The sequence below is a fragment of the Rhodococcus sp. NPDC080181 genome (assembly GCF_040702225.1).
GTDB lineage: Bacteria > Actinomycetota > Actinomycetes > Mycobacteriales > Mycobacteriaceae > Rhodococcoides > Rhodococcoides fascians.
The window spans coordinates 1-57,671 of the sequence record NZ_JBFBKN010000007.1; the positions used below are offsets into that span (position 1 = coordinate 1).

The following is a 57,671-nucleotide window of genomic DNA, read 5'->3' on the forward strand; positions in this document are numbered from 1 at the left end:
TTGTAGTCGATACGTCGACCATCCGGGTGCAGGCGCGCACCACCGATCTTGCGGATGCCCCCGTCCCAGTCCTGCGCGGTCCGGAGGTGGACCCCAACCTCCCGAGCAGCCTCGCGCCGCGAGATTCCCGACGAGCGGAGTTCCTCGTATCGTCCCCGACCCGAATGCTCGGCCCGGCCGCTCCTTCCGCGCCCTTGCACACCCGCCTGACGAACCCACCCGAAGGCAGTGTTCCGGTTCACCCCGACACAGCGTGCGGCCGCGCTGACATTCCCGTCCTCACGGTCCAACGCCTCGAAAAACCGCACCTTCAACCCAGCACATGCCACGATCCCCGCAACTCCCTCAAATCGAGGGTGTTGCGGGGATCGTTAGAACCCGCCGATGCTGCGGCCCTTCTCGTCGGTCCTGAACGATGGAAAGAATCAGAGATTCAGTCCGCGACCGATGATCTCCTTCATGATCTCCGTGGTGCCGCCGTAGATGGTCTGTACCCGAGAATCCATGTACGCCTTGGCAATCGGGTACTCCTTCATGTAGCCGTACCCACCGTGCAGCTGAAGGCACCGGTCGATGAGCTTGACCTGGTTCTCGGTGGTCCACCACTTGGCCATGGCAGCTTCCTGCACGGTCAACTTGCCGTCGTTGAGCAGTTCGATGAATTTGTCGACCATGATGCGGGTGGCGGTGGTTTCGGTAGCGAGTTCCGCCAACACGAATCGCGTGTTCTGGAACTTTCCGATCGACTTACCGAATGCCTTGCGGTCACGGCAGTACTGAATGGTCATCTCCAGTGCCGATTCCATGGCCGCAGCGGCGACGACGGCAATCGAGAGCCGCTCCTGAGGCAAGTTCTGCATCAGGTAGATGAAGCCCATACCTTCTTCGCCGAGCAGGTTGGCGGCAGGAACCCGAACGTCGGTGAAGCTGAGTTCCGCAGTGTCCTGGGCCTTCATGCCGATCTTGTCGAGGTTGCGACCACGCTCGAATCCGGGCATGTCGCGCTCTACGACCAACAGGCTGAAGCCCTGGGCACCTTTCTCGGGGTCGGTGCACGCTACGACGATGATCAGATCGGCATTGATGCCGTTGGTGATGAACGTCTTCGAGCCGTTCAGTACCCAGTCGTCGCCGTCCCGAACGGCCTTGGTCTTGATGCCCTGCAGGTCGCTACCGGTACCCGGCTCGGTCATGGCGATCGCGGTGATCAGCTCACCGGAGCAGAATCCGGGCAGCCACCGCTGCTTCTGCTCGTCGTTGGCCAACTCGATGAAGTACGGCGCGACGACGTCGTTGTGCAGGGTGAAGCCGATGCCGCTGTAGCCGCCGCGGGTGGTTTCCTCGGTGACGATGGCGTTGTAGCGGAAGTCCTTGACGCCGCCGCCGCCGAACTCCTCCGGTGCGGCAGTCCCGAGGAAGCCCTGCTTGCCGGCCTCTACCCAGACGCCGCGGTCGACGATGTTCTGCTCTTCCCACTTCGCGTGATTGGGGGCTACGTGCTGTTCGAGAAACTTCCGGTACGACTCCCGGAACAGCTCGTGCTCGGGCTCGAAAAGTGTGCGTTCCACGCGGGTCTCCTTGTTCGGTGCGCACCGTCCTCGACCACGAGAAAGGGGTGTCACAGCGCGGTCGTCGGTGCGACTGACGTCACCGTTCAACAGTACGTTCGCGGTGCACCGGGGGTCGATGACCAAAACGTGCGCGATCCGTGACCGCCCCTGCTAGCGTCGTCGAGTCGTTCTCCCTCGGGCCAACGCCGAGACGATCGGGTATCCCACGAGGATGCCCAGCGATCCCCACGCGATACCACCGAGTTCGACCGATCCGACGGAGAGCGTCAGGTCGCCGATTCCGGCGACGAGTGCGGCGGCGACGACGGTGAGGTTCACCGGATCGGTGAAATCCACCTTGGCATCGGTCCAGATTCGAACGCCGAGCAGTCCGATGAGTCCGTAGAGCACGAGTGTCGCTCCACCGATGACACCGTCCGGGACGGTGAAGATCAGCGCACCGAACTTGGGCGAGAACGCCAACACGATCGCGGTGATCGCGGCAACCCAGTACGCCGCGGTCGAGTACACGCGGGTGGCGGCCATGACGCCGATGTTTTCCGCGTACGTGGTGGTTCCCGATCCACCGGCCGCACCGGCGAGGGTGGTCGCCAACCCATCGGCGATCAGAGCGTCACCGGCGACGTCGTCGAGGTTCTTTCCGGTCATCGCCGCGACGGCTTTGACGTGTCCGACGTTCTCGGCGACGAGGACGATCACCACCGGCAGCGCCACCAGAATCACCGACAGCTGGAAGGACGGGCCACGGAACTCGGGTAACCCGATCCAGCTCGCGGCGCTCAGAGCATCGAGTCGTGGTTGCGCGATACCGCCGGTGACGGCAGCGAATACCCAGCCCACGACCACACCGAGCAGGATTCCGAGCCGACCCACCAGACCGGGACCGACGGCCGTCGCGAGGAGAATCGCCACCAGGGTGACGGCCGCGACGAGCGGTTGCGCCTCGAACGAGGTCGTCGCGGCAGGGGCCAGATTGAGCCCGATCAATACGACCACCGCACCGGTGACGACGGGCGGCATCGCTGCGTCGAGTACCCGCGCTCCGGCGAACTTCACGACGAAGCCGATCGCAGCCAGCACGACGCCGACACACAGAACGGCACCGAGCTGCGCGGCGGGTCCGTCGGCTGCGGTCGCACCGAGCGGGGCCAGGAAGGCGAACGACGACCCGAGGTAGCTCGGCACCCGCCCGCGCGTGATGATCAGGAACAGCGCAGTACCGATGCCCGAGAACAGCAGCGTCGTCGAGACCGGGAACCCGGTGATGGTCGGAACCAACAGTGTCGCCCCGAACATCGCGACGACGTGCTGCATCCCGATGCCGACAGTGCGTGGCCACGACAAGCGTTCGTCCGGTGCGACCACCGCCCCCGCGTCGACGGTTCGTCCGTTTCCGTGCAGCGTCCAACCCTTAGTTCTCATGATGGGAAGAGACTATTGCGTCACCCGAGGATCGCGCTCACTGCCTCACGGGCTGCGGCGGTGCTGTCGGTCTTCAGTGCAGCTGCAGCTGCGGCCTTGCACTGATCGAGGGTCACGGTCGCCAACTTGGACCCGACGTGGGCGACGGCGGCGGAGGCCGCGGACAACGACGTGATGCCCATTCCTACCAGCACACAGGCCAGCAGGGGGTCGGCGGCAGCCTCGCCGCAGACACCGACGGGCTTGCCCACCTTCGCGCCGGCCGCGGCCGTGTGCGCCACCAGTGCGAGCACGGCCGGTTGCCACGGATCGGTCAGACCGGCCAGCTGGGCCGACATCCTGTCGGCGGCCATCGTGTACTGAGCCAGGTCGTTGGTACCGATGGACAGAAAGTCCACGTGCTCGAGGATGTGCTCGGCGAGCAGAGCGGCAGCGGGAATCTCGATCATGACGCCCGGGGTCAGTCCGCGTTCGCGCACATCCGCGGCGAAGTCCTGTGCTTCCTGCGCGGTGGCGATCATCGGTGCCATCACCCACGGGGACGACTCGGTCGCCTTGGCTGCCGCGGCGATGCCGTCGAGCTGGCGGTACAGAATGCCGCGGTCGGCTTCGGCGATACGGATACCGCGGATGCCGAGCGCCGGATTGGCCTCGTCGGGGTGGTTGGCGAAGCGAAGTGGTTTGTCCGAGCCGGCGTCCAGGGTGCGGACGACGACCTTCTTACCTGCGAAGGCGTCGAGGACCTGGCCGTAGATCTCGGCTTGCTCGTCGACGGTCGGTTCGGAATCGCGGTCCAGAAAGCACAGTTCGGTGCGGAACAACCCCACCCCGTCGGCTGCGCTGGAGCGCGCTGCGCGGGCACCGGCACCGTCCTGGACGTTGGCGAGGATATCGACGGAATGTCCGTCGGAGGTCGCGCCCGGCCCGGTCCACCGAGACACTCGGTCCAATTCGTCCCTGGCCGAGACGACTGCTGCGCGGGCGGTGTCGGCATCCGGTTCCAGTTCGATGCGTCCACTGGTTCCGTCCACGGATGCATGCGTGCCGGCGGCGATGTCGTCGAGACCTGCGACGGCCACGATGCAGGGAATCCCCAGCTGCCGCGCGATGATCGCGGTGTGACTGGTCGGGCCGCCCAGTGAGGTGGCGAGGCCGACGATGAGGGTGGGGTCGAGGCCCGCGGTGTCGGCGGGTGCCAAGTCGTCGGCGAACAGTACCGACGGTTCGGCCGGCACGGGAACACCCGGCTCGGGCACACCGAGAATTTCGGCGATGACGCGATCTCGAATGTCGCGCAGATCGGTCACTCGTTCGACCATCAATCCGCCGAGCTGGGTGAACATGGCGGCGAACTTCTCGGTCGCGGCAGCAGTGGCGGTGACGGCGGTGCTGCCCTTGGCGATCGAGGATCGTGCGGCCCCGAGCCAACCACGGTCCGATGCCATGGCCGCATTCGCCGACAGCACCTCCGACGCTGCCCCGGTCGCCAACTCTGCACGGCCGCGCAGCCGCGTCGCGACGGCGTTCGCCGCTGCATCGAACACAGCCTTCTCGGACTCCCGATCGGCCTCGGCCACCTCACCGGTGTCGGCCGGGATGGCCGGACGTGCCCCGGGACGGATGACGGGTCCGTAGCCGACTCCGGGCACGACGGGCGTGCCGAGCAGTGTCGTGGACTCCGCTCCGATCGACGACGTCCCATCTGCAGCAGGTGTTGCATCGGTGTGTCCGGTCGATGCGGTGCTGACCGATCCCGTCATGTGGTCCTCCTCGGATCCTGCGTGTACGTCTGTCGTCCCGGATGTCAGATGAGTGTGCCGCACCTGGCTTCCCGATGATGTTGTGACCGAGATTACTCCAAACCCTTGACATGTCAACACACACGGGCGTAAAACAACATAAAGCAACATCAACCGGGAAGGAGACGCAGGTGTACGCAGAAGAAAGACAGCACGCCATCGCTGAGCTGATCAGCACGCAAGGACGCGTCTCCGTCAACGACCTGGCTGCCAACTACGGGGTCACCACCGAAACCGTGCGACGCGATCTGGCCACCCTCGATCGACTCGGAGTGGTACGCCGCGTGCACGGTGGAGCAGTACCCGCCTCGGCGCTGACCACACTCGAGCCGGGCGTTTCGGAGCGGGAATTCACCCGCGCGGACCAGAAGGATGCGATCGCAGCGGCTGCATTGTCGTTCCTCCCACCCGTCGGCGGCAGTGCGGTCTTCGATGCGGGCACCACCACCGGCCGCCTGGCGGGACTGCTACCGCACGATCGCGAACTCACCATGGTCACCAATTCCGTACCGATCGCAGCCCGGGCCGCAACCATGCCGAGCATCAGTCTTCGATTGCTCGGCGGGCGTGTTCGAGGAACGACACAGGCCGCTGTGGGCGACGAGGCACTGCGCGCCCTCGAATGGCTACGGGTGGACGTTGCGTTCATCGGAACCAACGCCATCAGCGTCGGACACGGACTGTCCACCCCCGACAGCGACGAAGCCGCGGTCAAGCGCGCCATGGTCGACGCCGCGAACCATGTTGTCGTGCTGGCAGATTCGTCGAAGATCGGCCGCGAGCACCTGGTGAGTTTCGCCCGAGTAGACACCATCGACGTCATCGTCACCGACAGCGACATCTCGAACGAAGACCGTAAACAACTCAGCAACAAAGGAATCGAGGTGGTGATCGCATGATGGTCACGCTCACGGCCAATCCGAGCATGGACCGCACGGTCACGCTCGAGACGCCGCTGACCCGCGGCGGCGTGCACCGGGCGTCGTCCTCGGCCGTCGACCCGGGCGGCAAGGGCGTCAACGTCGCTCGCGTCATCGGCGGATCGGGAGTAGAGGCGCTGGCCGTCCTGCCGGCCAACGTCGGCGATCCATTACTCGACGCGATGTCCGCCAAAGGCGTTCGATACTCGGCAGTTCCGACGTCCGGACCGGCGCGCACCAACATCACCGTCAGCGAAATCGGTGGCACGACCACCAAGATCAACGAGCCGGGTGCCACCGTGTCGGAGCAGACACGCGCCGAGCTGCGAGACCGGATTCTCACTCTCGCTGTCGATGCCGAGTGGGTGGTGCTGTCGGGTTCGCTTCCTCCCGGCCTGCCCGTCGAGTGGTACGCGGAACTGGTTGTCGCCCTTCGCGCTACCACGGCCAAAGTTGCGGTGGACACCTCCGACGAGCCGCTGCTCGCTCTCGCAGATCGGTTTCCGGAATCGGCACCCGACCTGATCAAGCCCAACTCGGAGGAACTCGCCCAGCTCACCGGGTACGATTCCGAGGAGCTGGAAAGCGCTGCAGCACAGGGTGATCCATCGGCCGCCGTCGCCGCCGCAACGATTCTTCTCGGCCGAGGAGTGGGTGCCGTACTGGCGACGCTCGGCAGCGCCGGAGCAGTCCTGGTCACCCAGGGCGGTGCCTGGTACGCCAGCCCACCTCCGATCACGGCCGTCAGCACCGTCGGCGCAGGAGACTCCTCGCTGGCCGGCTACATTCTGGCCGACGTCGAGAACTGTTCCGACGCAGACAAACTTCGCCGCGCCGTCGCCTACGGAACGGCAGCCACCGCACTTCCAGGCACCACGCTTCCCCTGCCCGAGCAGACCCATCCGACTTCGGTGACGGTTCGCGCGCTCGACATCTCCACGTCCGTCACCCCGTCCACGCTCTCCCCTTCTTCGAACCGTCTCTAGGAGCCCCCATGTCCACCCCCACCGAAGATCAGCCGATCATCGCCGAGGATCTGATCCTACTCGACGCCGATCTGGGCGAATCCAAAGCTGCCGTCATCGAACGCCTCGCAGGCGTGCTGGCCCACGCGGGTCGCGCAACCGACACCGACGCCCTGCGCGACGCAGCCCTTGCGCGCGAAGCCCAGTCGGCCACCGGCCTGCCCGGCGGCATCGCAATTCCGCACTGCCGTTCCGAGGCGGTCACGAGCGCCTCGCTCGGCTTCGCCCGCCTGAACCCCAAGGTCGACTTCGGCGCCCCCGACGGCCCCGCCGACCTCGTCTTCCTCATCGCTGCACCGGCCGGAGCCGGTTCGGCGCACATGAAGCTGCTCTCCAGCCTGGCTCGGGCACTGGTCAAGCCCGAATTCGTCACCTCACTGCGCAACGCGTCCTCGCCCGCCGAGATCGTCTCGCTGGTCGACGGAGTCATCAACCCGGCCGCCAAGCCGGTTGCCGCAACCGCTGCAGCTGCGCCGGTCGACACCGCGAAGCACAGTGCGCCTGCAGCCACCCCCGAGACGGCAACATCCGCCTCGCCCAAGCACATCGTGGCAATCACCGCCTGCCCCACCGGAATTGCGCACACCTACATGGCTGCCGATTCACTCGTCGCCGCAGGCGAGCGCGCGGGTGTCACGGTGCACGTGGAGACTCAGGGCTCGAGCGGCAGCACGCCCCTCGACCCCGCACTCATCGCCGGTGCCGAGGCCGTCATCTTCGCCACCGACGTGGGCGTCAAGGGCCGTGAGCGATTCGCCGGTAAGCCCGTCATCTCTTCCGGCGTCAAGCGCGCCATCAACGAGCCCGACGTCATGGTCACCGAAGCGCTCCGCGCAGCTCTCAATCCGGATGCTGCTCGCGTCGGCGGCACCGCTGTCGCGGCCGGCTCCACCGACTCTGCCGGTGAGCTCGGATGGGGCACCCGCCTGCGTCAGATCCTGCTGACCGGTGTCAGCTACATGATTCCGTTCGTCGCCGCCGGTGGACTCCTGATCGCCCTCGGATTCCTGCTCGGTGGGTACGAAATCAAGGATGTCGCCGAGGACATCGTCGTCAACAACTCCATCACTTCGCTGCCCGACGGCGGAATCGCCGCCTACCTCGGTGCCGTGCTGTTCCAGATCGGCGCGCTGTCCTTCAGCTTCCTGGTGCCCGCGCTGGCCGGTTACATTTCCTATGCCATAGCCGACAGACCAGGTCTGGCACCAGGTTTCACCGCCGGCGCAGTGGCCGTGTTGGTGGGCGCAGGCTTCATCGGCGGTCTCGTCGGTGGCCTGATCGCCGGCTTCGTCGCACTGTGGATCAGCAAGTGGAAGATCCCCGCGGTTCTGCGTGGCCTGATGCCGGTTGTCATCATCCCGCTGTTCGCCACCCTCATCGTCGGCGCGATCATGTTCCTGCTGCTCGGCAAGCCGCTCGCCGCGATCACCAATGGACTGACCGACTGGCTCAACGGACTCAGCGGTTCCTCGGTCATCATCCTCGGCATCATTCTCGGCCTGATGATGTGCTTCGACCTCGGCGGACCGGTCAACAAGGCGGCCTACGCCTTCGCCACTGCAGGCCTGTCGGTCACCGACACCGCCTCACTGCGCATCATGGCAGCGGTCATGGCGGCCGGAATGGTGCCGCCCCTGGCCATGGCACTGGCCTCGACCGTTCGTTCGCGTCTGTTCACCGAGGCCGAGCGCGAGAACGGTAAGGCTGCATGGTTCCTCGGAGCAGCATTCATCTCCGAGGGCGCCATCCCGTTCGCCGCGGCCGATCCGTTCCGCGTCATCCCCTCGATGATGGCCGGCGGCGCAGTCACCGGTGCCATGATCATGGCCTTCAACGTCACCCTCAGCGCGCCCCACGGCGGGATCTTCGTGTTCTTCGCCATCGGAAACATCCTGTGGTTCATCGTCTCGCTGGCCGTGGGCACCATCGTCTCCGCATTCCTGGTGGTCTCCGCCAAGCAGTTCATCAAGGGCAAGAACGCACCGACCGACGCCGAACTCGACCCGGCACTCGCCACCGTCTGACGCTCGATACGATCCAACGAACCCACTACGCAAGGAGCAGCACATGCCCAGCACCACAGTCGCAGTCGGATCCTCGATCGGCCTGCACGCCCGCCCCGCAGCACTGATCGCCGATGCCGTAGCCGAAGCCGGAGTCGACGTCACGCTGGCAACAGCGGACTCCGAGCCGGTGGACGCCGGTTCGGCGCTGATGATCATGACCCTCGGCGCCACCAAGGGCACCGAAGTCACCGTCACCAGCGACGACCAAGCAGCACTCGACAAAGTTGCAGCACTCGTCGAAGCAGATCTGGACGCCTAACCAGAGCGCATCGATCGCCGGACGGTGAATCCCACCGCTCCGGCGATCAGCACCACCCCGGCAGCGACGGCAGCTCGGAATTTCCATTCCGAGTCCGTCGCTGTCGTCGTCTGTGCGGGTGCCGCAGGAGCAGCAGAATCGCGGGTCGGCGACGCCGGCGCAACCGAGGCGGTTGATGGTGTCGACAGCTCCACCGACGTCAGGTTCGGAATCTTCAAAATGGGCGGCAGCGTTCCGTCGGTCGGTGCGAACCCGGCTTCCGACGCGAGCAGAACGGAACCGTCGTCCAGGAACGTCGCCGCCTCGCCCTGCGGCTGAGCCGGTAGCGCGACGACGGCTCGGGGTGAGGTGGGGTCGACCAGCGCCGACGCGACGTCCCCGTCGGGCGGACGGAACACATACGCATCGGTGTACGTGCGCACCACGGCGGTCGATCCGTCTGCACTCACCGCTCCCCCGGTCGCCAGAATCGAGCCGACCACGAACGGCGGCCCACCGGCCGTACCGGTGGCCGTGAAAGCCATCTCACCGACCTTGCGCAGCGGCGTCGGGCCCGGACTGCTCAGATCGGTGACGGATTCGTCTCCGGTCGGTACGTACACCCCGCTGACACCCGAGAGTTCCTTGGTGACGATCACCGGCCGACCGCCGGGTTCGATGAGCAGTGTCTCGGCGTCGTGTGCGCCGTCGGGGTAGGCCAGTCGATACAGCTCGCCCGCGCCTGTTTCCGGGTCCATTCGCGTCAGTGCCACAGTGTCGCGGCGCAACTGATTGTCGCCGATGTCGGCCAACCACAGTGAACCGTCGTACGACGCCATGTCCTCCACGTCGTACGGGTCGACGGGAACGTCGATCCAACGCTGCACCGCACAGTTCGCGTCGAGCACCGCGACCCGATCGTCGGCACCGCTGTCGCCGATCCCGTACACGGTGCCGTCGAGCACCGTCGCACCGGACAGCTCTTCGAGTCCGGGATCGGTTGGTAGACAGTAGGTTACAACGTCGACCGGCGCGGCCAGGGCGGTCGAAGCACAAGTCAGCACGATCGCCGTGCCGACCACGGCCGCGGCGCCACCACGCACCACTGCGCGCGGATTCACCGAACTCAGGCGCTGGGTACGGTCGCGGTGAACTCGACGAGGGCGGCCGCAAGTGATTGCGGCACACGAGCTTCGACGCGCGTGCCGTCCGCCTCGTGCGTCGACTGCACTATTCGGCCATCGGTGTGGATCCTGGCGACCAGGTCGCCGCGGGTGTACGGGACGAGAACGTCGACCAACACATCGGGCTCGGACAGTATGTCGCCGAGGTGATCCCGCAGCGCATCGATGCCTTCACCGGTCTTGGCCGAGACGAATCGTGCGCCGTCGAGCAGGCCACGCAACTGCGTCAGCTGGACCGGATCTGCGGCGTCGATCTTGTTGACCACCAACAACTCCGGTGGCATCTTCGCGTCCTGCTCGCGGACCACCTCGGTGATCACTTCGCGTACTGCTTTGATTTGATCGATCGGTAGCGGATCGGAACCGTCGACCACGTGCAGCAACAGGTCGGCGTCGGTCACTTCCTCCAGTGTGGAGCGGAAGGCCTCGACCAGCTGGGTCGGCAAATGCCGGACGAATCCGACGGTATCGGTCAGCACGATCGCGCGGCCGTCTTCGAGCGTCGACTTCCGCGTCGTCGGATCGAGGGTTGCAAACAGCGCATTCTGAACCAGCACACCGGAACCGGTCAGCGCGTTCAACAGACTCGACTTGCCCGCATTGGTGTATCCGACGATCGCGATCGACGGCACCGTGCCACTGAGCCGCTGCTCGCGTTTGGTGTCGCGAGCCTGCTTCATGCCTTTGATCTCACGGCGGAGCTTGGCCATGCGCTCACGGATGCGTCGGCGATCGGTCTCGATCTTCGTCTCACCCGGTCCACGAAGACCCACGCCGCCGTTGCTACCGGCGCGTCCGCCGGCCTGACGCGACATGGATTCACCCCAGCCGCGGAGCCTGGGCAACATGTATTCCATCTGGGCGAAGGCGACCTGTGCCTTGCCTTCTCGTGACGTCGCGTGCTGCGCGAAGATGTCGAGGATCAGTGCGGTTCGATCGATGACCTTGACCTTGACGACCTTTTCCAGCGCATTGAGCTGGGCGGGCGTCAGTTCGCCGTCGCAGATCACAGTATCGGCCCCGGTCGCGAGCACGATGTCGCGCAGTTCCTTGGCTTTGCCCGAGCCGATGTAGGTTGCCGCGTCGGGTTTGTCCCGACGCTGCATCAGCGCCTCGAGTACTTCGGAGCCTGCAGTCTCGGCGAGCGCGGCCAGTTCGGTCATGCTGGATTCGGCCTGTGCCGCAGTACCGGTGGTCCATACTCCGACCAGTACGACGCGTTCGAGGCGCAACTGCCGGTACTCGACCTCGGTGACGTCGGCGAGCTCGGTCGACAGTCCGGCGACTCGTCGCAGCGCAGTCCGCTCCTCGAGTTGCATATCGCCCGAGGACGGGGAGTCATCGTCGAGGGGTGAGCGCGCCATCCGCCTCGACCATGCGTCGGACTCCTCGCGGGTCCATGCAGATGCGGTATCGGGTGAACCGTCGGCATCATGGTCGACCGGTTCGCCCGCAGGTGATGTTTCATGTGAGTTCGTCATACAACTCCCATGATCCACGAAAAGCCCAGCGTGTGCACGCGGGTTTCGCTCGGAGCCGGCGCGACGGTCAGGACTGCCCGGCGAACCAACGGTCGTCGACCTCTCCCCGGGCGAGCAGTACCGACGGTCCGCGCAGGGTTGCACCGACGTGGTCGATGGACACTCGGACCCGACCGCCGAGCACACCGACACTCACGTCTCCGGTCTCGAGCCCCTCGTAACTGAGCGCGGCAGCGGCGGCAGCGACGGTTCCGGTGCCACACGAGCGTGTCTCTCCGACGCCGCGTTCGAAGACGCGCATCTCGACTGCACCGTCGTCGAGCCGGGTCAGAATCTCGACGTTCGCACCGTGGGGAAAGAACTCGGAATCGAGAGTCGGCGGAGCCGTGAAGTCCAGCGCCCGCAACGCGGTGCGGTTCAGCGCGGGATCGACGCAGGCCAGATGCGGGTTCCCGACATCGACACCGATCCCCTCGTACGCTGCACCGGCCAGGGTCGTCGCGCTCGAACCCAGCAGGGTGACGTCGCCCATGGCCACGGTCACGTCGGCATCGGTCTCGTCGTACGAGTGCACCGTCACCGCACGTGCGCCTGCGCGAGAGCCGACCACGAACTGATCGCGCTGCTCGAGATCGTGGACTCGCAGGTAGTGCGCGAAGACTCGGACCCCGTTTCCGCACATCTCGGCGATGGTGCCGTCACCGTTGCGGTAGTCCATGAACCAGTCCTCGGCCTCGACACCGGCCGGGATTCGATCGAGCACACCCGCGTCCCGCAGCACCCCGGCGCGCGCGACACGCAGTACCCCGTCGGCGCCGATCCCCTGCCGTCGATCACACAGCACCGCGACCGCCGACCTGGTGAGTTCGAGCTCGGCACCGGGATCCGGCAGCACGACGAAATCGTTCTGCGTTCCGTGGCCCTTGGCGAATTCCATGTCGGCGAGTCTACGGGGACCGACCTAGCCGAGTTCGATCGCGGACAGCGCATCCGACCGCAGGGTGGGCGATGCGCCGTCGAGCCACCGCACTCGTTCGTCGCGGCGGAACCACGACCGCTGGCGACGCACATAGCGCCTGGTGCCGATGAACGTCCGCTCACGCGCATGGTCGACGTCGTACTCCCCGGCCAGCACATCGAGCGCCTGGGCGTATCCGATCGCCCGTGACGCCGTCACTCCGTCGCGCAGGCCGAGATCCAGCAACGCTTCGACCTCGTCGAGCAACCCGGAATCGAACATGCGCCGAGTACGCAGATCGATCCTCTCGTCCAACTCTGCGGTCTCACGGTCGACGCCGAGCACCACCGTGCCCCAGCGCGGTTCACCGATGACCGGGGCCGAGGCTGCGAAAGGCCGACCGGTCAATTCGACCACTTCCAAGGCCCGCACCATCCGCCGTCCGTCCGTGGGCAGGATCGACGCGGCAGCGTCCGGATCGACCTCCGTCAGAGCGCGGTGGATCGCGTCGACTCCGTCGCGTTCGAGCACCGCCTCCCACTTGGCCCGGACGACCGGGTCCGTGGCGGGAAAGGCCCATTCGTCGAGCAGTGATTGGACGTACATCATCGAACCGCCCACGATGATCGGCCGACGGCCACGGGATCGAATGTTCTCGACGTCGGCGACGGCAGCCGATTGGTAACGCGCCACCGTCGCGATATCGGTGACCTCGAGCACATCGAGCTGATGGTGCACGATGCCGCGGCGCTCCGGCACGGTCACTTTCGCGGTACCGATGTCCATCCCCCGGTATTGCTGCATCGCGTCGATGTTGACGATCTCCCCGCCCAGCTCCTCGGCCAGGTCCAGCGCCAGGTCCGATTTGCCCGCAGCGGTCGGTCCGATCACTGCCACCGGTGTCGTGGCCGAATCCTCGGCGGTCGCCCCGGTTTCGTCAGCCACGGGACCAGAGCCCGACGAAGTATCCGACACCGAACGGTGCGCCCCGATACAGCTCGGTCGTCGAGACGGCGTCGGTTCCCGCGAGTGCTGCGAGCATCTGCCAGGCCGGTCGGCCCCGCACGCCGATCGCTGCGCAGAGGCCCTCGTCGAGCTCCGCGAGGGCGTCGACGTCGGCGGTGGCAAGAGCATCGTCGATGCGACGCTGCACGTCCGCGGCGCGCGAATCGAACGACCCCGGTGCCTTCGGGGTGAGGGTGTTCGCGCCGTCTGCCAGCACCAACACTCCCCACCTGTCGTCGGACGCGTCGAGTTCGCGGCGCAGTTCCATCCCGGTGTGCGAGCACCACCGTGCGCTCGCGTCCGCGGGTACCGTGCGGACCTCGATTGCCCTGTCGGCCGCCGCCGCACCGCGCAGCCAGCCGGCGAGGAGAACCGCCGGCGGCAACTCGGGGTCCGGCCCGGACCGTGCCGGCGAACCGGACAGCCGCACCTCCACATCGACGCCGTACCCACGCAGGGTGCCGACCGTCGTCTCGTCGTACCGCCCCTCGCCGTCGTCGACGCCGACCGCGAGCCACCGGTCGGCCACCGCGGACAGCTGCTCGACAGCAGACACAGCAGCGGCCCGAAGCTCGGTTGCCTCGGCTGCTGCCCGGCCCATCAGTTCGGGGACCAGTAACGGCGGAGAGGGCACCAGGGCCGCGGCACAGAACACACGTATCACGCTAGTCGGTGACGCGACTTGGCCGGACGAGTCCACCTCGAACCGTCTGAGCTGTTTCAATGGTCCGATCGGTCGTCACCGAGTTCAATGGTGTCCAGATCGCGATCGTAGGCAGCCGTGACGCGCGGCAGAGATGAGGAACAATGACCGACCCGAACGCCGGTACCCCCACCACCCCCGACGCCCCGTCGTCGGTTGCACCCGCCGATCATTCCGGTGGTGACGCGACCATTACACCTTCGACCGGAGGACCCAAGCCAGGTGGCGGCCCCAAGCCCGGCGGCGGACCGAAGCCCGGCGGACCGAGTTCTGCTTCTCCTCGTCCCGGCGCACCCCGCCCCGGTGGCTCCTCGGCAGCCAAGCCACACCCGACGGCCGCGCATGTGCCCACCGTGGTCGCGCCGGCGAGCGATCCGAGCAAGTACGGCCGGGTCGACGACGACGGCACCGCGTGGGTGAGCACCTCGGACGGCGAGCGTCAGGTCGGCTCCTGGCAAGCGGGCGACGCAGCGGAAGGCCTCGCGCATTTCGGGCGGCGCTACGACGATCTGGCCACCGAGGTCGGACTGCTCGAAGCCCGACTGACGTCGGGTACCGGTGATGCCAAGAAAACCAAGGCTGCGGCCTCGGCGCTGCTGGAGAGCCTTCCGACGGCTGCGGTGATCGGCGACCTCGATCTGCTGGCTCGCCGACTCCACGCCGTCGTCGAGCACTCCGACGCAGCAGCGGCGGTCGCCAAGCAGGAGAAAGAGCTCGAACGCGCCGAGCACACTGCCCGCAAGGAAGCCCTCGCCGCCGAAGCCGAGCAGATCGGCAGTGAATCGACGCAGTGGAAGCATGCCGGGGATCGGCTGCGCGAAATTCTGGACGAATGGAAGACGATCCGCGGGGTGGATCGAAAGATCGACGATGCGCTGTGGAAGCGGTACTCGAAGGCCAGGGAGAACTTCAACCGGCGTCGTGGTGCGCATTTCGCCGATCTCGATCGGGAGCGAGGAGCAGCCAAGACCCGCAAGGAAGAGCTGGTCGAGCGCGCAAAAGCGTTGTCCTCGTCCACCGATTGGGGTCCCACTGCAGCCGCATTCCGAGACCTGTTGGTGGAGTGGAAAGCGTCGGGCCGAGCTCCGCGGGACGCCGACGACGCATTGTGGAAGAACTTCAAGGCCGCCCAGGACGTGTTCTTCGCGGCACGCAACGCCGCGGCGTCGGAGCGCGACGCGGAATTCGAGGCCAACGCCGAGGCCAAGGAAGCGTTGTTGGCGAAGACACATATCGATCCGAGCAAGGACCTCGACGCTGCTCGTGCGGCGCTGCGTGATCTGCAGGACAAGTGGGACGCCATCGGCAAGGTTCCGCGCGAGAAGATGCAGGAACTCGAAGGCAAGCTCCGCGCGATCGAGAAGACCGTCCACGACGCCGTGGAGTCTCAGTGGCGTCGGTCCGACCCCGAGGCGGTTGCCCGCGCGGCTCAGTTCCGTGAGCGAGTGGCCCAGTTCGAGGATCAAGCGGCCAAGGCGACGGCGGCAGGCAAGACCAAGGACGCCGAACGGGCGCGTGCGCAGGCCCAGCAGTGGCGTGAATGGGCCGATGCCGCGGAAAGTGCCGTCGACGAGTTGTGACCTGCAGTGCGGGCGGCCACACGAACTCAGGGGTTCGAGTGGCCGTCCCACAGGCGTAGCTTCTGCTCGCCCGACGCCGCCGCGATACGGCGCTGTTCCTGAGCGGCGAGCTGAGAGTTGGTCTTGTTCCATACGGCTTTGAGCCAATGGAACGTCAGCACCATCACCGCGATCCACGCAATGACGAGACCGATGCCCGGTCCGCCGCCCTGCAGGTTGTCCGGCACGGTCTGCCGCGTCCAGATCGAGAGCATCCCGTACACCGACGACACCGCACACCCGGCGAGGGCGGCCCAGGCCAGCGCCCAGACGCGGGTGACCAGCGCGAGCACCGACATCACCACACCGAACGTCAGCACCAGCACGACGAAAACGCGCGACGGCAGGGCAATCGATTCCGCGACCGCTGCGTCGCTGCCCGTCAGCACGTCGAATCCGGTGGCCGATCCGGTGTGCGGCAACGCGAACGTGACCAACAGAACCAGCACAAGACCGGCCACCACCATGGCTCGCGCTCCCGGATCCAGCTCGGTCATCACCGCTCGCTCGGTTCGTCCGAGTTCCTCGGCGGTTCGCGAGGGTACGACGCGATCGGGTCCATCTGTGTCTGTCATACGGTGCATCCTGTCTGAACCGGAAGCGGTGCCGGGGCACCGATCGAGGGAAGTCCGAGACCGACCCCGATCGGGGCCGTCTTCGGCATGATGCCGCGTTCGTGGGCGTCGCCTGCCGCGGTCCGTCGGTGCGTCAGCACTCCGGCGTCGGCGATCAGGTGGTACGGGGCCGCGGCGGTGAGGGTCGTCGTGACGACGTCGCCCGGGCGAATGTCGCCCGCCCGCTCGGCGTCGACGGCGAAGTGCACCAGTCGGCCGTCCCTGGCGCGTCCGCTCATCCGATGAGTTGCGTTGTTCTTGCGCCCCTCACCGGTGGCGACGAGCAATTCGACCTCGGTGCCGATCAGGGCCTGATTCGCGGCCAGGACGATCTCCTCCTGCAACGCGATCAACCGCAGATACCGTTCCTGTACAACCTCTTTCGGTACCTGATCGGGCATGTCGGCCGCCGGGGTGCCCGGGCGCTTGGAGTACTGGAAGGTGTACGCGTTGGCGAACTTCGCACGCCGCACCACCTCGAGGGTCTGCTCGAAATCTTCTTCGGTCTCGCCGGGGAAACCGACGATGATGTCGGTGGTGATGGCCGCGTGCGGCATGGCCGCGCGAACCTTGTCGATGATGCCCATGAACTTCGTCTGTCGATAGGACCTGCGCATCGCCTTGAGGATTCGGTCCGAGCCGGACTGCAGCGGCATGTGCAGCGTGGGACAGATGTTCGGGGTCGATGCCATCGCCTCGATGACGTCGTCGGTGAACTCGGCCGGATGCGGAGACGTGAACCGCACTCGCTCGAGTCCTTCGATGGATCCGCACGCGTTCAGCAGCGCGGCGAACGCCCCGCGGTCGCGAGGCAGATCGGGGTCGGCGAACGAGGCACCGTAGGCGTTGACGTTCTGCCCCAGCAGCGTCACCTCGAGCACGCCCTGGTCCACCAAAGCCTGTACCTCGGCAAGGATGTCGCCCGGCCTGCGGTCGATCTCCTTGCCGCGCAGCGCCGGAACGATGCAGAACGTGCAGGTGTTGTTGCAGCCCACCGAAATCGATACCCAGCCGGCGTACGCGGACTCCCGCTTGGCCGGCAGGGTGGACGGGAAGGCGTCGAGAGACTCGAGTATCTCGACCTGAGCCTGCTCGTTGTGCCGGGCGCGCTCGAGCAGTACCGGCAGCGACCCGATGTTGTGCGTACCGAAGACCACGTCCACCCACGGAGCCTTGTCCACGACGGTGTTGCGGTCCTTCTGAGCCAGGCAACCGCCGACGGCAATCTGCATGTTGGGGTTCCGCGTCTTCGCGGGCCGGAGCATGCCGAGGTTTCCGTACAGCTTGTTGTCCGCGTTCTCGCGTACAGCGCACGTGTTGAACACGACGAGATCTGCGTCGGTACCGGCGTCGGCGGGCACGTAACCGGCCTCTTCGAGCAGCCCGGACAGGCGTTCGGAATCATGAACGTTCATCTGGCAGCCGTGTGTGCGCACCTCGTAGCTGCGGGCGCCTGCCGCCGATGGGGCACTGGCCGTCTCGGGGTCGACGCTCCCGCGATCGGTCACGTCCACGGTCGAAAAAACACTCGTTTGCACCTCTTCAGGGTACGTCCATCGCACGGGCGGACACGCCGGGGTCACGGGGCCCTCCGCGGACTGTGCAGGCGCTATGCGTGCCGACAGTAAAGTTTCCATTACATAATCGAAGACTGCGGGCGAAAACGCCGGTCGGCGAGGAAACTACGCATAGGGTTTCCACCTATGACGCACGCCACCGACGCCCCGGCAGCGACACCACCGCCGGGCGCCCCTTCGATGATCTCGCTCAAATCCGTCGACAAGCACTTCGGTGATCTGCACGTACTCAAGGACATCAATCTCGAAGTGCCGGCCGGCCAGGTCGTCATCGTCGTGGGTCCGTCCGGATCCGGCAAGTCGACGCTGTGCCGGACGATCAACCGGTTGGAGCCGATCGATTCCGGTGCCATCGAGGTCGACGGGGATCTACTCCCCGCCGAGGGCAAGGCCCTCGCTGCACTGCGTGCGGATGTCGGCATGGTGTTCCAGTCGTTCAACCTCTTCGCACACAAGACCATTCTGCAGAACGTCATGCTGGCACCGATGAAGGTGAGAAAGCTCAAGAAGGACGAGGCCGAGAAGAGCGCACTGGCTCTGCTCGAACGCGTCGGCATCGCCAACCAGGCAGACAAGTACCCGGCTCAGCTGTCGGGTGGTCAGCAACAGCGCGTGGCCATCGCCCGCTCACTCGCCATGAACCCCAAAGTGATGCTCTTCGACGAGCCCACCTCGGCCCTGGATCCGGAGATGGTCAACGAGGTACTCGACGTCATGACCTCGCTGGCCAAGGAGGGCATGACAATGCTCGTCGTCACCCACGAGATGGGCTTCGCCCGCAAGGCAGGCGACCGAGTCATCTTCATGGCCGACGGTGCCGTCGTCGAGGACACCGATCCCGAAACCTTCTTCAAGTCCCCGAAGTCCGAACGCGCCAAGGACTTCCTCGGCAAGATCCTCGGTCACTGATCAGATTCACCGCTCGTCCCCGTACGTACGACCTATCCGAAGGACATTCACTGTGAGAATCACCCGACCGCTTCGCCTCGGTGTCGCCATCGCCGCTCTGTCCATCGTCGCCACCGCCTGTGGCGGCGGCGAAGAAGCGCGCACCATCTCGAGCAGCGCCGAGAACGGCAGCCTCATCGTCGGCATCAAGTTCGATCAGCCGGGCCTCGGCCTCCGCAATCCGGACGGCTCGTTCAGCGGCTTCGACGTCGAGGTGGCCAAGTACGTCGCAGGCAAGCTCGGTGTCGACGAGGCGAACATCGAATTCAAGGAATCCCCGTCCGCGCAGCGCGAGACGCTGATCCAGAACGGTGAGGTCGACTACATCGTCGCCACCTACTCCATCACCGACACCCGCAAGGAGAAGGTCGGCTTCGCCGGACCGTACTTCGTGGCAGGTCAGTCGCTCCTGGTGAAGCAGGACAACACCGACATCACCGGTCCCGATTCACTCGAGGGCAAGAAGCTGTGCTCGGTCACCGGTTCCACCCCGGCACAGAACATCGCCGACGAGTACCCGGGAGTCCAGCTTCAGCCGTTCGACACCTACTCCGCCTGCGTCGAAGCACTGCGCAACGGCACCGTGGACGCCGTCACCACCGACGACATCATCCTTGCCGGTTACGCCGCTCAGTCCCCCGGTCAGTTCAAGGTGGTCGGTGAGCCCTTCACCACGGAGAACTACGGCATCGGCCTGAACAAGGACGACACCGACGGACGCAACAAGATCAACGACGCCATCGAAGAGATGGTGACCAGCGGTGCCTGGGAGCAGGCGTTCAACGACACCGTCGGCGCGTCGGGCTACCCGCTGCCGAGCCCGCCCACCGTCGACCGCTACTGATCGACTGCTACTGATCGACCACGCCGTCGTGTCCCGCTCGTCGCGGGCGGGACACGACGGCTCGATCTCGCCGAGCCGTGAGGATCAACAAGCACCGTGAACCTATTGAGCAAGTACGGCGATCAACTGATCGACGCGTTCCTCTCGACCATCTACCTGACGTTGGCATCCCTCGTCGGTGCGTTGGTCATCGGAACGATCATCGCCGCGATGCGCGTATCACCCATTCCGATTGCGCGCGGAATTGCGGCGACGTACGTCACCATCTTTCGTAACACCCCCTTGACCCTGATCATTCTGTTCACCTCGTTCGGGCTATATCAGACAATGGGCGTTTCTCTGGCGTCGGAGTCCTCACCGACGTCACTCGACGACAACAACTTTCGATTGGCGATCCTCGGGCTGAGCATCTACACCGCGTCGTTCGTGGCCGAGTCACTGCGATCGGGCATCAACACCGTCCCGGTGGGGCAGGCCGAAGCGGGCCGCTCGCTGGGAATGACGTTCACCCAGAACATCTCGATCGTCGTTCTTCCTCAGGCGTTCCGCGCGGTGGTCGGCCCGCTGGGAAGCGTCGTGATCGCGTTGACGAAGAACACGACCATCGCATCGGTCATCGGCGTCGCCGAGGCGTCGTTCCTGATGAAGAACATGATCGAGAACGAGGCCGCGATCTTCGTCGTCGGCGGAATCTTCGCGCTCGGCTTCATGATCTTGACGCTCCCGACCGGGTTGCTGTTCGGCTACATCAGCAAGCGATTGGCGGTGTCATGATGAGTGATGCAGTAGCAGTTCTGTACGACGTTCCCGGACCCAAAGCGGTACTGCGATACCGCATTCTGACTGTCGTCGTCGCGGTGATCTCGCTCGGAATCGCATTTCTGATCTACCGCGCCCTCGACTCGAAGGGGCAGCTCACTGCCGAGAAGTGGGACCCGTTCCTCGAATCGACAACGTGGACCACGTATCTGTTGCCCGGTATTCAGGGAACTCTGGTCGCGGCGGCATTGTCGATCGTGTTCGCCCTGATTCTCGGTGCCGTCCTCGGCATCGGCCGCCTCTCGGATCACCGCGCTGTACGGATCGTCAGCGGTGCGATCGTCGAATTGTTCCGTGCAGTTCCCGTGCTGATCCTGATGATCTTCCTGTACGCGGTGTACGCCGATTACGAGGTCTTCAAGGTCAAGTACCTGGCGTTGGCCGCGGTGGTCACCGGCCTCACTCTGTACAACGGATCGGTGATCGCCGAGATCGTACGTGCCGGAGTCAATTCACTGCCGAAGGGTCAGCGCGAAGCCGCCTCGGCGCTGGGCATGCGCAAGAGCCAGGTCATGACCCTGGTACTGCTCCCCCAGGCCGTGACCGCGATGCTGCCCGCCATCATCTCGCAGATGGTGGTGGCACTGAAGGACTCGGCGCTGGGATACATCATCGGGTACGTCGAAGTAGTCCGTTCCGGTCAGCAGGTCGGCGCGTTCTACAGCAACTACCTCCCGTCGCTGATCATCGTCGCCGTCATCATGATCATCATCAACTCGGCGTTGACGAAACTGGCGACCGTGGTCGAGCGGCGTCTGCGATCGCGAAAGCGTAAGGGCGGCAACGCCGCTGTCGTGCCTGCGCTCGACGGCGGTCAAGCGGCCTGAGCTCCGCACCGTTCGGCTGCACAGCAGTATGGCCCGCAACACCGATGGTGTTGCGGGCCATACTGTTTCTCGACTACCTGAACTCGATGTGGACGATCACATCGAATCTGGGCCGTCGAAGTCTTCGGTGTCGGCTCCTGCGCGATCGAGTTGTTCCTTGACCACGGCGAATGCCATTCCCTGCGAGTAGCCGCGGCGGGCCAGCATCCCGACCAACTTGCGCACCACTTTGTCGCGTTCGGCTCGTGCGTCGGGCCCGTTCGGATCCGGCAGATGCAGTGTTCGGAATCGTTTGCGCACCAACTCCGCAGCACGCTGACGCTCGTCTTCGGCATCGATCAGATCCAGGGCGTTCACGGCCAACTCGTTGCTGACGCCTTTGTTCCGCAGCTCCATGCTCAGGGCGCGTTTGCCCTTGCCGGAGTACTTGTGCCGAGATTGAACCCACTGCTCCGCGAACGACTCGTCGTCGACGAGTTTCGCCTTCTCGAGTCGGTCGAGCACTGCGGTGGAGACCTCGTGGGTGAAACCCTTCTTGGACAAGCTGGCTTCGAGTTCGTGTCTGCTGCGTGCCCGGTCGGTCAGCAGCCGAAGGCAGACGTCTTTCGCCTGCGCTTCGGTGCCGCCGCCGTTGTCTCGCTGCTGCACAGCGAACCCAGGTTAGAAGTCGACCGGAGCAGCTGCGGGCTCCTCTGCGGTGACGTCCGCACCGATCTGCAGCTTCTCCATGATCTTCTTCTCGATTTCGTCACGCACATCGGGATTCTCGAGCATGAACTTACGGGCGTTCTCCTTGCCCTGTCCGAGCTGATCGCCTTCGTAGGTGAACCACGAGCCCGACTTGCGGATGAACCCGTGCTCGACACCCATGTCGATCAACGAGCCTTCACGGCTGATGCCCTTGCCGTAGATGATGTCGAATTCGGCCTGCTTGAAAGGCGGGGCGACCTTGTTCTTGACGACCTTGACACGGGTGCGGTTACCGATGGCCTCGGTTCCGTCCTTCAGCGTCTCGATCCGACGGATGTCCAGACGTACCGAGGCATAGAACTTCAATGCCTTACCACCGGTGGTGGTTTCGGGGGAACCGAACATGACGCCGATCTTTTCGCGCAACTGGTTGATGAAGATCACGGTGGTGCCGGAGTTGCTCATGGCACCGGTGATCTTGCGCAGCGCCTGGCTCATCAGACGAGCCTGCAGACCCACGTGACTGTCACCCATCTCGCCTTCGATCTCGGCGCGCGGTACCAGTGCGGCCACCGAGTCGACGACGAGGATGTCGAGGGCACCGGAGCGAATCAACATGTCGGCGATTTCCAGGGCCTGCTCACCGGTGTCGGGCTGCGAGACCAACAGTGCGTCGGTGTCGACACCGAGCTTCTTCGCGTAGTCGGGGTCGAGCGCGTGCTCGGCATCGATGAACGCGGCGATTCCGCCGGCACGCTGAGCGCTGGCCACCGCGTGCAATGCGACGGTGGTCTTACCCGAGGACTCAGGACCGTAGACCTCGATGACTCGGCCGCGGGGCAGACCTCCGATGCCGAGTGCCACGTCGAGCGCGATCGATCCCGTGGGGATGACGGCGATGGGCTGACGGACCTCGTCGCCGAGGCGCATCACCGAGCCCTTACCGAAATTCTTGTCGATCTGCGCGAGTGCGAGATCGAGCGCTTTGTCGCGGTCGTATGCAGCCATCGTGAGCTCCCTGTGTCGTTTCGTTCAGCTGTGTCTGTCGATCAGCTTGTTGGCGGTAACGCTAGAACGGGGTACCGACAAGAAGTTCTTCGAGACCGGCCAGCAACCGTTGACATCAGCATAGGCGAACACGTGTTCGAGTCAACTACCACGGCTTTCGACACGCCGAGCGACTCGAGCCGATGCGGTGGAGCTACCAACGTTCCTTGGGCACATCGAACTCGTAACAGATCGACCGCCATACTTCCCGCGGGTCGACACCGTCTTCGATGGCCTGCGCGCCCGTCCGTCCGATACCGGACAGCACATGATCGGCGAGCAGGGAATTGCCTCGAACGGAGCCGAACTCCTCGGTGAGCAGTTCACGAAATTCGGTCAGACGCACATCGATCAGCCTAACGCCCGCCCTCGGCGTCGCTACCGGCGAGCACCTCGCGGCAGACCGAGACAGGATCCTCGACGTGATGCGCGCCTGCAGCCGCCGAGGTCGCTGCCGCCGCATGACGAGGGTCGGACAGCACGGCGGACACGGCGTCGGCAATTGCACCCGCGGTGGCGGGACGCACCAGTACGGCACTCCCCTGCCGAGCGGCCCGGTTCGCCAGCTCCCATTGATCGCCGCCGCCCGGCACGGTGACCACTGGAACTCCGTGGATGAGCGCCTTGGCCAACATGCCGTGACCACCTCCGCACACCACGACATCGGCGCGGCGCAGCAATTCGTCCTGGCGACCGAGTCCGGCATTCGCCCATTCCGGCACGTCGTCGGGCCCCCCGTCGAGCACCGAGGCCACTACCCGGACGCCTGTGCCGTCCAATCCCTTCAGAGCCATCTCCAACATTCCCTCGGCCCCGGTGAACGCCGTCGACGGGGCCACCATCACCAGCGGCGTATCGCCGGCGGGGACGTCGAGCAATTCGTCGGTGGGCTCCCACAGCAGTGGGCCCACCACATGGGCATCCCCCGGCCAGTCGGGCCGCGGCACTTCGAGTGCGGGAATGGTGGCGATGAGCCGAGCAGCCGGCCCGGGATCGCGTGCGGGTAGTCCGATGCTCACTCGGGCGTCGGCGCGCTGTTGCTGCCCGCGGGCGATAGAGCGCGCCGTCAACGCGCGCATCACCGTATCGCGAAGACGACCCCGAACACCGCGTCCGGGCGCGAGCCCACTTCCGATGGGCGGCAACCCCTTCGATGGCGAATACAGCGGGTGGGGCGAGAGCTCGACCCAGGGAATTCCCAATCGCTCGGCAGCCATTCCGCCTCCGGCCGTGAGAATATCGGAGACCACCAGATCGACGTTCTCGCGCTCGAGGTCCGGCAACAGTTCTGTCGCGACAAAGGCTGCGCGCGAATGAATGCGCTGCCCGGCATCGAGATCGTCGTCCTCCGGTCGCGGCAGCAGGCCACCCAGTGGGAGCGTGCGAAGACCGGCCGCTCTGGCGTCGCCGACCCACCGGCTTCCGGTGAACAGGACCGGATCGTCACCCGCCCGCTCGAACAACAGCGACAAGGCGATAGCGGGAAACGCATGTCCTGGGTCCGGGCCGGCCACCACTGCTACTCGCACGCGCTCAGCGTGCCACATCGCCGCGCTGGACGATCACCGATCGTGCCGGGCAGCGGCACCGACGGTCAGGCTTTGTCGGGACGAAGGTAGGCGTCGACGGCGTCCGCCATCTGGCGTACCACCTCGCCACCCGGAACCCGTTCGGACACCATCTCGGCGGACTGGACGGCGGACTGGACCATGAGCAGGACGAGCGTCGCCAGGGTATTCGGATCCCCGTCGCGGATCGACGAATCACGTTGTCCCGCTTCGACAAGACGCGCAACCGCATCGATGATCAACGATTGGCTGGTACCGAGGCGGTGCAGAATGTAGGTCGCGAGCACGTCCGAGTCCGACCGCAGAATCTTGACGAACAGCGGATGCTGCCTTATTCGATCTCCCGCCTGAACCACAGCAACGACGATCTGCTCGCGTCCGGACGCGGTGGCGTCGAAGTCGGGAATCAGGGCAGCGATCTCACGGGTGAGCAGGCTCGACACCACTGCTCGGGTATCGGCCCACCGCCGATACACCGTGGGCCTGCTGACTTTGGCGCGTCGTGCGATCTCGGCGAGGGTCGTGCGCTTGACTCCTCGTTCGAGGATGCACGAGCGTGCGGCGTCGAGAACGGTGTCCTCCACCGACTTCTCGGGTGCTGCCTCCAGGGAGGACTCGACCGAGGCGGGAGTCGACACCTGCTGCTCGATCACAGATCACCCTTCGCACAACGGTCGGAAGTAAAGTACTTCACTCGGAAACATTTCGTGTCGTTACTATACCTCACAGTAACAGCGACACCGTGTTGCACAGTGACCGTCGGCCCGTCCGTCCGTATTCTTCGGTGCCATTGTCGGGTGCCGATCACGCCGCCGACCTGCGCAGGAAACCTCGACCCTGGCAAGCTGATCGAGTGACCGACGAATTCGAGCTTGCATGACGCGATCGGTGACCGTTCTGACCAATCCCACGGCCGGCGGTGGTCGAGCAGTTCACGCAGCACGGCGCGCCGTGACGCGTCTGCGCGAGCGTGAACTCGACGTCTCGACCGTCGAGGGCCGAACGGCGGGTGATGCGCTGGAGTTGTTGAAGCGAGCCGTCGGGTGCGGGACGGATGCCGTCGTTGCCGTGGGCGGCGACGGGGTCGTCAATCTCGCGTTACAGGTGATCGCGGAAACCGACACTCCGCTCGGACTGATTCCTGCGGGCACAGGCAACGATTTGGCCCGGACGCTCGGGGTCCCCCTCGACGATCCCACCCGCGCAGCGGATCTCGTGGTCGACGGAGTCGTGACGTCGATAGATCTCGGTAGGGTCGGGACGCGCTGGTTCGGTACGGTCCTGTCGAGCGGCTTCGATTCACTGGTCACCGAGCGCGCCGGCCGCCTGCAGTGGCTTGCCGGCCCGGTGCGGTACAACGCGGCCATGATATTGCAGTTGGCTGCTCTCCGAACACTTTCTTACACAATAGAATTGGATGACGCCGAGCTGCACCTGGATGCCGTTCTCGTCGCCGTCGGAAATGGCAGCAGCTACGGCGGCGGCATGGCCATCTGCCCGACCGCACGAGTGGACGACGGGCTGTTCGCCATCACTGTCGTCCGGGATGTGAGTCGAACGCGATTGCTTGCGCTGTCGCCGACGTTGTATCGGGGTGCCCACGTCGACCTTCCGGAGGTCGAGGTCTACAGCGCCCGGAACGTGACAGTGCACTGCGACGACATGGTGGCGTACGCAGACGGCGAACGCATCGCAGAATTACCCGTCACGATCGAATGCGTGCCGCGTGCGTTGCGAGTGTTCGTCGGAGCGGATTCCCCACTGCGCACGTAACGCGGTCGGCAGTCAGTATTTCAGCGACGAACGGTCGTGACCGGAGGAGATGGCCTTGTACAGCCACACCAGCCCGAAGACGATGGCCCCGGCCACGACCAACCAGAACAAGCCCTTGATGATGCTGCCCAGCAAGGCAAGTGCGATCCAGACGAGAACGATGAATCCGAGAATTTTCCAGAACATGAACGGCTCCTACCGTGTGACGCGCACCGGGTCGTATCGCGTTATGTCGATACTGGCAGCCGATCACGGCGAACACATCGGGGTGAACCCTGATCTTCTCACCGGTGTCGTGACCGGATTTCGTCGAGTTCGGTGAGCGCGTCGGCCCACCCTTGCAGTCGATCGGTGGCAGACAACAATTCTCGGCGATGAGATTCCACCACGTTCTTCGACGTGGACCCGGCCGGTCCGGTCATCCGTGCTGCAGCGGCGACGAGATCCTCGTACTGATCCACTCCGGCAGCGAGATCGCTTGCCGCAGCCTCGATTCCGGGCCGCAGATGCGTGCGTGTCGACGAGCTTGCCGCTCCCGCACGTTCGAGGGCCGCAATATCGACGGCAACACCTTCCAAGCCCCTCACCGCATCCGAGGCAACGCCGATCATCTCTTCGACGTCCTCGGCGGCGATGGTGCCCGATCGCGCCAGAATTCCGAGCAGCTCGAACAGACTCTGCTCTGCGCCTGCCAAACGTGACATCGGCTCGAAGGCGGCAGATCCACGCTGCGGTAACGAACGCCTGCCGGGCAGTCCCACCGGAACCGGTTGACCTCGCAGTCGCCGCAAACGACCGAAGGCGAACACAGCAGGAACGGCCAAGAGCGCGGCAGAACCACCACCGACGAACAGAGTCCATTCCGGAGCCGACAAGGCTGCGATCCCCGCAGTACTCACCGCAGTGGTCGTCGACGCGGCCCCGAACCTGATACTTCGCCGGCGAGCCCGTCGAATCTTCTTCAGGTGCTTGGCACGTGGATCCTTACGACGGCCGGCGGCATCGAGCAGTGAGGTTCCTGCGGCCCGCGCTGTCTCGGCCAGAGACCGGACCACCGCTCCGGATTCGGCAACGGCGGCTGTCACCGTCTCCCTGTCCAGCGAAACGGCCGGCCGCTTACGCGACCGGCCGGGTTCGTGATTCTTGTTGCTCATGCGTCGGAACTACTGTCTACTCGAACGAACTTCGCGTTCGGTCGATCACGCCTGTGCCGGCGGCTCGGGCGTTGCGTCCGGGGCCTTGGCGATCGACGGCTTGGCGGCGGAATTACCCGTGGGCAGGGAGTCACCGGCCATGGAGGCACGGATCTGCTCGAGCCGGCTGTGACCGGCCATCTGCACAGATGCCTGCTGAACCTCGAGCATGCGTCCGGACACGGAGTTCTGAGCGAGCTCGGCGGAACCGAGCGCGTCTGCGTAACGACGCTCGATCTTGTCGCGTACCGCATCGAGACTCGGGGTGTTTCCCGGTGCCGACAACGTGCTGTCCATCGAGCGCAGCGATTCGCTGACCTTCTCCTGCATCTTCGCCTGCTCGAGCTGGCTGAGCAGTTTGGTGCGCTCGGCGACCTTCGATTGCAGGGCCATCGCGTTCTGCTCGACGGCCTTCTTGGCCTGCGTGGCGGCCTGCAGAGACTGGTCGTGCAGAACCTTGAGATCCTCGACGCTCTGCTCGGCGGTCACGAGCTGGGCCGCGAACGCCTCGGCCGCGTTGGTGTACTGGGTGGCCTTCTCGACGTCACCCGCAGTAGCGGCCTGATCGGCCAGCGTCACGGCCTGACGCGCGTTGGCGTTGAGCTTCTCGACCTCGTCCAGCTGCCTGCTGAGCTTCATCTCGAGCTGACGCTGATTGCCGATGACGGACGCCGCCTGCTGAGACAGCGCCTGGTGCTGCCGCTGCGCGTCTTCGATCGCCTGCTGAATCTGAACCTTGGGGTCGGCCTTCTCGTCGATCTTGGAATTGAAGAGCGCCATCATGTATTTCCAGGCCTTGACGAAAGGATTAGCCATGGGGTGGTCCTGCCTCCATCTGTTGCGCCGCGGTGGCCGCGTACGGGTCGGCTGCTGTCGCAGTGACCGAAATGAACCTGTCAGTGCAGTGATGTTCGGGTGATTCGGTGGGGCCGGCAGCCGACTTCGGCTACTCGTTCGATCTTAGGCGGCGGCGAGAGCTCTGGCAGCAGGTGCCGGAATCACGACTCGTGTATCTCCGTCGATGCGGGTGGCCACAGCCGATTCCTCGGCACGGACAGCAGCGGTGGATGCATCCGACAGCGTGATACTCACGTCGCTCATCACGTCGGAGAGAGGAACGGCGAGAGCATCGCAGATCGCTGCGAGCAGTTCGCTCGACGCTTCCTTGCGACCACGCTCCACCTCGGAGAGGTAGCCGAGGCTCACGCGCGCGGTGTTCGAGACTTCACGCAGGGTGCGGCTCTGTGCGACGCGAGTACGCCGCAAACTGTCGCCGAGTGCTTCACGCAATAGCAGCGCCATCTCGCTCCTCCTCGTTGGTGCTGTTGCCGACGACTGTGCCGTCGAGACGACCACGTTCGTATCGTTCGTTCGGAGCCGTCGTAGGGTCAACGTCCCAGCCGGCCCGATTGGTTCCCGACCCTATATGCCCGTCGCCTCCGACACGTGCCGAAGGGGCTCCGACACGGCTGTCAGAACTGTAACTTCCCGCATCGCCTCGTGGACGCCCGTCGAATGCACTCACACCGAGGACACACCCCGGCGCAACCGAATCGCCTGAACCACGTAGTCCAGGCCGGTGTACACGGTCAGCAGAACCGCCAGAGCCATCAGCGCCACCGCCACTGGATCGACTGCGCTGGGCAGCGGACACAGATACACGCCGATCGCGAATGTCTGGACCAGTGTCTTGACCTTGCCGCCACGACCGGCCGGAATGACTCCGTGACGAATGACGGCGAACCGGACAGCGGTGATGCCTATTTCGCGTACCCCGATGATCGCCGTCACCCACCAGGACAGATCGCCCAACATCGACAGTCCGACGAGGGCAGCGCCGATCAGCGCCTTGTCGGCGATGGGGTCGGCCATCTTCCCGAAATCGGTGACGAGTCCGTACTTGCGGGCGAGTTGGCCGTCGATCCGGTCGGTGATGGCCGCTGCGGCGAAGATCGCCGTCGCCGCCAACCGCCACGAGGTGTCGTGACCGTCTCCGACGAAGAGTGCCGCAAGAAAGACCGGAACCAGAGCGATGCGCAGCACGGTCAACACATTGGCGATGTTGAGCAGCGGGACGGCGTCCGATCCGCCCGGAGCAGCGTTGCCGTGCGGCAGCCCCGCACTGGGCGAGGCACCGCCGGGCGGAACACCGTGGCCCGGCGCTGTCGGGCCGGTCACGAAGCCGCTTCTCGGCCGCGGACCGGGCCTTCGATGGTGTGTCGGCGTTCGGGCAGCACCGACCCGTCGAGACGGGGACACTGCTCGCTGAACGACACACGGAAAGTTTATCGGTTGCATCGGTGACTACTGTTCACCACATGACTTCTGGGCCGAATCGGGCGAGTCGCGACACTGCCGATCCCGAATCCGACGAGTATTCCGACACCGTGGACGGCACGTCCATCGGCGACGCCACCCTGGTCGTGCGTCGAGCCCGAACCTCCGACATTCCCGAGATCAAGCGGCTGATCGACATCTACGCGGGCCGAATCCTGCTCGAGAAGAACCTGGTGACGCTGTACGAGGCAGTGCAGGAGTTCTGGATTGCCGAGCGCGCAGGCGAAGTCATCGGATGCGGAGCTCTGCACGTGCTCTGGGCAGACCTGGGTGAGGTACGCACGGTGGCAGTCGACCCCGCAGCCAAGGGGCACGGAGCCGGCCACCTGATCGTCGCCAAACTCATCGAGGTGGCACGCGAGCTGGCGCTGCAGAAGGTGTTCGTGCTGACCTTCGAAGTGGATTTCTTCGCCCGGCACGGCTTCTCCGAAATCGAGGGAACGCCCGTCACTGCCGAGGTGTACGCGGAGATGTGCCGGTCCTACGACACCGGCGTCGCAGAGTTTCTCGACCTGAGCTACGTCAAGCCGAACACATTGGGCAACACGCGCATGCTGCTCTCGCTCTGACAGAATTCTCCGGACACCCCTCGAATCCGGAAGTGAGCTCCATGCCCCTGATCGCCGTCACCTACACGTACTCCCCCACGACCACCGAGGGCCGCGACACCCATCGCGCCGCACACCGGGCGTGGCTGGCCGACTTGTTGGAGAAGAAGACGCTCGTCTCCAGTGGCCCGTTCGCCGACGACAGCGGCGCTCTGCTGCTCGTGGATGGCACGGACGCCGCATCCGTGGAATCACTGTTCGCCCAGGATCCCTTCGCGGTCGAGAACCTCATCGAGTCGGCAGACTTCCGCGAATGGACACCGGTGATGGGCGCGTTCACGGCCTGAGTCTGCTCGCCCACCCGTTCTGCGTGAATGGACCATTGCACCGCCCAGACGGCTGCAATGGTCCATTCACGCAGGTGTAGAGCCCGTCAGAACTCTTCGGACGCCGGCTGCTCGTCCGGGTCCCCGCCCTTGATGGACCACAGCAATCCGTCGAGTTCGTCGGGCTTGACGAGTACTTCGCGGGCTTTCGAGCCCTCGCTCGGACCCACGACGCCGCGGTTCTCCATGAGGTCCATCAGTCGTCCTGCCTTGGCGAATCCGACCCGTAGCTTGCGCTGCAGCATCGACGTGGAACCGAACTGGCTGGTGACGACGAGTTCGACGGCCTGCAGCAGCACGTCGAGGTCGTCACCGATGTCGGGGTCGACGTCCTTCTTGTCCGAGACCTTCGCGGCGGTGACGGTGTCGTTGTACTCGGGCTCGGCCTGATTCTTTGCGAAGTCGACGACGGCCGAGATTTCCTCGTCCGTGATGAACGCACCCTGCAGACGCGTCGGCTTGCCCGCACCCATCGGCAGGAACAGCGCGTCGCCCATGCCGATCAATTTTTCGGCTCCGGGCTGATCGAGGATGACTCGCGAGTCGGTCAACGACGACGTGGCGAACGCCAGACGTGAGGGCACGTTCGTCTTGATCAGACCGGTGACGACGTCGACGGACGGACGCTGCGTGGCGAGCACCAGGTGGATACCTGCGGCGCGCGCCTTCTGGGTGATGCGCACGATCGCTTCCTCGACGTCGCGAGGAGCAGTCATCATCAGGTCGGCAAGCTCGTCGACGATGGCCAGGATGTAGGGGTACGGCCGGTAGACGCGCTCGCTGCCCAACGGTGCGGTGATCTCGCCGGACCGCACCTTCTTGTTGAAGTCGTCGATGTGCCGGACCTTGTTGATCTGCATGTCCTGGTAGCGCTGCTCCATCTCCTCGACGAGCCAGGCCAGGGCCGCGGCAGCCTTCTTCGGCTGCGTGATGATCGGCGTGATGAGGTGCGGGATGCCCTCGTACGGCGTCAACTCGACCATCTTCGGGTCGATCAGAATCATCCGGACCTCGTCGGGTGTCGCCCGTGCCAGCAGCGACACGAGCATCGAGTTCACGAAGCTCGATTTACCCGAACCGGTGGATCCCGCCACCAGCAGGTGCGGCATCTTCGCCAGGTTGGCACTGACGAAATCGCCTTCGATGTCCTTGCCGAGGCCGATCACCAGAGGGTGGTGATCCTTGCGGGTCGACGGGGCGGTCAGCACATCGGCGAGGCGGACCATCTCGCGATCCGAGTTCGGCACCTCGATACCGACGGCGGACTTGCCGGGGATCGGGGCGAGCAATCGCACGTTGTCGGTCGCGACCGCGTAGGCGATGTTGCGAGCCAGCGCAGTGATCTTCTCGACCTTGACGCCCGGTCCGAGCTCCACCTCGTAGCGGGTGACCGTCGGTCCGCGGGTGAATCCGGTGACCGCAGCGTCGATCTTGAACTGCTCGAGTACCTCGGAGATGGCCTCGATCATCGCGTCGTTCGCCTGGCTGCGCGTCTTGGGCGGATCACCGTCGATGAGCAGCGACAACGACGGCAGCGTGTAGTCGCCGTCGACGACGCGATCGACGACGATCTTGTCGTCGTCGGCAGCCGGCTTGGGTTCGGCGGCCTTGACGATCGGCTTGGGCTTCGGCCGCGGGGGCGCGGCAGGCTCGGGCACCGGGACCGGTGCGGCCGCGGCAGGCGTCATGACCTCGGTGGGGGCCTCCGGTGCCGGTGCAGGGGTCTTGCGAGCGCGTGATGGCTTGACGACCGGGATGTACTCCTCGGTCGGGTAGTTGTCGTACGGGTCGGTGGTGCCGTGCACCGGGTATCCGTCGGCGTCGAAGTTCGAGTCGTAGTCGCCGTAGCCCTCGTCGCCGAATTCCGAACCGAAATCGGCCGGGTCGTACTCGTCGTATTCGTCGCCTCGACTGTCGGTACCGAACAGTGCCCGCATCCGGTCCGGTACGTCTCGTACCGTGGTGCCGGTGAGCAGCAGCACGCCGAACAGGCCGGCGAGCAGCAGCAACGGTACGGCGAGCCACACCGTCAGGCCGTCGGCGATGGGTCCTCCCGCAACGTAGCCGACGAAGCCCGCTCCTTCGGACCGGCCGGTGGCGTCGGTCGGTGACCCCGCCGCCATGTGCCACAGCCCGAGAACGGGCAAGCCCAGCAGTATCGAGCCCAGGACAAGGCGTGGTCTGACCTCGGGGCGAGGCTCGGAACGCATCAGCACGACGGCGATCGCGACCCCCAGCACGGGTGCGACGTAGCCGGCGTCGCCGATGACGGCACGGATCCCTACCTCGATCCACTCACCGACCGGGCCGCCGGCACTGAACCAGACGCTTGCGGCGACGACGACGCTGACGGCGATGAGCCCGAGGGCGATGCCGTCACGTCGGTGACCGTGCTCGATGTCCGCGGCCTTGCTGACGGTGCGTGTCGTGGCACCGACACCCCGAGCCGCCATCGACCACGTGGACGCGATTCCGCGACCGATCGCGTCGAGCGCACCGCGGGACTTCTTCTTCGCGGGGGGCCGCCGCGACGCCGCACCTCTCGCGGGTGCCTTACCGCGAGACGATGCGCTTGCCCGCGTGGTCGCCGGGTTGCGCGGTGCGGTCGGCTTCTTGGGTGTCGTGACGGTTCGAGCCGTGCGGCCGGTACCGGACTTACGAGAGGTACCGGACGCGCGCGAGGAGCCGGATCCGCTGGATCCGGCCCTGGCGGTGGAGGTGCTGGTCTTTCCTGCCATGCCCCCAGGCTAGTCGCAACAGCCCCGTCGAAACCATCCGCAACACCAGTAACAGCGAGGGGATGTGCTTCAGAAACTCAGGTCGAGCGCCTTCACCGCGGCGACATCGTTCGCCGAACCCTCGTACACGACCTCTACCTCGTCCCGACCGAACGCATAGAGAAGGAGTTCGGAGGGCTCCCCCACCACTGTCACACCCGGGCCCGAGCCACCCTTGAAGGTGGCCCGTCGGCCGTCGGGGGTGCGAACATGCACCGGAACCGATGCCGAGCGGTGCCCTGCTCGTCCGATGAACCGAACCTGGGGCCACAGTCGGGACTCGACCGCGCTGGGCAGAACCCGTCGGGTCCACTTTCCTTCCGCGCGGCGAAGATCCTCGTGATGGACGAACATCTCGCCGAGGTTGATCAGCGGATCCAGCAGGGCGAACGGCGACCACATCGGCGGCCCGGTGCGAACGTCCTCGACCACCGACGCGAATGGTCGATTCGCGACGGAACGCTGAACCCGCTCCGTGTATCCGGACAGGGGGCCGAGAAAGATACCCGGCGACGCATCGAGTCGCCGTTCACGAACGACGAGGTGCGCGGCCAGATCGGCAGCGGTCCACTCACCGCACAGTGTCGGGGCATCGGGACCGACGTCGAGAAGGGTCCGAACAAGCTGGGATCGTTCATCCTGGGCAAGGCTCACCTACTCCAGGCTACGGCTACATCGTATGAGCGGCATCCTGCCGCGAGACCTACTCCTTCGTCTGGGTAACCTCCCAACAGTGCCGGTATCGGAAGTTCTCGTCATCTTGCTCGCCGGCCTCGGGGCCGGTGCAATCAACGCCGTCGTCGGTTCGGGCACGTTGATCACGTTCCCCACCCTGGTCGCGTTCGGCTATCCCCCGGTTGTCGCCACGATGTCCAACGCCATCGGACTGGTGGCGGGAAGCGTCTCGGGCACCTGGGGGTATCGCCGGGAACTTCGTGGGCAATGGCACCGGCTGCGTTGGCAGCTTCCTGCATCGTTCTTCGGCGCGCTCGGTGGCGCCTGGCTGCTGTTGCATCTGCCCGAGAAAGTGTTTGCCTCTGTCGTTCCGGTGTTGCTCATCGGTGCGTTGATTCTCGTTGTCGCACAACCGAAGATCCAGGCCTGGGCCAAACGTCGGTCCGAGGCGGCAGGTAAGGCGGCCGGCCACATCGGCCGCGGCCGCATGGCGCTGGTCACCGTCGGCACTCTGCTGGTCGGCATCTACGGCGGCTATTTCACTGCAGCACAAGGAATCCTGCTCATCGGAGTGATGGGCGCGCTGCTCCCCGAAACGATGCAGCGCATGAACGCTGCCAAGAACTTGCTCTCGCTCGTCGTCAATATCGTTGCAGCAGTTGCTTTCACGATCTTTCGGTTCGACGACATCAGCTGGCAGGCCGCCGGTCTGATCGCGGTCGGCTCCCTCATCGGCGGAGCGGTAGGAGCACGCTACGGCCGCCGGCTGTCGCCGGCGGCCCTGCGCGGTGCCATCGTCGTCCTCGGCCTCATCGGCCTCTGGCGACTGCTCGTCTGAACTCTAGGACTGCGGTTGCGGCTTGACCGCGATGATCGTCGGAACGATCATCGGCTTGCGCCGGTACTTGTCCGCTACCCATCGGCCCACGACGCGGCGGACGGCCTGAGCGATCCGGTGGGTATCGGACACACCGTCCGAGGCCAGCCGCTGCAGTTCGGCCTCCACGAGTTGCCCGGCTTCCTTCAGGGCCGCCGGGTCGTCGGAGAAGCCGCGACCGGACACCTCGGGTGCGGTCACTGCACGGCCGGTGGCCGAATCGACGGCAACGCTGATCGCGATGAAGCCGCCCTCGCCGAGCACGAGACGATCCGACAGCGTCGAATCTCCGACATCGCCGACCGACAAGCCGTCCACGTACACGTGACCGACCGGGACCTGCCCGACGATCTCGGCGAGCCCGTCGACCATGTCGACCACCACGCCGTCCTCGGCGAGCACGATCCGGTCCTCGGACACGCCGGTCGCCTTCGCCAGCGCCGCGTTGGCCCGCAGGTGACGCCACTCGCCGTGCACCGGCATGGCGTTTGTCGGCCGCACTGCGTTGTAGAGGTACAGCAACTCGCCTGCCGATGCGTGACCCGAGACGTGCACCTTCGCGTTCTGCTGCGTCACGACGGTCGCGCCACGCTTGGCGAGGCCGTTGACCACGGCGAACACGGAGTTTTCGTTGCCCGGAATCAGCGACGACGCCAACACCACGAGATCGTTGGCCTTGACGTTGATCTGACGGTGCTCGCCGCGGGCCATGCGCGAGAGCGCCGACAGTGGTTCGCCCTGCGAGCCGGTGGAGATGAGCACCAACCGGTCGTCCGGGAGTGTCGCGGCGGTATCGACAGTGACCTCGAGTCCGTCGGGCACCCGCAGGTAGCCCAGATCCTGGGCGATCTGCATGTTGCGCACCATCGAACGACCGACGAACGCCACCCGACGGTTGTATCGCTCGGCCACGTCGATGACCTGCTGAATGCGGTGCACGTGACTGGCGAACGACGCGACGATGACGCGCTGCTTCGCTTTGCCGATGACGGTGTCGAGCACACCGCCGATCTCCCGTTCCGGCGTGACGAATCCGGGCACCTCGGCATTGGTGGAGTCGACCAGAAACAGGTCCACTCCCTCGTCACCGAGCCGTGAGAAACCGGCCAGGTCGGTGAGGCGCCCGTCGAGCGGCAACTGATCGAGCTTGATGTCTCCGGTGTGCAGCACCAGACCGGCATCGGTCCTGATGGCGATCGCAAGAGCGTCGGGAATGGAGTGGTTGACGGCGAAGTACTCGCAGTCGAACGGCCCGTGCTGCGTGTGCTGGCCCTCGATCACCTCGACGAGGTTCGGCCGCAGCCGGTGCTCACGGCACTTGGCCGCAACCAGCGCGAGGGTGAACTTGGATCCGACGACGGGCAGGTCGGGACGCAGGCGCAGCAGGAACGGGATAGCGCCGATGTGGTCCTCGTGACCGTGTGTCAGAACCACGGCCTCGACGTCGGCCATGCGGTTCTCGATGTGCCGGAAGTCGGGCAGGATCAGGTCGACACCCGGCTGCTGGTCCTCGGGGAACAGGACGCCACAGTCGATGATCAGCATCTTGCCCTGATGCTCGAAGACGGTCATGTTGCGACCGATCTCGCCGATTCCGCCCAGAGCGACCACTCGGAGGCCCTTGAACGGGGCCTTCGGCGGTGTGCCGAGACGCTCTGTCGGGTCGAACTCACGACGCTTGTCGGGACGCTGCGTCCGAGCGGAATTCTGCACCATCGGCTTGCCCTGGCGGGCACCAGAAGGTTGGCCCTGCTTCGCAGCCGGCCGCTCGGACGGCGGTCCGGCGTTTCGGGTTGCGCGTCCGCGCGATCTGTTGGGTCGTGTCATACAAGAACTCCTGCCGCCCGCAGCTCGGCTGCGAGCAATTCGATGTGATCGATGCTCGGTGGCACCTGGGGAAGTCGTGGTTCGCCGACATCGAGTCCGATGAGGCGCAGGCCTGCCTTCGATGCGCTGACGCCGCCGAGGCGTGCCACCGAACGGATGACCGGGATGAGGCTGACGTTGATCGCTTGGGCGCGGGCGATGTCGCCCATCATGAATGCGGTGTGCAGTTCGCGCAGACGGGCCGGAACGAGGTGCCCGATGACGCTGACGAACCCAGTGGCACCGACGGAGAGCCAGGGCAGGTTCAGTGGGTCGTCTCCGGAGTAGAACTGCAGACCGGTCGATGCGATCAGTTCGGCACCGGCGTTGAGATCGCCCTTGGCATCCTTGACGGCAAGGATGCGGGGGTGCTCGGCGAGCCGACGCAGTGTCTCGGTCTCGATGGGAACGACCGATCGAGGCGGAATGTCGTACAGCATCACAGGCAGATCGGTCGCGCTGGCGACCGCAGTGAAGTGGGCGTAGAGGCCCGCTTGCGGCGGCCTGGAGTAGTACGGGGTGACCACGAGCAGGCCGTGCGCACCGGCGCGAGCGGCATCACGGGCGAGTTCGACGCTGTGCGCGGTGTCGTTGCTTCCGGCCCCGGCGATGATCCGAGCCCGATGTCCGACGGCCGCGATCACGGCACGCAACAGTTCGAGCTTCTCGTTCTCGGTGGTGGTGGGCGACTCACCCGTCGTCCCGGCCAGCACCAGCCCGTCGTTTCCCTGTTCGACGAGATGATGCGCGAGCCGAACGCCTGCGTCGATATCCAACTTCCCGTCGGCCGTGAATGGGGTCACCATTGCGGTGAGCACCGTACCGAACACAGGCGCAACGGAAGGAGCGGCGTCACCGTAGGTCATGGCAGCAGATTACCCGGTGCTTTACCCACTCCTACGCAGCGGGACTCCCCGCTGACACCGGTGGTCCGCGCCGGTCCGTTCGAGCCTCGAACGCGATTCCTAGACCTCGGTGACGAAGGGGCTGCGTGCGACTTCCGTTCCGTCCGGCAGAGTCGTGATCTCGAAGTCGCCGAACACGTCGGGCGCCACGTTCACGAGCTTACGCAGACATTCGACGGCGACGCGACGAATTTCGACGTCCGCGTGCTCCGAGGCCCGCATCGACACGAAATGCCGCCATGCGCGATAGTTCCCACTCACCACCACACGAGTTTCGGTGGCGTTCGGCAGAACCGAACGAGCCGCCTGTCGAGCTTGCTTGCCACGCAAGGCAGCGTTGGTGACCGACTCCAGTTTGCCGTCGAGGGCGGCGAGCAACTCGCTGTACGCCGCTCGACTCGCCTCCGTCGCCGATGCGAACAGGGCCTCGAGCTCGGGGTCGCCCTCCACGGCCGGCGGAAGCACCACGTTGGCATCGTGCTCGGGCACGAAGCGCTGCGACAACTGTGAATACGAGAAATGTCGATGCCGAATCAACTCGTGTGTGCACGACCGAGAGATGCCGGTGATGTAGAAGCTCACGCTCGCGTGCTCGAGCACGGACAGGTGTCCGACGTCGAGCAGATGACGTAGGTACGACGCATTGGTCGCAGTGCGAGGGTTCGGTTTCGACCAACTCTGATAGCACGCTCTGCCGGCGAATTCCACCAACGCCTGCCCACCGTCGGCGTCGGTCTCCCACGGAATGTCGGCGGGTGGCACGAACTCGGTTCGAGCCACCAACTGCACGTTCAGCGCGACTGTTCGAGGCGCAGCTCGACCTTTGATTTCTGACGACACCGCCCAACCCTAAACGGCGTCGACCACACCCTGCCGCGCACGACGCCACCACAGATGTCTTCATGACGTCGCGCTGACATCATGATGCACCTTGACTGACGTCAGCTCTGACGTCACACTGACATCATGGAACTCAGCAAGTACACCGCCACTCTGCGCACCGACTTGATGGCCGCGGCGGCCTTGGGCGACGAACACACCCGGCAGACAGCCGAGGCCCTCGGCAAGACCGCGGAAGCGTCGGCGCGGTTGATGCTGCTGACCGCCTTGTCGGACTTCGCGGCCGAGGTGTCGAACGAACTGGACGAGCTGACCGTGGTCGTCCGCTTGGACGGTGGGCAGGCACACGCAGACGTTCGACGCCACGACTCGACATCGGACCACGACGGCGAGCCGAAAGAGGCTGTCGCCGAGGAGTATCCGACCATGGACGATGTCTCGGGCGAGGTACGACGCGTCACGCTCCGACTCGTCGAGCAGATCAAGGAACGAGCCGAAGACGCAGCGAACAACAGCGGGGTGTCTCTGAACTCGTGGCTCTCCCAAGCGGTTCAGGGCGCGCTACGAGATCAGATGCGCAAGGACCGCGGCTGGAACAACTGAACGCTCTCCCCTGTTTCCGCTCACGCCCCTACTTCTTCTCTCTCCATTGTCGCTCGAACGGCAGCCGCCACGCATGCGGCGCGATGAGCTGATGGATGGAGTTGGGGCCCCACGATCCCGGTGCGTACAGGCGCACCGGCGGTGGATCGGCAAGCAACGGCTCCGACACCTGCCACAGTCGTTCGATACCCTCGGCAGTGGTGAAGAGCGTGTGGTCGCCGTACATGGCGTCGAGGATCAACCGCTCGTAGGCCTCGAGCACGTCGCCGGCGCGTTCGGTTTCGTGTGTGGCGAACTGCATGCTCAGTTTGTCCAGCCGCATCCCGGGCCCGGGCCGCTTGCCGTAGAACGACAGCGACACCTTGGATGCGTCCGCCAGGTCGAAGGTGAGGTGGTCGGGACCTTGCGCTCCCACCCCCGAACCGGCAGGAAACATGCTCTTCGGTGGCTCTCGGAACGCTATCGAAATGATGCGTTGGCCTTCGGCGAGACGTTTCCCGCTACGGAGGTAGAACGGCACACCGGCCCAGCGCCAGTTGTCAATTTCGCATTTCAGTGCCACGAACGTGTCGGTGTCGGAGTCAGGGGCGACACCTTCCTCCGAGCGGTAGCCCGTATATTGTCCGCGCACAACATTTTTCGGGTCCAGCGGGACCATCGATCGAAACACCTTGTTCTTCTCTTCGCCGATCGCACGCGGTTCGAGTGCCGTCGGCGGTTCCATCGCCATGAACGCGAGCACCTGGAACAGGTGAGTGACGACCATGTCCTTGTACGCACCGGTGGACTCGTAGAACCCGGCCCGACCGTCGAGGGCGAGCTCTTCCGGGATGTCGATCTGAACGTGATCGATGAAGTTGCGGTTCCAGATCGGCTCGAACAGCCCGTTGGCGAAACGGAACGCCAGGATGTTCTGCGCCGGTTCCTTGCCGAGGAAGTGATCGATTCGATAGATCTGTTCTTCGTCGAAAGTCTCGTGCAGGCGAGCGTTCAGGTCGATTGCGGTCTGCAGATCGGTTCCGAACGGCTTCTCCATGATGATGCGCGATCGCTTGACCAGGTCTGCAGAGGCGAGCGTATCCACCACGGCCAGTGCAGCTCTCGGCGGAACCGACAGGTAGTGCAACCGCTTGGCGTTGCCTCCGAGTTCGATCTCGGCCTCGGCTACCGCGGCACCCAGCGCCGCCGGCCCGGCTTTCTGCGAGACATACGTCAGCCGCGATGCGAACTGCCGCCACTGTTCGTCGCCGACTTTACGACTGGAGTACGCATTGATCGATTCGCGAGCGAGGGTGCGAAATTCGTCGGTGGACATCTCCTCGAGCGAGGTACCCACCACGCGAATGTTCGGTGCCAGCTCGGACAACGCCAAGTGCATCATCCCGGACAGCAATTTCCGCTTGGCCAGATCTCCGGTCGCCCCGAACAGGACGACGACCTGGGGTGGGAGTTCGGTGTCCATGCCTGTCGGAGAAGTGGTCATGCTCGAAAATACTGGCACCGATCCTCACCGAGCGCACGCCGGATCATGTCATCGCAGCGCAGCGACGAGATCACCTCGGGTACCCACCACCACACGTTCGAGTTCGAGCCACTCCGCCATCTCGTGCAGGACGTCACGCAACCGGGGTGCGATGTCGCGTGGATCGCGGTCGCCTTCGACGTACGCCGCTATGACGTGTAGTTCCGAGTTCGCCCGCACGGCCTTGAGATCGACGCGTGCCACTAGATGGCCGTCCAGCAGGAAGGGAAATACGTAGTACCCGTGAATTCGCTTGTGCTGCGGGGTGTATATCTCGATGCGATAGTGGAAATCGAAGATTCTCTCCACACGCGGCCGATAGAAGATCATCGGATCGAACGGGCACAACAGGGTTGCGACGGTGGCAGTCCTCGGTGTTCTGGCGTCGCGGTGCACATAGGCCGGCGCGTTCCACCCTCGGACGGATACCTGCTCCAGGACGCCGTCTTCCACGAGGTCGGCGATTGCGGCCTTGGACTGCTTCTGGGAGAGCCGATAGTAGTCTCGCAGATCCGGCTCGGTGCCGATTCCCAGTGCACGAGAGGACTTTTCGATCAGGGCCCGCACCGCATCCGCTTCGTCGACCTGCCTACGGAGAACAGCGTCGGGAAGCACCCGTTCGCTGAGCTCGTACTGCCGAACGAACCCGGACCGTGCCGGCACGCTGACCACTCCGGCAGCGAAGAGTTGCTCGCACACGACCTTGACGTCGCTTCGATCCCACCAGGGACCCTTGCGCCCGGGCTTCTCGACGTCGAGATGCTTCTCGATCTCACCCGCACTGGCCGCGCCGTGCTCTGCGATCACGGCGAGAACATCGTCCACCAGTGTGGGTTCACGATCGAGAATGCGGGCGGCTCCACCCCATCGACCGTGTCGGTACAACTCCATGCGCCACCGCATCAGCGGCCAGTCCTCCACCGGGAGCAACGCTGCCTCGTGCGCCCAGTATTCGACCAACCGCCTCGGGCGTCGGGTGGTGTCGGTCCAGGCGGCGTCGTCGAGGATTTTTCTGTCGTAGGCACCGACGCGACTGAACACCGGCGCGTAGTGCGCGCGCACCACCACCGACACCGAATCGATCTGCAACAACCCGGTGGTGTCGATGGCTCCGTGCACCGCGCTCTTGCTCGCCGGCCGCGTGCGCGATCGGGTCGACGCCAGTCCTTGGGCGGCCAAGGCGGTGCGGCGCGCCATGGCAGCACTCATGTCTCGCATCGGGCCACCCTGTCACGATCCACCGACACGGTGGTTCAGGTGCTGAAGAGATTCTTGGCCTTGAGGATCAGCTCGTACAGTCCGTAGGCGAACGGCACGGACACCCAGAGCCATGCGATCACCATCGTTCCTTGCATTCGCGCGGTGGTCATGCCTTGGCTCCTGTCGAGGTCGTCGAATCGGCGGCGTCGGCCGAATCGGATTCATGGAATTTCGACGCCACCGGTTTGATGGCTTCGTTGGCCAGGAACCCGACGACCAACAATCCGATCATCACGTAGAAGGCCGGGAGGTACCGGCCGGTGGTTCCCGCCTCGCCGGCGTCGGCGATGGCGTTGACGATCAGTGGTCCCAGAACACCTGCCACCGACCATGCGGTGAGCAGTCGTCCGTGGATTGCGCCCACCTGGTACGTACCGAAGAGGTCCTTGAGATAGGCCGGAACGGTTGCGAATCCCGCGCCGTAGAACGACAGGATCAACAGCGCCGACACCATGAAGAGGATCTTGTTCGTGTTGGTGAACAGGGCGATGTACAGGTACAGGAGCGCGCCGACACCGAGGTACAGACGATAGATGTTCTTGCGACCCACCACGTCCGAGACCGAGGACCAGACGAAGCGACCGATCATGTTGGTCAGAGACAGGAACGCCACGAAACCAGCGGCCGCCGCGGCCAACGATTCCGGGGAGGTGGCGTCCGGAAAGAAGTCTTGGTAGATCCCGGAGCCGCGTTCGAGGATGCCGATGCCGGCAGTGACGTTGAAGCACAACACCACCCACAGGAGCCAGAACTGCGGAGTCTTGACGGCGTTGGCCGCGGAGACGTTGTGCGTCGAGATCATCGCCGACGCCGCGGGAGGCGTCCAGCCTTTCGGTGTCCACCCCTCGGCCGGGACTCTGATCAGCACGACTCCCAGCGCCATGAACACCGCGTACCCGACGCCGAGGGTGAGGAACGTCTTGGCGATCGAACCATCGGTGAAGCCGCCGAAGTTCACCATCAGTTGGCTGGTGAGAGGTGACGCGATCAGGGCGCCGCCGCCGAAGCCCATGATCGCGATACCGGTCGCCATTCCCGGCCGGTCCGGGAACCACTTCATCAGCGTCGACACGGGCGAGATATATCCGATTCCGAGGCCGATACCGCCGATGAAGCCGTATCCGAAGATCACCAGCCAGAACTGGCCGAGTGCCATGCCGAGTGCGGAAATGAGCAGTCCCGATACGAAGAAGACAAGAGAAACGGCCATCGCCCAACGCGGGCCGTTCTTCTCCACTCTGGTGCCGAAGATCGCGGCCGACAGGCCGAGCATGACGATGGCGAGCTGAAACGGTATGGCGGTGACCGTTCCGCTGAGCCCCAGGGCGTCGGGCTGTGAGATGGCGTTCTTGAATACGCTCCAGGCGTACGCAGATCCGATCGCCAGGTGTATAGACAGGGCTGCCGGGGGTATCAGCCAGCGACTCCACTCGGGCGTGGCAACGATTCTGGAGCGGTCGAGAATGGGGAGGGTCATCGAAATCCCTTGGTATGGAGAGCGGTACAAATGTCGACTATCCCCTGCAGTCAAACACGAGCACGACCCTGCCTGCTCACAATCGGACATAGTTTCTTCACCGAACTCACTACATCGAGCCGCGTATCCTCGAGTGAGTGGATGTCGAGCGGTGGCGTAGCAGATTGCCGGTGAAACGAGCCTCGGACGGCGAGGTGATCGGATGGACCGTCGCACACAGCGCGGGTGAATCGGCCCCGTACGACGAAGACGACGAGGGATACCTGGTCGATGCCGTCAATCCGGTGGGTATCACTGTTGCGCTGGGTGTGTCGCTGGAGGACGCGATTGCCGCCCTGGAGGAACGCGGACTGGCGTCCCTGTCGTTGCCGCACTGGACGAAAGCCCCACTGCCGTTGCAGCCCGAGACCGATCTGCTGACACCGCAAGACGATTGGCAGTGGCGCCGGGTGTTGATGACTCAGCTCGACGACAACCGTGTCTGGATCAGACCCGCGTACCCGAGTTGGCCGGAACGACTTCTGGAAATTCCGTTGTCGATCCCAGCCGACGACGTGCTGCGATCTCACTCCCCTGTCGAGTCGGACTGAGTCGGTACTCGCGCGGCCGCAGCGTGCCGAGACGTACACGCCGACTCGGGCCGCAGTCAGTCGGACAGACCGGCCGCGATCGTCCCGCCGAGTTCGTAGCAGCGCTCCCGCGACTCCTTGCCGCTGTCCACCAGGTGAGCGGTCTCGGCAACCTTGTCCAATCCCCAACCCGCTGCAATACTTTCGATTGCCCGCCCGGCACCAGCGGTGTCACTGTTTCCGTACACCCACGCACCGTAGGGCTTTCCGGATACCGCATCGAGACTCGGGTAGTAGACGGTGTCGAAGAAGTGTTTCAGGGCACCACTCATGTAACCGAAGTTCGCCGGGGTACCGAAGAGAAAGCCATCGGCGGCAAGCACATCCGGGACTGTCGCGCCGAGCGCGGGCACACTGCGCACGTCCACACCGCTGATCTCGGGATCACGGGCTCCGGCGAGGACCGATTCGAGCAGTTCCCGCATCGGCGGGCTCGGTGTGTGGTGAACGATCAGCAGAGTGCGCGCCATGTCCGTCAGCTCTCGGCACGTTCCAGTGCCACAGCACGTTTCATCGTCTCGCGAGCGCGCCCGCGATCACCCGCGTAATCGTAGGCCCGCGCCAGTCGATATGAATTTCGCCAGTTGTCGGGATCTTTTTCCCATTCGGCCTTGACCTGTTGGAAGAGTTCGTCGGCTGCGTCTCGTTCGATGCGCCCCGATGGCCTCCTCGGCAGATCGTCGACGTCGAGTTCGAGGCCTTCCTCTCGGATGCGCGACGCCAGCCGCTGATGGTCCAATCCTGCTTTGAGCGTCGCCCACACGATCCACAACCCGACGATCGGCAGCAGGATGACCCCGATCCCCAGGGCAGTACTGGCCACCCCGCCGTTCTGGATCAACGTCACTCCGCGCTGTCCGAGCAGGAAGAAGTAGAAGCCGAGGATCAACACCATCACTGCAATGATGGCGACGACTTTGGTCGCTTTGTTCACTGTCGATCAGCTCACAGATCCAGAAGCGGGTCGAGGCCGACGGTCAGCCCCGGACGGGCAGCGATCTCTCGGACTCCGAGCAGTACACCGGGCGCAAAGGACGTCCGGTCCAGCGAGTCGTGTCGGATGCTCAGCGTCTCGCCCTGTGTCCCCAGCAGAACCTCTTGGTGCGCAACGAGTCCCGCCAGTCTGATGGAGTGCACGCGCACTCCGTCCACGTCGGCTCCGCGAGCACCGTCGAGCTCCGTGGTCGTCGCATCGGGACTCTTCGGGGTGCCCGCTGCCGCCCGCGCTTCGGCGATCAGCGCGGCGGTACGGTACGCGGTCCCCGAGGGCGCATCGGCCTTGTTCGGGTGGTGCAGCTCGATCACCTCGACGGAATCGAAGAATCGGGCTGCCTGCTGAGCGAAGCGCATCGACAGCACCGCTCCGATGGCGAAGTTCGGTGCAATCAACACACCCGTCTGTGGGGATCCGGCCAACCACTCACGAACCTGCTCGAGCCGCTGCTCGTCGAAACCCGTCGTGCCGACGACAGCATGGATGCCGTGCTCGACCAAGAACTGCAGGTTGTCCATGACCACATCGGGATGGGTGAAATCTACGACCACCTGCGCACCGCTGTCGACGAAGTTCGCCAGCGGATCGCCCTGGTCGACAGTTGCCACGAGCTCCAGATCGCCGGCTGCGTCGACTGCGGCGCAGATCGCCTGACCGACCTTGCCGCGTGACCCCAGTACCCCTACTCGAACAGGTGCCGTTGCACTCACGTCGTTCCCACACTCGTTTCGTCGTCGTCTTGTCGTCCTACCGAAGACCGAGCCTACTTCCAGGCCCCCGACACCGGCAGCTACGGTCGGTCGGTGAAGTCCAGCGTTCTGTTCGCCGACCGCGTCGATCTCGTCCGTGGCGGCCGCTATCTCCTCAGTGATGCGACCGTGCGGGTCGACGAAGGCGAGCACTGGGTGTTGCTCGGCGCCAACGGTGCCGGCAAGAGCACCCTGCTCAGCTTGCTGGGAGCCGTCGTCCATCCCACGCGGGGCGCGGTGCACGTACTGGGCCACCGCCTGGGCCGCGTGGACATGCGCGAATTACGCGCGCACATCGGACACGTCGACCCTCGTCTGAAGATCGAGGCCCCGCTGACTCTGCTCCAGGTCGTCCTGACGGGACTGACCAACACGCCCGATCTGATCCCGAGGTGGTCGGCCACCGAGGACGAGGTCGCTCGCGCCCACCGGCTCGTCGAGTCGCTGGGAGTTGCCCACCGCGTGGACGCGTCGTGGCACACCCTCTCCCAGGGCGAGCGGGGCCGGGCACTGATCGCTCGCGCACTGCTGCCCGATCCGGCGCTGCTGCTACTCGACGAACCCGCCACCGGCCTCGATCTCGCTGCCCGCGAACAACTCCTGACGGCGCTGGACTCGCTGCGTGCCGAACATCCCGGGCTCGCCAGCATCCTGGTCACCCACCATCTCGAGGAAATCCCCACCTCGACCACCCACGCATTGCTGATCCGCGACGGGCGCGTGCACGCTCAGGGGCCTGTCGACACGGTGCTGACGACGGACAACATCAGCACGTGCTTCGACCATCCGATCGAGATCTCTCGCCGTCGCGGGCGGTGGGTGGCCACCGCGGCCCACCGCTGACGGTCAGTCGAAAACGATGACCTGACGGATGGCGTTGCCGTCGGCCAATTCGTCCATGCCGCGGTTGATCTCGTCCAACGTGATGCGCGAGGAGATCAGCTTCTCGACGGGCAGTCGACCCTCGCGCCACATCTGGGCGTACGTCGGAATGTCGCGTGCCGGGACGGCCGAGCCGAGGTAACTACCAATGATCGTGCGCGCCTCGGCTACCAGACCGAGAGGAGAGATCGACGAACGGGCGTCGGGAGCAGGCAGGCCCACGGTGATCGTCTTTCCGCCGGGAGCCGTTGCCGCGACTGCAGTTTCGAATGCACGGGCGTTGCCCGCTGCCTCGATGACGATGTCCGCCTTGATCCCCTTCTCTGCGAGATCCGCAGGTGAATAGACCTGCGTTGCACCCAGATCGGTTGCGGCGACGAGCTTTTCGGGGACGCCATCGACACCGATGACCTCACCCGCACCGATCGAGACCGCGGTCAGTACGGCCGCCATGCCCACTCCGCCGAGGCCGACCACCATCACCGACTGCCCCGGCTTCGGAGTTCCGGCGTTGAGGACAGCGCCGCCGCCGGTGAGCACTGCACAACCGAGGACCGCTGCGATGTCGGCTGGGATGTCGTCGTCGACCGGTACCACCGACTTTCTACTGACCACTGCGTGTGTGGCGAAGCCGGAGACTCCGAGGTGATGCTTGATCTCGGCACCGTCGCGGTGCAATTTGATGTCTCCGCCGAGCAACGTGCCCGCATTGTTCGACGCGCTTCCCACGACGCAGGGCATCTGGCCGTCGGTGGCGCACCCCGCGCAGTCACCGCAGCGCGGCAGGAACGTCATGACCACACGGGTTCCGACTGCTACGTCGTCGACGCCCGCGCCGACTTCCTCGACGCGGCCCGCGGCCTCGTGGCCGAGCAACATCGGTACCGGACGAACGCGATTACCGTCGACCACCGACAGATCCGAGTGGCACAGTCCGGCCGCTTCGATCCGGACGAGCAGTTCCCCGTCACCCGGTGAGCCCAGTTCGAGTTCGGAGACGGTGATGGGATGCGAGTCCGCGAAGGGACGAGATCGGCCGATTTCTTCGAGTACAGCGCCGCGAATCTTCATCCCGCCAGACTATGCGGCTGCGCCGCATGTGCGTGGAACTTCGTAGCCCACTACGAAGTTCCACTCACATGGGCCGCAGGCCCTCACAGCGGCAGACGTGGCCTGAGCAGGTGCGCAACCAACGCCGTCCAGCCGGTTTGGTGTGTTGCTCCGAGTCCCTCGCCGGTGTCTCCGTCGAAGTACTCGTTGAAGGTCGGGTGCTCACTCCACAGTGGATCGGAACTCGATTCGATCCGCCGACCGTCGGCAGGCCGCTTGCCGTCGACAGGACGGAACAGTCCTGCCAAGCCGTTGTCGATCAAGTCTGCGGCATCGGTGAGAGTGCGATGGTTTCCCGAGCCGGTGGGAATTTCGATGGTGAACGAGTCGCCGTAGTAGCGCCCGTAGGCGCGCAGCTTGTCCGCCAACAGCACGTTCACCGGGAACCACACCGGCCCTCGCCAATTGGAGTTGCCCCCGAACATTCCGGTCCGTGACTCCCCCGGCTCGTACTCGATGGACAGGCTTCGACCGTCGACGTCGAACGTGACCGGCTCGCGGTACGAAGCCGACAAGGAACGAATACCGAACTCAGACAGGAACTCTTCCGAGTCGAACATGCGCGAGAGAATCCGCTTGAGACGCTCGGGCTGCACGAGGGTGAGCAGAAGGCGCACCTCGTTGCCTTCCCGACGCGCCAGCAGCGGTGAGACCATTTCCGGCCGACGGTGCTGAACCCACCGCAGCCGCGCCGCGAGGTCCGGGCACTCCGCCTCGACCCAGGGCGGAATTTCCGTGGCCCCGAGAATGGGAAGCAGACCGACCATGGATCGCACTCGCATCGGTACCGCGTCGCCCTCGGGTTGCACGAGGACGTCGTAGAAGAATCCGTCCTCCTCGTGCCACAGCGAAATGTGCTGCGAACCGAACGAGTTGACCGCCTTCGCGATCGAGAGGAAATGCGAGAAGAACTTGGTCGCGACGTCGTCCCAGGCGCTGTCGTGGCGCGCGAGCTCGAGTGCGATCTTGAACATCTGCTGGCAGTAGAACGCCATCCAACTCGTGGCGTCGGACTGTTCCAGACGGAAACCGGGCGGCAGCGGAGCGGAGCGATTGAACAATCCGATGTTGTCCATACCGAGGAACCCGCCCTCGAAGATGTTCGACCCCTCCGAATCCTTGCGATTGACCCACCACGCGAAGTTGAGCAGCAACTTCGTGAACACCCGGACCAGGAACTCGCGATCCCGGTACCCGTCGATCCGATAGACGTGCCAGGCCGCCCAGGCGTGGACCGGGGGGTTGACGTCGCCGAACTCCCACTCGTAGGCCGGCAGTTGGCCGTTGGGATGCATGGCCCATTCCCTGCACATCAGGACCAACTGCTCCTTAGCGAAGTCCGGGTCCACATGTGCGAGAGGAATAGCGTGAAAGGCCAAGTCCCAGGCGGCGAACCACGGATATTCCCACTCGTCGGGCATCGAAATCACATCGGCCAGTGCGAGGTGACGCCAATGGGCGTTACGGCCCTTGGGGTCCTGACGCGAGTGCGGCGCCGGGGCTCCCACCTTGTCGCCCTCGATCCACTGCTCGACGTCGTAGCGGTAGAGCTGCTTGGTCCACAACAGCCCCGCATATGCCCGCCGCGCCACGTGTCGATCGGCATCGGTGAGGTCCGCACCGATCACTGCGCCGTAGAACTCGTCCGCCTCCGCACGACGGTCACCGGTGACCGCGTCGAATCCCGCACCGAACGTCTGCTCGTCCGGCCGATGGGGCGACAAGCGCAGTCGCACCGATTGGGTTGCGCCCGAGGCGATGTCGTCGAATCTATACCAGAATGCAGCCTTCGTTCCGGTCTGCTCGGGGTTCACCGCACCCTGTTCGCCGTCGACGACATGTCGGCCGATACCGTCCTTGGGGTACTTCGACAGGTTGTCCTGCCCCCACAAGGACTCTGCATTGGTTTCGTTGTCGCAGAACAACACTGACGGCGATCCCTCGGCACTGAGGTAGTACCGACCGAGAAAGCCGTGATCGGCGGCAACGGCCTCGAGGCCGCCGGCCAGAAGTTCCGGTCGGGTCAGCTGGGTGAGCGATCCGCCGCGATCGTCGCGCCCCCACGACCAGGTGTTGCGCAGCCACAGTTGCGGCAGCAGATCGACCGATGCCGCCTCGGGTCCGTGATTGGTGATGGAGATCGTGATGCAGATGTCGTCGGGCGACGCTTTCGCATACGTGACCTGAACGTCGAAGAACCGGTTCTCGTCCAGGATCCCGGTATCGGCCAATTCGTATTCGCGGTCGTCTCGGCCGCGTCGGGCACTCTCCTCGCGCAGGTGCGCGTACGGATACTCCGCATGCGGGTAGCGGTAGAGCCACTGCATCCAACTGTGCGTCGGAGTGCCGTCGATCGCCCAGAAATACTCCTTGACGTCCTCGCCGTGATTCCCCTCCTCGTTGGCCAACCCGAAGAGTCGTTCCTTCAGAATCGGATCCTTGCGATTCCACAGGGCGAACGCGAAATTCAGGAAACCGAATCGATCGCAGATTCCACCGATTCCGTCCTCACCCCAGCGGTAGGCACGCTTGTGCGCCTGATCGAACGGAAACGACGCCCACGCGTTTCCGTCCTCGGAGTAGTCTTCGCGCACCGTGCCCCACTGCCGTCCCGCCAGATACGGGCCCCACTGACGCCATGGCCCGCTGACCCCTGGTGACTCCGCCAAACGGTTGTGTTCGACGGTGGACGGGGTGGGAACGCTCACGGGATTGGTGGTCACGGCACACAGTCTGGTGCTTCCCGGTCAGCGATGCACGCCGACATTGGCGGCGAGGTACCCGACTCGGCGTTGCACCGCGGCGATCTCTCGGATGCCGTCGGTGAGCAGACTGCGCTCGAGCGGTGAGAGATCGGCCATGATCAGCACATCGCCGGGCCGATGGCCTGCCGTCATCTGATCGATCTGGTGTGACAGCCGCAGCCGCTGAAGCAGCGCGAACACCTCGGTCAACGTGGTGACGTCCCGTTCGGAGAGCATCCCGTTGCCCGACGCGGCCGCCAGACGCGCCGGTGTCGAGGCCGAGGCCATTCCCACCGACAGTCCACCCCATCGAGCGAGGTTGACGATGGGAGTCAATGCATGGGCCTTGAGGTCGAACGTACCGCCGCGCCGCGCCAGCACGTCTCGCAGCGAACGCAGCCTGGCCCGTCCGGCGAGGGCATCTCTGAGTTGCAATCGCAGAGCATCGGGGTTGTCCACCAGCAGTCGGCGATAGGCCTCGGGAACGGTGTTCAACTCCCTCGGGCCCCACACCACCCTGCCGTCGATCATCAGCGAGGACATGATGAGGCCGGAGTCCCCAGCCGGAGTGGAGCCTGCGGAACGACCAGAGGTTCCTGCTTTGCCACGATCGCCGAAGGGGTTGCTGAGCCAGTGGGCAGCGGCACTTTCCCACTGTCCGGCCGAGCGTGCGAATCTCGGCGAACTCGCAACCGCACCGTTGGTGTCGGACGGCAACCCGGCACCGTCGAGGCTCGCGTGTACCCGCGCGGCCAGGCCCATCAGCACTTCGTCGCGAGTTCTCGGCACCGAGTTCGATCGTCCACGTACGTAGGGGTCGGCGGTGGTATCCGACCAAGTCAGAGCGCTGTCGACGTCCGAGGAGGGCATCGCCTCCCGTCGGGCGACGCTGCCCAGGGTAATCCAGGCGAAGTTGTGTCGCGGTACTTCGGGCCGCGCCGCCCATTCGATCTCCACGGCTCGGCGAACGAGGCTGTCGACCACGACGGACAGAATCGCGCTGACGGCCAGGGCGTCGGTCCCACCCCGGAACAGGTCCGCCACCAATCCCGGAACGAGCCTTCCTGCGTCGGCGAGTTCGGCCGATGTCGTTGCCGAGGTCACCGCGCGACGAACCACGAAGCTGCGACGCGTGGACGCGGCATGCAGATCGGAGTCCTCGACGACGCCGAGAACCTCGCCTCGGCTGGACACGACGGGCATGTGCCGCAGTCCCAGCTCGAGCATGTCCATCAGGACGGTGCCGGCCAACCGGTCCGCGGTGACCGTCTCTGTGGGCGACGTCATGACGTGCTCGACCGGAGTGTCGACGCCGATTCCCGCGGCGACCACCCGCACCCTGAGGTCACGGTCGGTGAATATTCCGTAGCGCGAACCTCGCAGCGGAACCAGGACGTACGAGCTGCCCTGTTCGGTCATGTGCCGAACTGCGTCTCGGACGGAGGTTCCGACAGAGACGAACACCGGTGGGGCCGACAGCAGTTCGCCGACGGCGCGGCCGGCACTACCCTCGGCCGCCCCACCGCGATGCGTGCTGGCCGAGGTGACGGCGTCGGCCAGAAACGCCAGCCCGGTCGGCGTTGCGAACAGCGGTCGAATCAGCTCCCCGGGCAACCGAAGAACGGTGCTCGGCTCGGTTGCGCGCGCACAGAATTCGACCGTCCCGCCGACAAGCAACGCCGAGAAACCGAAGACCCCGCCCGGACCGATGGTGTCGATCGGTACGGCGGCGGGCGAGGTGTCGTCGGAGTGCACGATCACCACTCGACCGGTACGCACCACCCACACGGTGTCGGCCACATCGAGCTTCGACGTCGGGCCCACAACCCATGCGCCACTGGCATAGTCGAGTTCGACGGAGGCTCCGGCGATGTCGGTGAGTACCGCAGGTGACGCGCCTTGGAACGGTGGGTGCGCGCCGAGGAAGTCGGCAAGCTCCGATCTATCCGCCACGGATCAGGTCGGCGCACTTTTCCGCCATGGTCATGACCGTGATGTTGGGATTGACATACGGCAGCTTCGGCATCGCCGACGCGTCGACCACGCGTAGGTTCGAGATGCCCTTGACGCGCAACTCGGGATCGAGCACGGCCATGGTGTCGTCCACCGATCCCATCCGTGCCGTGCCTGCCGGGTGATAGACCGTGTTGTGGGTCTTGTGCACGTAGTCGAGCAGATCATCGTCGGTGACGGCATCGGGCCCGGGTGCGAGTTCGCGTTCGATCCAACCCGCGAGTGGACCGTCTGCGGCGATAGCGCGCGCCAGCTTCAGACCGGCGAGCATCACCGCGTCGTCGTGGCCGTCGGGGTCGGTGAAATAGCGCGGATCCACCTTGGCGCGATCGCGAAAGTCCCTGCTGCGCAACCGAACAGTTCCCCTAGAACGACCCTGGGTGACGTTGGGCGTCAAACAGAACCCGTTGTCGGTGCTCGGATAACCCCACCGGAGAGTGTTCATGTCGAACGGCACGCTGCCGTAGTGCATCATGATGTCCGGGTAGTTCAGCGACGAGTCGGTCTGCGCGAACACGCCGATCTCCCACCACTGCGAGGACGTGGTGACCATGGGCTTGCTCGCCTCCCAGAACACCAGCCCCTCGACGTGGTCGTCGAGGTTCTCTCCCACTCCCGGTGAATCGACCCGAACGGTGATTCCCATCTCCTGCAGCTGTGCCGCCGGTCCGATTCCGGAGAGCATCAACAACTTCGGAGTGTCGATGGCACCGGCGGTGACGATCACTTCGCGTCGCGCGGACACGGTGTCGTAACCGGTCAGGTCGGGGCGTTGGTACCGCACACCCGTCGCGGTCAGCGACTCGTCGATCAGAATCTCGCTGATCCAGCAGTCGGTGCGCACCTCGAGGTTGGGCCGCGATCCGATGATCGGGTGCAGGTAGGCATGGGACGTCGACATACGCGACCCGTCCTCACCCGCGTTGATCTGAAACCAGCCGGCACCGTTGAGTACCGGCGTCCCGCGGTTGAATGCAACGGTGGGAAGCCCTACTCCGGCGGCCGATTCGAGCACTGCTGCACCGCATGGATCGTGCGGCGGCACGTCGCGGATTCGAACGGGTCCGTCGTGACCGCGGCCGGTGTCGTTGTTCTCTACGCGCGCAACGAACGGCAGGATGTCCGACGCGCCCCAGCCCGTCGCACCGGCCGCGGCCCAATCGTCGAGAGTTTCCGCCGGCGGATGAAAAGCGATGCAGGAGTTGTGCGACGAGCAACCGCCGAGCACTTTCGCACGCGCATGCCGCATGAAGCTGTTGCCACGTTCCTGCGGTTCGACGGGGTAGTCCCAGTCATAGCCGGAGTCGAGCAGATGCATCCACTCGACGAGTTCCAGGATCGCTTTGTCGCCGACGTCGGTGGGACCTGCCTCGACCAGGCAGACGCTGACGGAAGGATCCTCGCTCAGCCGCGCGGCCAGGACGCACCCCGCCGTGCCACCTCCCGCGACGACGTAATCGAACTGGGTGTCTGTCACTGCACGCTCCTTCTAGTTGCCCGTGGAGGCATGTGATTTCAGAGTGCCGATGTGTTTGCGCCCCTTGATTGCGTACCACAGCAGGCCCACGCCCAGGATGCCACCGATGTAGACGAACGCACCGAACGTGTTGTACCAGGGGGTTCCGTACACGGCCTCGCGCGGCCAGGCGAGGTTGAGCGCCATCCCGGCACCCCACACCACCGCCGCAATGTTGACCGGCAGGCCGAACTTACCCATCGTGAAGTATCCGCCGGGTTTGAGATCCTCCGGCGGCCACTCGCCTTTGATGCGCTTGACCAACAGTGGTCCGGTGACCATCAGATACGCGAGATAGATCATGATGATCGCGATCGAGGTGAGGACCGTGAAGATCTGCGGCTGACCGATGTTGACGACGAGGATCACGATGGCCAGCACTCCGATGGTCACCGCGGGCACCACCGGGGTCTGCGTCTTCGGATTCACCTTGGCCAGGCTTTCGCCGAAGGGCAACGCGTTGTCTCGCGCCATGGCGAACGTGAGCCGGATCGCCGCGGTGTGTACTGCCAGTGAGCAGACGAAGACCGCAATGACGATGCAGATGAGGAAGACGGTGCCGAGCGGGCCCCACATCACCGATTCGACGATGGATTGCAGGCTGCCGTCGGGGCTGCCGAGGGAAGGATCGTTCAGGTCCGGCGCGGCCATGACGGCGAACACCAGGATGGCTCCACCGATGACGAACGAGGCGAGGATGGCGCGAAAGATCGCTTTGGGAGCGGTGCGCCGAGGTTCGACGGTTTCCTCCCCGAGCGAGCTCGCGGTGTCGAATCCGTACATGACGTATCCCGACGCCAGCGACGCGACCAGGAAGGCACCGAGGTAGCCGCCGCTCTCACCGGCACCGTAGCCGTTGGTGGAGAAGAACACCTCGGGTCCCCGAGTGATGTTGGCCGCGAGCAAGATCGCGATGAGCACGGCCGCGATGAGTTCGATGAACACACCCGCACTGTTGATCATCGCCATCAATCGAACGCCCAGCGCGTTGATCGTGGTGGTGATGGCGATCAGAATCGCACCGAGCAGCACTGCATTGGCCGCGAAGTCGGTGGCACCCGAGCCGTCACCGATGATCTGAAATCCGCTCCAGATACGTGGCAGATTCAGCTGCAGAGCGAGGGCAACGGCGGCCAGTGTCACGATCGATGCCGTGAGCATCAACCAGCCCGCCGACCAACCGACGATCCTGCGGCCCAACAGCTTCGCCCAGTTGTACACCGATCCCGCCACCGGATACTTCGCGGCCAACTCCATGAAGCACAGTGCCACGCAGAGCTGACCGACGAAGACCGCAGGCCACGACCACAGGTATGCCGGTCCGGCGGTGCCGAAGCCGAAGTAGAACAGCTGAAAGGTGCCGGTGAGGATCGAGATGTAGCTGACGCCTGCGGCGAAGCTGGCGAATTTGCCGAGACTGCGGTCGAGCGATTCCTTGTAACCGAAATCGTCCATTCCGCTCGAATTGTCGTTCAGTATTGCCATGCCTGTGGCCTTTCCCATCGTGCTCTATCGGGTACCGAACCACCCCGCCGCTGTAGGTGAGGTGTTGTGCCAAATATGCTTCGCTTCTTGATATTCGGACATACCGGACGGTCCGAGTTCGCGGCCGTTCCCGGACTGCTTGAAGCCGCCCCATTCCGCGGCCGCCGTGTAGACACCGAAGTCGTTGAGCCACACCGTTCCATGACGAAGCCCACGCACCATTCTTTCGCCTCGCGCGGCGTCGGACGTCCGAACACCCGCGGCGAGACCGTAATTCGTATCGTTACCCAGTAGAAGCGCCTCGGCCTCGGTATCGAATCGCTCCACAGTGAGTATGGGCCCGAACGTCTCGTCTTGCACGATATTCATCGACCGATCGCAGTGATCGAAGATGGTGGGCAGGAAATAGCTACCTTTGCTCAAGGACGGATCGTCCGGCTTGGTACCTCCTATGACCAAGGTGGCCCCCTCCTCGATACCCGTCGCCACGAAGCCTTCGATCTTCTCGCGCTGCGCCTGCGACACCAGCGGTCCGGTCTCACTGGCCGGGTCCATACCCGGCCCCATCACGATGGTCTTCGCGCGCTCTGCCACGGCGGCCACGAACCGGTCGGCCACTGATTCCTCGATGATCAGTCGGGTACCGGCCGAACACACCTGACCGGAATGTAGGAACACACCGGTCAGCACGTTGTCGACCGAATCGGCGAACGACTGCTCGTCGGCCACCGCGTCGGCGAAGACGATGTGTGGATTCTTTCCCCCGAGTTCCACCGCCACCTTCGTGACGTTCTCCGCGGCCGCGGCAAGAATGTGCCTGCCGGTGGCGAGTCCGCCGGTGAAGGAGATGAAGTCGACGTCGCGGTTCCTGGTGAGCGCATCCCCGAGCGTTGCGCCGCTGCCCTGCAGCAGGTTGACCACACCGGCAGGCACTCCCGCTTCTTCCACGAGCTTGGTGAACGCGATGGTGCTCAGTGGCGTCACCTCGCTGGGTTTGAGCACCATGGTGCACCCAGCAGCCAAGGCGGGGGCGATTTTCCACGAGATCTGCAACAGCGGGTAGTTCCAGGGTGCGATCATCACGCAGACACCGATGGGCTCGTGCACCACTCGGCTCAGAATTTCCGGACGGTCGACGTCGATCAGTCGATCTGCCTGCACCACAGCGAGATCGGCATAGAAGCGGAACACCGAGGTGACGTCGTCGATATCGATCTCACTCTCGCCGAACGTCTTTCCGGTATCGAGGGTCTCGATATGCGCCAACTTCGCCTTGTCCCGTTGGAGCAAGTCCGCGATGCGATTGAGCAGATCACTGCGCTCACCCACCGTCACCGAGCGCCAGGGGCCGTCGTCGAACGCTGCCCGCGCCGCGGCAACCGCAGCCAGGGCATCGTCGGGTGTCGCCTCGTCGACGACGGCCACCACGCTGCCGTTGGACGGATCGACGATGTCGCGGGTCCCGCCGTCACCGGCTCCCTGCCATTGCCCGTCGATGAACAACGACGGCCGCAGTGAGCTCGGGTCGAATCCTGCATCGGAGTCGGTCACTCGACACCTTCTTCCGTGTGGGGGCCTGTTGGTG

53 protein-coding genes and 1 pseudogene are annotated in these 57,671 nt (G+C 64.9%); 16 read left to right on the forward strand and 38 right to left on the reverse strand.

The window, feature by feature from the left end:
• The 4 genes and pseudogenes from AB0O58_RS10335 to ptsP all read right to left on the reverse strand — a co-directional run.
• Window positions 1-329, reverse strand: a pseudogene (locus tag AB0O58_RS10335) (IS30 family transposase); the annotation flags it as partial.
• A 96-nt stretch (window positions 330-425) separates the two neighbouring features.
• A complete protein-coding gene (locus AB0O58_RS10340) occupies window positions 426-1,568 on the reverse strand; it encodes an acyl-CoA dehydrogenase family protein (protein ID WP_027496854.1) in 1,143 nt (380 codons plus the stop codon).
• A gap of 153 nt (window positions 1,569-1,721) precedes the next feature.
• The gene (locus tag AB0O58_RS10345; RefSeq protein WP_366238166.1) at window positions 1,722-2,993 is read right to left on the reverse strand and encodes a solute carrier family 23 protein; all 1,272 of its coding nucleotides are present in this window, start codon (window positions 2,991-2,993) and stop codon (window positions 1,722-1,724) included.
• Between the two features lie 20 nt (window positions 2,994-3,013).
• Entirely contained in the window at window positions 3,014-4,753 is a 1,740-nt protein-coding gene (ptsP, locus tag AB0O58_RS10350) for a phosphoenolpyruvate--protein phosphotransferase (protein ID WP_366238167.1), read from the reverse strand.
• Between the two features lie 170 nt (window positions 4,754-4,923).
• Between ptsP and AB0O58_RS10355 the strand changes: the two genes are divergently transcribed.
• Genes AB0O58_RS10355 through AB0O58_RS10370 form a run of 4 tightly spaced genes read left to right on the forward strand, consistent with a single transcriptional unit; the run spans window position 4,924 to window position 9,062 of the window.
• Window positions 4,924-5,691 carry a DeoR/GlpR family DNA-binding transcription regulator gene (locus AB0O58_RS10355; RefSeq protein ID WP_027496851.1) on the forward strand — a complete coding sequence of 256 codons (768 nt, stop codon included), beginning with the start codon at window positions 4,924-4,926 and terminating at the stop codon, window positions 5,689-5,691.
• Window positions 5,688-6,698 (forward strand): 1-phosphofructokinase family hexose kinase, encoded by a 1,011-nt coding sequence (locus tag AB0O58_RS10360; protein ID WP_032383682.1) that lies wholly within the window; start codon window positions 5,688-5,690, stop codon window positions 6,696-6,698. Before AB0O58_RS10355 ends, AB0O58_RS10360 begins: the two co-directional genes overlap by 4 nt.
• A gap of 8 nt (window positions 6,699-6,706) precedes the next feature.
• The gene (locus AB0O58_RS10365; RefSeq protein WP_366238168.1) at window positions 6,707-8,761 is read left to right on the forward strand and encodes a fructose-specific PTS transporter subunit EIIC; all 2,055 of its coding nucleotides are present in this window, start codon (window positions 6,707-6,709) and stop codon (window positions 8,759-8,761) included.
• A 43-nt stretch (window positions 8,762-8,804) separates the two neighbouring features.
• Window positions 8,805-9,062 carry an HPr family phosphocarrier protein gene (locus tag AB0O58_RS10370; protein WP_027496848.1) on the forward strand — a complete coding sequence of 86 codons (258 nt, stop codon included), beginning with the start codon at window positions 8,805-8,807 and terminating at the stop codon, window positions 9,060-9,062.
• Here AB0O58_RS10370 and AB0O58_RS10375 read toward each other — a convergent pair.
• The 5 genes from AB0O58_RS10375 to AB0O58_RS10395 all read right to left on the reverse strand — a co-directional run bounded on the left by AB0O58_RS10375 (window position 9,059) and on the right by AB0O58_RS10395 (window position 14,324).
• Entirely contained in the window at window positions 9,059-10,162 is a 1,104-nt protein-coding gene (locus AB0O58_RS10375; protein ID WP_366238169.1) for a hypothetical protein, read from the reverse strand. The two genes, AB0O58_RS10370 and AB0O58_RS10375, sit on opposite strands and share 4 nt — an antisense overlap.
• A 5-nt stretch (window positions 10,163-10,167) precedes the next feature.
• A complete protein-coding gene (hflX, locus tag AB0O58_RS10380; RefSeq protein ID WP_051365137.1) occupies window positions 10,168-11,589 on the reverse strand; it encodes a GTPase HflX in 1,422 nt (473 codons plus the stop codon).
• A gap of 184 nt (window positions 11,590-11,773) precedes the next feature.
• Window positions 11,774-12,643 carry a diaminopimelate epimerase gene (dapF, locus tag AB0O58_RS10385; RefSeq protein ID WP_363796781.1) on the reverse strand — a complete coding sequence of 290 codons (870 nt, stop codon included), beginning with the start codon at window positions 12,641-12,643 and terminating at the stop codon, window positions 11,774-11,776.
• A 24-nt stretch (window positions 12,644-12,667) separates the two neighbouring features.
• Entirely contained in the window at window positions 12,668-13,609 is a 942-nt protein-coding gene (miaA, locus tag AB0O58_RS10390; protein WP_045841802.1) for a tRNA (adenosine(37)-N6)-dimethylallyltransferase MiaA, read from the reverse strand.
• Window positions 13,602-14,324 (reverse strand): class III extradiol dioxygenase subunit B-like domain-containing protein, encoded by a 723-nt coding sequence (locus AB0O58_RS10395; RefSeq protein WP_366238170.1) that lies wholly within the window; start codon window positions 14,322-14,324, stop codon window positions 13,602-13,604. The genes miaA and AB0O58_RS10395 overlap by 8 nt, the downstream gene beginning before the upstream one ends.
• 152 nt (window positions 14,325-14,476) lie before the next feature.
• On the opposite strand from AB0O58_RS10395, the gene AB0O58_RS10400 reads away from it, so the two are divergent.
• Window positions 14,477-15,952, forward strand: a complete 1,476-nt coding sequence (locus AB0O58_RS10400) for a DUF349 domain-containing protein (RefSeq protein ID WP_230595122.1) — start codon at window positions 14,477-14,479, stop codon at window positions 15,950-15,952.
• Between the two features lie 26 nt (window positions 15,953-15,978).
• Here the strand turns inward: AB0O58_RS10400 and AB0O58_RS10405 are convergent, their stop codons facing one another.
• On the reverse strand, window positions 15,979-16,566 hold the full coding sequence (locus AB0O58_RS10405; protein WP_032366619.1) for a hypothetical protein: 588 nt from the start codon (window positions 16,564-16,566) through the stop codon (window positions 15,979-15,981).
• Entirely contained in the window at window positions 16,563-18,113 is a 1,551-nt protein-coding gene (gene miaB, locus AB0O58_RS10410) for a tRNA (N6-isopentenyl adenosine(37)-C2)-methylthiotransferase MiaB (protein ID WP_366238198.1), read from the reverse strand. Before miaB ends, AB0O58_RS10405 begins: the two co-directional genes overlap by 4 nt.
• A 249-nt stretch (window positions 18,114-18,362) precedes the next feature.
• Here miaB and AB0O58_RS10415 point away from each other — a divergent pair, with 249 nt between their 5' ends.
• From AB0O58_RS10415 to AB0O58_RS10430, 4 genes are all read left to right on the forward strand, one after another.
• Window positions 18,363-19,091: an amino acid ABC transporter ATP-binding protein gene (locus AB0O58_RS10415; protein ID WP_174557262.1), complete on the forward strand. Its 729-nt coding sequence runs from the start codon at window positions 18,363-18,365 to the stop codon at window positions 19,089-19,091.
• Window positions 19,092-19,143: 52 nt separating this feature from the next.
• Complete coding sequence (locus AB0O58_RS10420; RefSeq protein ID WP_027496838.1) at window positions 19,144-19,974, forward strand: glutamate ABC transporter substrate-binding protein; 831 nt, start codon at window positions 19,144-19,146, stop codon at window positions 19,972-19,974.
• Between the two features lie 96 nt (window positions 19,975-20,070).
• Entirely contained in the window at window positions 20,071-20,748 is a 678-nt protein-coding gene (locus AB0O58_RS10425) for an amino acid ABC transporter permease (protein WP_027496837.1), read from the forward strand.
• Window positions 20,748-21,620 (forward strand): amino acid ABC transporter permease, encoded by an 873-nt coding sequence (locus AB0O58_RS10430; RefSeq protein ID WP_310181699.1) that lies wholly within the window; start codon window positions 20,748-20,750, stop codon window positions 21,618-21,620. Before AB0O58_RS10425 ends, AB0O58_RS10430 begins: the two co-directional genes overlap by 1 nt.
• Window positions 21,621-21,716: 96 nt before the next feature.
• Here the strand turns inward: AB0O58_RS10430 and AB0O58_RS10435 are convergent, their stop codons facing one another.
• The 5 genes from AB0O58_RS10435 to AB0O58_RS10455 form a co-directional block, all read right to left on the reverse strand.
• Window positions 21,717-22,268 carry a regulatory protein RecX gene (locus AB0O58_RS10435; protein WP_032366472.1) on the reverse strand — a complete coding sequence of 184 codons (552 nt, stop codon included), beginning with the start codon at window positions 22,266-22,268 and terminating at the stop codon, window positions 21,717-21,719.
• Window positions 22,269-22,280: 12 nt separating this feature from the next.
• On the reverse strand, window positions 22,281-23,318 hold the full coding sequence (gene recA, locus AB0O58_RS10440; RefSeq protein ID WP_027496834.1) for a recombinase RecA: 1,038 nt from the start codon (window positions 23,316-23,318) through the stop codon (window positions 22,281-22,283).
• A gap of 193 nt (window positions 23,319-23,511) precedes the next feature.
• A complete protein-coding gene (locus AB0O58_RS10445; RefSeq protein ID WP_027496833.1) occupies window positions 23,512-23,703 on the reverse strand; it encodes a DUF3046 domain-containing protein in 192 nt (63 codons plus the stop codon).
• A gap of 10 nt (window positions 23,704-23,713) precedes the next feature.
• Complete coding sequence (locus tag AB0O58_RS10450) at window positions 23,714-24,886, reverse strand: nucleotide disphospho-sugar-binding domain-containing protein (RefSeq protein WP_032366617.1); 1,173 nt, start codon at window positions 24,884-24,886, stop codon at window positions 23,714-23,716.
• A 65-nt stretch (window positions 24,887-24,951) separates the two neighbouring features.
• Window positions 24,952-25,578, reverse strand: a complete 627-nt coding sequence (locus AB0O58_RS10455) for a TetR/AcrR family transcriptional regulator (RefSeq protein ID WP_230595123.1) — start codon at window positions 25,576-25,578, stop codon at window positions 24,952-24,954.
• 223 nt (window positions 25,579-25,801) lie between these two features.
• Here AB0O58_RS10455 and AB0O58_RS10460 point away from each other — a divergent pair, with 223 nt between their 5' ends.
• The gene (locus AB0O58_RS10460) at window positions 25,802-26,698 is read left to right on the forward strand and encodes a diacylglycerol kinase (RefSeq protein WP_057474059.1); all 897 of its coding nucleotides are present in this window, start codon (window positions 25,802-25,804) and stop codon (window positions 26,696-26,698) included.
• Between the two features lie 12 nt (window positions 26,699-26,710).
• Here the strand turns inward: AB0O58_RS10460 and AB0O58_RS10465 are convergent, their stop codons facing one another.
• From AB0O58_RS10465 to pgsA, 5 genes are all read right to left on the reverse strand, one after another.
• Complete coding sequence (locus AB0O58_RS10465) at window positions 26,711-26,884, reverse strand: hypothetical protein (RefSeq protein ID WP_027496829.1); 174 nt, start codon at window positions 26,882-26,884, stop codon at window positions 26,711-26,713.
• A 98-nt stretch (window positions 26,885-26,982) separates the two neighbouring features.
• Window positions 26,983-27,852: a hypothetical protein gene (locus AB0O58_RS10470; RefSeq protein WP_230591973.1), complete on the reverse strand. Its 870-nt coding sequence runs from the start codon at window positions 27,850-27,852 to the stop codon at window positions 26,983-26,985.
• Between the two features lie 45 nt (window positions 27,853-27,897).
• A complete protein-coding gene (locus AB0O58_RS10475; RefSeq protein WP_027496827.1) occupies window positions 27,898-28,707 on the reverse strand; it encodes a PspA/IM30 family protein in 810 nt (269 codons plus the stop codon).
• 144 nt (window positions 28,708-28,851) lie between these two features.
• Entirely contained in the window at window positions 28,852-29,193 is a 342-nt protein-coding gene (locus tag AB0O58_RS10480) for a helix-turn-helix transcriptional regulator (protein ID WP_027496826.1), read from the reverse strand.
• A 219-nt stretch (window positions 29,194-29,412) separates the two neighbouring features.
• Entirely contained in the window at window positions 29,413-30,006 is a 594-nt protein-coding gene (gene pgsA / locus AB0O58_RS10485) for a CDP-diacylglycerol--glycerol-3-phosphate 3-phosphatidyltransferase (protein WP_027496825.1), read from the reverse strand.
• A gap of 203 nt (window positions 30,007-30,209) precedes the next feature.
• On the opposite strand from pgsA, the gene AB0O58_RS10490 reads away from it, so the two are divergent.
• Complete coding sequence (locus AB0O58_RS10490) at window positions 30,210-30,797, forward strand: amino-acid N-acetyltransferase (protein ID WP_228139205.1); 588 nt, start codon at window positions 30,210-30,212, stop codon at window positions 30,795-30,797.
• 41 nt (window positions 30,798-30,838) lie between these two features.
• A complete protein-coding gene (locus AB0O58_RS10495) occupies window positions 30,839-31,123 on the forward strand; it encodes a YciI family protein (protein ID WP_032400212.1) in 285 nt (94 codons plus the stop codon).
• 86 nt (window positions 31,124-31,209) lie between these two features.
• Here AB0O58_RS10495 and AB0O58_RS10500 read toward each other — a convergent pair whose 3' ends face one another.
• Together AB0O58_RS10500 and AB0O58_RS10505 are read right to left on the reverse strand one after the other, a co-directional pair.
• Entirely contained in the window at window positions 31,210-33,900 is a 2,691-nt protein-coding gene (locus AB0O58_RS10500) for a DNA translocase FtsK (protein WP_196251024.1), read from the reverse strand.
• A 69-nt stretch (window positions 33,901-33,969) separates the two neighbouring features.
• The gene (locus tag AB0O58_RS10505; RefSeq protein WP_032400608.1) at window positions 33,970-34,593 is read right to left on the reverse strand and encodes a TIGR03085 family metal-binding protein; all 624 of its coding nucleotides are present in this window, start codon (window positions 34,591-34,593) and stop codon (window positions 33,970-33,972) included.
• A 79-nt stretch (window positions 34,594-34,672) separates the two neighbouring features.
• On the opposite strand from AB0O58_RS10505, the gene AB0O58_RS10510 reads away from it, so the two are divergent.
• A complete protein-coding gene (locus AB0O58_RS10510) occupies window positions 34,673-35,452 on the forward strand; it encodes a sulfite exporter TauE/SafE family protein (RefSeq protein WP_283541482.1) in 780 nt (259 codons plus the stop codon).
• Window positions 35,453-35,455: 3 nt separating this feature from the next.
• Here the strand turns inward: AB0O58_RS10510 and AB0O58_RS10515 are convergent, their stop codons facing one another.
• The 3 genes from AB0O58_RS10515 to thyX form a co-directional block, all read right to left on the reverse strand.
• Window positions 35,456-37,318, reverse strand: a complete 1,863-nt coding sequence (locus AB0O58_RS10515) for a ribonuclease J (RefSeq protein ID WP_283313659.1) — start codon at window positions 37,316-37,318, stop codon at window positions 35,456-35,458.
• Window positions 37,315-38,223, reverse strand: a complete 909-nt coding sequence (gene dapA, locus AB0O58_RS10520; RefSeq protein WP_008716948.1) for a 4-hydroxy-tetrahydrodipicolinate synthase — start codon at window positions 38,221-38,223, stop codon at window positions 37,315-37,317. Before dapA ends, AB0O58_RS10515 begins: the two co-directional genes overlap by 4 nt.
• A 99-nt stretch (window positions 38,224-38,322) precedes the next feature.
• Entirely contained in the window at window positions 38,323-39,102 is a 780-nt protein-coding gene (thyX, locus tag AB0O58_RS10525) for an FAD-dependent thymidylate synthase (protein ID WP_230593475.1), read from the reverse strand.
• 126 nt (window positions 39,103-39,228) lie between these two features.
• Here thyX and AB0O58_RS10530 point away from each other — a divergent pair, with 126 nt between their 5' ends.
• Entirely contained in the window at window positions 39,229-39,705 is a 477-nt protein-coding gene (locus tag AB0O58_RS10530) for a hypothetical protein (RefSeq protein WP_032400606.1), read from the forward strand.
• A gap of 28 nt (window positions 39,706-39,733) precedes the next feature.
• Here AB0O58_RS10530 and zwf read toward each other — a convergent pair whose 3' ends face one another.
• The 3 genes from zwf to AB0O58_RS10545 form a co-directional block, all read right to left on the reverse strand.
• Window positions 39,734-41,188 (reverse strand): glucose-6-phosphate dehydrogenase, encoded by a 1,455-nt coding sequence (zwf, locus tag AB0O58_RS10535; protein ID WP_032400605.1) that lies wholly within the window; start codon window positions 41,186-41,188, stop codon window positions 39,734-39,736.
• A 48-nt stretch (window positions 41,189-41,236) separates the two neighbouring features.
• Window positions 41,237-42,445: a crosslink repair DNA glycosylase YcaQ family protein gene (locus AB0O58_RS10540; RefSeq protein WP_032383355.1), complete on the reverse strand. Its 1,209-nt coding sequence runs from the start codon at window positions 42,443-42,445 to the stop codon at window positions 41,237-41,239.
• A 148-nt stretch (window positions 42,446-42,593) separates the two neighbouring features.
• Window positions 42,594-43,964, reverse strand: coding sequence for an OFA family MFS transporter (locus AB0O58_RS10545; RefSeq protein WP_027496813.1), 1,371 nt, complete (start codon window positions 43,962-43,964; stop codon window positions 42,594-42,596).
• Between the two features lie 137 nt (window positions 43,965-44,101).
• Between AB0O58_RS10545 and AB0O58_RS10550 the strand changes: the two genes are divergently transcribed.
• Window positions 44,102-44,554, forward strand: coding sequence for a hypothetical protein (locus AB0O58_RS10550; RefSeq protein WP_052061557.1), 453 nt, complete (start codon window positions 44,102-44,104; stop codon window positions 44,552-44,554).
• A gap of 56 nt (window positions 44,555-44,610) precedes the next feature.
• Here AB0O58_RS10550 and AB0O58_RS10555 read toward each other — a convergent pair whose 3' ends face one another.
• Genes AB0O58_RS10555 through dapB form a run of 3 tightly spaced genes read right to left on the reverse strand, consistent with a single transcriptional unit; the run spans window position 44,611 to window position 46,297 of the window.
• Window positions 44,611-45,063 (reverse strand): NAD(P)H-dependent oxidoreductase, encoded by a 453-nt coding sequence (locus tag AB0O58_RS10555; protein WP_032366463.1) that lies wholly within the window; start codon window positions 45,061-45,063, stop codon window positions 44,611-44,613.
• Between the two features lie 5 nt (window positions 45,064-45,068).
• Window positions 45,069-45,488, reverse strand: a complete 420-nt coding sequence (locus tag AB0O58_RS10560) for a hypothetical protein (protein ID WP_063216903.1) — start codon at window positions 45,486-45,488, stop codon at window positions 45,069-45,071.
• Between the two features lie 50 nt (window positions 45,489-45,538).
• Window positions 45,539-46,297 (reverse strand): 4-hydroxy-tetrahydrodipicolinate reductase, encoded by a 759-nt coding sequence (gene dapB, locus AB0O58_RS10565; protein ID WP_027496797.1) that lies wholly within the window; start codon window positions 46,295-46,297, stop codon window positions 45,539-45,541.
• 93 nt (window positions 46,298-46,390) lie between these two features.
• On the opposite strand from dapB, the gene AB0O58_RS10570 reads away from it, so the two are divergent.
• Entirely contained in the window at window positions 46,391-47,179 is a 789-nt protein-coding gene (locus tag AB0O58_RS10570) for an ATP-binding cassette domain-containing protein (protein ID WP_032400602.1), read from the forward strand.
• Between the two features lie 3 nt (window positions 47,180-47,182).
• On the opposite strand, the gene AB0O58_RS10575 is transcribed toward AB0O58_RS10570, so the two are convergent.
• From AB0O58_RS10575 to AB0O58_RS10600, 6 genes are all read right to left on the reverse strand, one after another.
• Window positions 47,183-48,289 (reverse strand): alcohol dehydrogenase catalytic domain-containing protein, encoded by a 1,107-nt coding sequence (locus AB0O58_RS10575; protein WP_032400601.1) that lies wholly within the window; start codon window positions 48,287-48,289, stop codon window positions 47,183-47,185.
• An 83-nt stretch (window positions 48,290-48,372) separates the two neighbouring features.
• Window positions 48,373-51,051 (reverse strand): glucosidase, encoded by a 2,679-nt coding sequence (locus tag AB0O58_RS10580; RefSeq protein WP_283541484.1) that lies wholly within the window; start codon window positions 51,049-51,051, stop codon window positions 48,373-48,375.
• Between the two features lie 24 nt (window positions 51,052-51,075).
• Window positions 51,076-53,025: a putative nucleotidyltransferase substrate binding domain-containing protein gene (locus tag AB0O58_RS10585; RefSeq protein WP_366238171.1), complete on the reverse strand. Its 1,950-nt coding sequence runs from the start codon at window positions 53,023-53,025 to the stop codon at window positions 51,076-51,078.
• On the reverse strand, window positions 53,015-54,562 hold the full coding sequence (locus tag AB0O58_RS10590; RefSeq protein WP_032400600.1) for a GMC family oxidoreductase N-terminal domain-containing protein: 1,548 nt from the start codon (window positions 54,560-54,562) through the stop codon (window positions 53,015-53,017). The genes AB0O58_RS10585 and AB0O58_RS10590 overlap by 11 nt, the downstream gene beginning before the upstream one ends.
• Window positions 54,563-54,574: 12 nt before the next feature.
• Window positions 54,575-56,086: an amino acid permease gene (locus AB0O58_RS10595; protein ID WP_032407077.1), complete on the reverse strand. Its 1,512-nt coding sequence runs from the start codon at window positions 56,084-56,086 to the stop codon at window positions 54,575-54,577.
• 24 nt (window positions 56,087-56,110) lie between these two features.
• On the reverse strand, window positions 56,111-57,637 hold the full coding sequence (locus AB0O58_RS10600; protein ID WP_057474068.1) for an aldehyde dehydrogenase family protein: 1,527 nt from the start codon (window positions 57,635-57,637) through the stop codon (window positions 56,111-56,113).
• Between the last annotated feature and the right edge of the window lie 34 nt (window positions 57,638-57,671).

Coding starts and splice junctions, on each gene's coding strand:
- AB0O58_RS10545 (WP_027496813.1), bottom strand. CDS start 43,964: ATGACCCTCCCCATTCTCGACCGCTCCAGAATCGTTGCCACGCCCGAG.
- AB0O58_RS10465 (WP_027496829.1), bottom strand. CDS start 26,884: ATGTTCTGGAAAATTCTCGGATTCATCGTTCTCGTCTGGATCGCACTT.
- dapA (WP_008716948.1), bottom strand. CDS start 38,223: ATGACCTACGGTGACGCCGCTCCTTCCGTTGCGCCTGTGTTCGGTACG.
- AB0O58_RS10405 (WP_032366619.1), bottom strand. CDS start 16,566: ATGACAGACACAGATGGACCCGATCGCGTCGTACCCTCGCGAACCGCC.
- AB0O58_RS10430 (WP_310181699.1), top strand. CDS start 20,748: ATGAGTGATGCAGTAGCAGTTCTGTACGACGTTCCCGGACCCAAAGCG.
- ptsP (WP_366238167.1), bottom strand. CDS start 4,753: ATGACGGGATCGGTCAGCACCGCATCGACCGGACACACCGATGCAACA.
- hflX (WP_051365137.1), bottom strand. CDS start 11,589: ATGGCGCGCTCACCCCTCGACGATGACTCCCCGTCCTCGGGCGATATG.
- AB0O58_RS10370 (WP_027496848.1), top strand. CDS start 8,805: ATGCCCAGCACCACAGTCGCAGTCGGATCCTCGATCGGCCTGCACGCC.
- AB0O58_RS10560 (WP_063216903.1), bottom strand. CDS start 45,488: ATGGTGTTGATCCTCGGCTTCTACTTCTTCCTGCTCGGACAGCGCGGA.
- AB0O58_RS10415 (WP_174557262.1), top strand. CDS start 18,363: ATGATCTCGCTCAAATCCGTCGACAAGCACTTCGGTGATCTGCACGTA.
- AB0O58_RS10365 (WP_366238168.1), top strand. CDS start 6,707: ATGTCCACCCCCACCGAAGATCAGCCGATCATCGCCGAGGATCTGATC.
- zwf (WP_032400605.1), bottom strand. CDS start 41,188: ATGACCACTTCTCCGACAGGCATGGACACCGAACTCCCACCCCAGGTC.
- AB0O58_RS10530 (WP_032400606.1), top strand. CDS start 39,229: ATGGAACTCAGCAAGTACACCGCCACTCTGCGCACCGACTTGATGGCC.
- AB0O58_RS10360 (WP_032383682.1), top strand. CDS start 5,688: ATGATGGTCACGCTCACGGCCAATCCGAGCATGGACCGCACGGTCACG.
- AB0O58_RS10515 (WP_283313659.1), bottom strand. CDS start 37,318: ATGACACGACCCAACAGATCGCGCGGACGCGCAACCCGAAACGCCGGA.
- AB0O58_RS10575 (WP_032400601.1), bottom strand. CDS start 48,289: ATGAAGATTCGCGGCGCTGTACTCGAAGAAATCGGCCGATCTCGTCCC.
- AB0O58_RS10595 (WP_032407077.1), bottom strand. CDS start 56,086: ATGGCAATACTGAACGACAATTCGAGCGGAATGGACGATTTCGGTTAC.
- AB0O58_RS10555 (WP_032366463.1), bottom strand. CDS start 45,063: ATGGCGCGCACTCTGCTGATCGTTCACCACACACCGAGCCCGCCGATG.
- recA (WP_027496834.1), bottom strand. CDS start 23,318: ATGGCTGCATACGACCGCGACAAAGCGCTCGATCTCGCACTCGCGCAG.
- AB0O58_RS10490 (WP_228139205.1), top strand. CDS start 30,210: ATGACTTCTGGGCCGAATCGGGCGAGTCGCGACACTGCCGATCCCGAA.
- AB0O58_RS10480 (WP_027496826.1), bottom strand. CDS start 29,193: ATGGCGCTGCTATTGCGTGAAGCACTCGGCGACAGTTTGCGGCGTACT.
- AB0O58_RS10345 (WP_366238166.1), bottom strand. CDS start 2,993: ATGAGAACTAAGGGTTGGACGCTGCACGGAAACGGACGAACCGTCGAC.
- AB0O58_RS10400 (WP_230595122.1), top strand. CDS start 14,477: ATGACCGACCCGAACGCCGGTACCCCCACCACCCCCGACGCCCCGTCG.
- AB0O58_RS10495 (WP_032400212.1), top strand. CDS start 30,839: ATGCCCCTGATCGCCGTCACCTACACGTACTCCCCCACGACCACCGAG.
- AB0O58_RS10470 (WP_230591973.1), bottom strand. CDS start 27,852: ATGAGCAACAAGAATCACGAACCCGGCCGGTCGCGTAAGCGGCCGGCC.
- AB0O58_RS10475 (WP_027496827.1), bottom strand. CDS start 28,707: ATGGCTAATCCTTTCGTCAAGGCCTGGAAATACATGATGGCGCTCTTC.
- AB0O58_RS10460 (WP_057474059.1), top strand. CDS start 25,802: ATGACGCGATCGGTGACCGTTCTGACCAATCCCACGGCCGGCGGTGGT.
- AB0O58_RS10500 (WP_196251024.1), bottom strand. CDS start 33,900: ATGGCAGGAAAGACCAGCACCTCCACCGCCAGGGCCGGATCCAGCGGA.
- dapF (WP_363796781.1), bottom strand. CDS start 12,643: ATGGAATTCGCCAAGGGCCACGGAACGCAGAACGATTTCGTCGTGCTG.
- AB0O58_RS10540 (WP_032383355.1), bottom strand. CDS start 42,445: ATGCGAGACATGAGTGCTGCCATGGCGCGCCGCACCGCCTTGGCCGCC.